Raw genomic sequence first — 42,581 nt, 5'->3', positions numbered from 1 at the left:
GCCCAGACGCTCGGCCAGTTGCTGGGCGGCCTGCAGGCGCTGGCGGGCGGTCTCGTCGCGCAGGCGGCCGTTGTCCACGTGCACCAGGCTCCAAGGCAAGTGGCGGCGCTGGGCAACGCGACTGGCATGGCGCACCAGGCGTTCGGCCTGCTCGTCACCGTCCACGCCCACCAGCAGGCGCCCGCGCAGGGCCGGGGCCTCCTGACCGCGCTGGCGGTAGCCGTGGGCGAGGTCGGCATCGACCTGAGCGGCGGCGGTCTGCATGGCCAGCTCGCGAAGGGCGGTAAGGTTGGTCTGGGAGAAGTAGGCGTCGATGGCCGCCCTCGCCTGCTCCGGCACATAGACCTTGCCCTCGCGCAGGCGCATGAGCAGCTCACGCGGTGGGAGGTCGATCAGCACCAGCTCGAAGGCTTCTTGCAGAACCCAGTCCGGCAGGGTCTCGCGGACCTGAACGCCGGTGATGTCGCGGACTTTGTCGTTGAGGCTTTCCAGGTGCTGGACGTTGACGGTGGTGTAGACATCGATGCCGGCAGCGAGCAGTTCCTGCACGTCCTGCCAGCGCTTGGCGTGGCGGCTGCCGGGGGCGTTGGTGTGGGCCAGTTCGTCCACCAGGGCCAAGGTGGGGGCGGCCTTGAGCAGGCCGTCGAGGTCCATTTCCTCGAGGGTCACGCCGCGATAGTCAGTACGCAGCAAGGGCTGCTGGGCCAGGCCGCCGAGCAGCGCCTCGGTTTCGGCGCGGCCGTGGGTTTCGACGATCCCGGCCAGCACCTGCACGCCCAGGCGTTGCTGGGCGTGGGCGGCCTGGAGCATGGCGTAGGTCTTGCCCACGCCGGGGGCGGCGCCGAGAAATACCTTGAGCTTGCCACGACCTTCGCGCGGCAGGCCCGCCAGGAGCGCATCGGCGCGGGCGGAGTCACTCATGTTTCATCCTTCGATTTCAGAGAGCCTGGAGCCTGCTGTGCAGGCCGCAGGCTTCGCCAGCTCCGATAAGGCTCAGGAGCCGGAGGGCATCGGGGCCAGGCGCTCCAGCGCCTGGTTCAGCGCCAGCACGTTGACCACAGGCGGGCCGATCAATGGGTGGAGGGTGGACGCTTCCACCAACGCTTGCAAGCGCTGCACCGGCACTTGCCGCGCCGACGCCACACGGGGCAGTTGGTAGGCCACGGCATCGGGCGGCAGGTGCGGGTCCAGGCCGCTGCCGGAGGTGGTCAGCAAGGCCAGGGGTACAGGGCCTTGCTGGGGTTGATAGAGCGCAGAGGCCTCGGCCTTGACCCGCTCGGCCAGGGCCGGATTGCTCGGCGAGAGGTTGCTGGCGCTGCTGGCAACGGTGGCGTAGGCGCCGGCCGACGGGCGCGAGTGAAACCAGGCATCGCCAGTGAAGTCCTGGGCGATCAAGGCCGAGCCGCGCACCCGCCCCTGCTCGTCACGTACCAGGCTGCCATTGGCCTGCTCAGGGAAGGCGACCTGGGCGATGCCGGTCACCGCCAAGGGATACAGCGCGCCGGTGACCAGGGTCATCAGCAGGGCCAGGCTCAGGGCCGGGCGCAGGTAAGTGGTCATGTCCATCTCCTTCAAACCAGGTGCAAAGCGTTGAGCAAGAGGTCGATCGCCTTGATCCCGGCAAACGGCACGATGATGCCGCCCACACCGTAGATCAGCAGGTTGCGTCGCAGCAGGTGGGCCGCGCTCGCCGCCTGGACGCGCACGCCGCGCAGTGCGAGCGGGATCAGCACGACGATGATCAGCGCGTTGAACACGATGGCCGAGAGGATCGCGCTCTGCGGGCTCTGCAGTTGCATGAGGTTGAGCACGCCCAACTGCGGGTAGATCACGGCGAACAGCGCCGGCAGGATGGCAAAGTACTTCGCCACGTCGTTGGCGATGGAGAACGTGGTCAGCGCACCGCGGGTGACCAGCAGCTCCTTGCCCACCTGGACCACGTCCAGCAACTTGGTCGGGTCGCTGTCCAGATCGACCATATTGGCCGCCTCGCGCGCGGCCTGGGTGCCGTCGTTCATGGCCATGCCGACATCAGCCTGGGCCAGGGCGGGGGCATCGTTGGCGCCGTCCCCGCACATGGCCACCAGACGGCCGTCGTTCTGTTCCTGGCGGATGCGCGCCAGCTTCTTCTCCGGCGTGGCCTCGGCCAGCACATCGTCGACCCCCGCTTCGGCGGCAATGGCAGCGGCGGTCAGCGGGTTGTCGCCCGTCACCATCACCGTACGGATCCCCAGCTTGCGCAGCTCGGCGAAACGCTCGCGAATGCCGGGCTTGACCACATCCTTGAGGTGGATCACTCCCAGCAAACGCTTGTCGATGCACACCAGCAGCGGTGTGCCACCGCTCTGGGCGATACGCTCGACTTCACGGGCCAGCGGCGTGGGCATCTCCAGGCGTTGCAGGCCGACGAAGGCCAACACCGCATCGACCGCGCCCTTGCGGTAGCAGCGTTGCTGGAAGTCGATACCCGAGAGCCGCGTCTCGGCACTGAAGGCAATGGCTTCGAACTGGTTGGCCGAAGGTTCGATGAACGCCTGTTGCTGACGTAGGTATTCGACAATCGACTTGCCCTCGGCAGTGTCGTCGGCAAGCGAGGCGAACAACGCGCCCTCCCCCAGTTCCCGCGCGGTGATGCCGGGCGCGGCATGCAGTGCACTGCAACGACGGTTGCCGAAGGTGATGGTGCCGGTCTTGTCGAGCATCAGCGTGTGCACGTCACCCGCCGCCTCCACCGCACGGCCGGAGCGGGCGATGACGTTAAGGCGCACCAGGCGGTCCATGCCGGCGATGCCGATGGCCGAGAGCAGGCCACCGATGGTGGTGGGGATGAGCGTGACCAACAGCGCAGCAAGGAAGATCAGCGGCAGGCTGCCACCCGAGAAATGGGCGAACGGCTGTAACGTCACCACCACGATCAGGAAGATCAACGTCAGCCCAATCAGCAGGATATCCAGGGCGATTTCGTTGGGGGTCTTCTGGCGTTTGGCGCCTTCGACCAAGGCGATCATGCGATCCAGGGTCGACTCGCCGGGGTTGCTGGTGATGCGGATCAACAGCCAGTCCGAAACCAGGCGGGTGTTGCCGGTCACCGCCGAGCGGTCGCCGCCGGACTCACGGATCACAGGGGCCGACTCGCCGGTGATGGCCGCCTCGTTGACCGCAGCGATGCCTTCGAGCACCTCGCCGTCACCGGGGATCAACTCGCCGGCAACGACCTTGACCACATCGTCCTTGCGAAGCTGGGTGGCGGGCACGGTCTCGAAGCGGCCATCGACGGTGCGACGCTGGGCGGTCAGGCCCTGACTGCCGGCCTTGAGGCTGTCGGCACGGGCCTTGCCACGGCCTTCGGCCAAGGCTTCGGCGAAGTTGGCGAACAGCACGGTGAACCACAGCCACAGGGCGATCTGCAGGGCTACGCCGGTCCCCACGCCACTGCCGGGGACGAAGCACAGCAGTGTGGTCAGCAGCGCGGTCAGGGCGACCACCAACATCACCGGAGAGCGTTTGAGTTGGCGGGGGTCGAGCTTGACGAAAGCCTGGACCAGGGCCGGACGCCAGAGCGCGGCGAAGCGGGTCTGGTCCACGGCGGTGCGGTTGGCTTTGACATCAGGAATAGGCATGTTCATGGGAGGTCCTCAGAAGCCCAGGCTCAGGTGTTCGGCAATCGGCCCGAGGGCCAAGGTCGGCAGGAAAGTCAGGCCACCGACCAGCACAATGGTCACCAGCAGCAGGACCACGAACAGCGGGCCATGGGTGGGGAAGCTGTTCAGCCCCTGGGGCGCGCTCTTCTTCGCTGCCAGGCTGCCAGCCAAGGCGAGCACCGGCAGGATGTAGCCGAAGCGGCCGATAAGCATGGCCAGGCCGATCATCAGGTTGTGGTACGGCGTGTTGGCACCGAAACCGGCGAAGGCCGAACCGTTGTTGGCGGTGCCGGAGGTGTAGGCATAAAGCAGTTGGCTGAAGCCGTGGGCACCGGGATTGGTCACGGCACTGGCAGGCCCGGCGAGGCTCGCGGTGATGGCGCCGAGCACCAGCACACCCACCGGCATCACCAGCAAGGTCGCCACCAGCAGTTGCACCTCCCGCGCCTGGAGCTTCTTGCCCAAGTACTCTGGCGTGCGACCGATCATCAGGCCCGCCAGGAACACGGCGATCAGCACGAACAGCAACATGCCGTAAAGACCTGCGCCGACGCCGCCGAAGATCACCTCGCCGACCATCATATTGACCATGGCCACCATGCCCGTGAGCGGGTTGAGGCTGTCATGCATGGCATTGACCGAACCGTTCGAGGCGGCGGTGGTGGTCACGCTCCATAGCACCGAGGCGGTGGTGCCGAAGCGGCTTTCCTTGCCTTCGAGCGGCGCGGTCTGTTGTACCTGAGCGCTTTCCAAGGCAGGGTTGGGCTGTTGCTCGGACCACAGCGCCGTAGCGCCGCCGATCAGGAACAGGCCCAGCATGCAGGCGAGGATCGCCCGGCTCTGGCGCAAGTCTTTGACGTAATGGCCGAAGGTGAACACCAGCGCTGCCGGAATGAGGATGATCGATGCCACCTCGAACAGATTGCTCCAGGCTGTGGGGTTCTCGAACGGGTGCGCCGAGTTGACGCCGAAAAAGCCCCCGCCGTTGGTGCCCAGTTGCTTGATGGCGATCTGGCTGGCGGCCGGGCCAAGGGGAAGTGCCTGGTCGCTGCCTTGCAAGGTGAGTGCGTGGGCGTAGTCGGCGAAGGTTTGCGGCACGCCCTGCCACACCAGCAGTAGTGCCAGCACCAGGCACAGTGGCAGCAGCACGTAGAGGGTGGCGCGGGTCAAGTCGACCCAGAAATTGCCTAACGTGGTGGTGGAGCGACGGGCAATCCCTCGGCACAGGGCGACCAGCACGGCAAGACCGGTGGCGGCGCTCACGAAGTTCTGCACAGTCAGGCCGATCATCTGGCTCAGGTAGCTGACCGACGCTTCACCGCTGTAGGCCTGCCAGTTGGTGTTGGTCATGAAACTGACTGCAGTGTTGAACGCCAGCGTCCACTCCTGCCCCGGCAGCTGCTGCGGGTTCAGCGGCAGATACCCCTGGAGCAGGAGCACGCTGAACAGCAATACGAAGCCGACCAGGTTGAAGGCCAGCAAGGCCAGGGTGTATTGCTTCCAGTTCTGCTCCTGCTCGGCGCGTACGCCGGCCAGGCGGTAGCAACCGTGCTCCAGCGGGCCGAGCACCGGTGTCAGCCAGGTGCGCTGCCCTTCCATCACCTTGAAGCAAAAGCGCCCGAGCCAAGGTGCTGGCAGCAGCACGATGGCGAAGAACGCCAACAGCAATAGGTAGTCGTAACTGTGCATGGCCGCCCCTTAACTGCGATCGGCGCGCAGCAGCGCCACCAGCAGGTACATCGCCAACGCCACTGCCAGCAGCAGTGACACCCCGTCCAGCATGTTCATGTGCGCATCTCCCTTGGTACGGCGCATGGGCCGCTTTAGGGAAATTGTCCGAGGGAGGAGCGTAAAGGGACGAGATGGGGGGTGGGGTCAGGGCATAAAGAGTGCGTAAAGATCAGCCTTTTCGGCAGCCGCCATCGTCGCGGGTACCCCGCAAGGATGGCGGCATGGAGAGCCTTGGCCTGACTACCGCTGGGGTGTCTGCTGCCCCGCGTTACGGCTCCAGTCCAGCAGCAGGCTATAGCCCACCGCCAGCAAGGTCGGCCCGATGAACAGGCCGATGAAGCCAAAGGCGATCAGCCCGCCGAACACCCCGAGCAGCACGATCACCAACGGCAGGTTGCCACCGCGGCTGATCAAGTACGGCTTGAGGACGTTGTCGACGCCGCTGATGATGAAGGTGCCCCACAGGCCGAGGAACACCGCCATGCCGTACTCACCCTTCCACACCAGCCAGCCGGTGGCAGGTATCCAGGCCAGCGGCGGCCCCATGGGAATCAGGCTGAGCATGAAGGTCACCAGCCCCAGCACGATGGCGCCCGGCACACCGGCGATCAGGAAGCCGATCAAAGCCAGCAAGCCTTGGGCCGCGGCAGTGCCGATCACGCCGTTGACCACGCGCTGCACGGTGCCAGCCACCAGGTCCAGGTAATACTCGGCGCGTTCCCCCATCAACCGCTGCAACAGGCGCAGCACGAAGGCCGCCAGGCGCGGCCCGTCACGGTAGAAGAAGAACACGAACACCAGGCTCAGGGTCAGCTCCAACGCGCCGCTGCCAATCTGCGCACTGCGCGCCAGAAGCCAGTTGCCGACCTGCCCCAGGTGCGGCTTGACCGAGGCCAGCAAGGCCGCGCCCTGTTGATCCATGGAATCCCACCAGCGCACCAGTCGCTCCCCCACCAGGGGGATGCTGCCCAGCCAGTCGGGGGCGTCGGGCAAGCCGTCGACCTGCACGTCCCGGATGAACGCGGTGGCATCACGGATGTGGTCGGCCAGATTGAAGCCGAGCCACACCAGCGGCAAGGCCACCACCAGGATCCACACGGCGGTCAGTAGGCTCGCGGCGAGCGTTTCGCGCCCGCCCAGCACGCGGGTGAGCAAGCGCATCAGCGGCCAACTGGCGAAGGCCAGGATGGCGCCCCAGAGCAATGCCGAAATGAAAGGCGCCATCACCCACAGCCCGGCCCCGAGCAGGGCCAGCAGCAGGATCTGGATCAGCAGGCGGTCAATGTTGGGCATGGAGGGACTCATTCAACGGATCAGCTCAAGGTGCAGGCCATCGGTGGGTGCCGTCCCGACTTCCAGGCGGGTACTGCGCACGCCGGCGTTTACCAGTTGCTCGCGCCAGGCTTCGGCCTGGGCGCCGCTGAGGCTGGCGCGCAGGGTGCTGTCCAGGTTCAGGCTGCGCCCGAGCAAGGCCACCCAGGTGGGCTGCGGTGCGGCAAGGTCAGGGTAGTCCAGCTTGCCGGTGTCGCGCAGTTCGCGCAGCACCGTGGCTGGTGTCGGCAACAGCTCGCCCAGAGGCTGGTCGGCCACGAACTCCTCGACGTGCAGGTAGGCGCGGCGATTGCCACGGGTGACGCTGTAGAGCGAGACCAAGGTGTCGGCCTCTTCGGCGGAGCGGCGCAGGAGGATGAACGCCTGTTGCTCGTCTCCACCATTGAGGCGGGCATTGGCGAATACTTCGTTGGCCCACAGGCTGGCTTCGCCGCAATCGCGGCCCTGGCACCAGAACAGCGGATAGCCCCCCTCGCGCTGCAAGGCCTCGCGGGCACTGGTGAAGGCCTCGCGGGCAGTCCGTTCGACAGGGAGCTCATAGGTGACGGAACTGACCTGACCGCGGCTTTCGACTTTTTCGTCCACCCTCAGGCGGCCGCTGATCTTGCGTAAAGGGCCCATGGGATAGACCCGCTCCTGCTCCACGGCCGGACGCTGGTCGACCACTTTGGCATCCACCGGCACGGGCAGGCTGCCGGCCCACGACAAGGGGCTGGCCAAGCCCAGGCAAACGGCGATCAGTGTGCGCGTGATCATCGGCCACCTGTCACGCACAGGGCGCCGATGGGGTAATCCAGGATGTCTGGCATGTGCATGGTTGTCTCCGTGTTCAACCCGCCAAGCCTCGACACTTGTCCTGTGCAAGTCAAGAAAAGCCGAAGAAGCGATTGAAACAGTCTGCAACAAGGGTTGCGCCCTGTTCGTCATTCAAATGCAGGTGATGGCCACCGGGCAGCGTGACCTGCTCAAAGGGTAGCTGCTCCAGCAAGGCTGTGTGCTGCGCGAGCATGCCATCGGCCGCCACCACCAGGCAGGCCGGGCACGCGACCCGATGCACGAAGGCCATGGCCTGCGCCTCGTTCAGGCGTACCGGTGATGGCAAGGTCAGGCGGCTGTCGCTGCGCCAGCTGTAGCCGCCCGGCACCGGCATCAGGCCACGCTGGGCCAGCAGCTCGGCGGCTTCGCGGCTGACCGCGACCATGCCTTTCATGCGCGCCTGCACGCCATCTTCAAGGGTCGCGTACACCGACTTGTGCTTGCCATCCAAGCGCAGTTGCGCCTGCAGCGCCATGCCCAGGCGTTCGGCGGCGTCCTGCTCGCGGGCCGTGGGCGGGATCACGCCGTCGATCAACGCCAGGTGGCTGATGCGATCGGGCAAGGCTCCCGCCAGCTGCACGCTGATGATTGCGCCCAACGAGTGTCCGAGCAGACCAAAGCGCTTCCAGCCCAGTTGCTCGGCCACCCGCAGCACATCGTGGGCGTAGTCGGCCAAAGCGTAACCGGCGCCGACAGGGCGATGCTCGGAATAGCCATGTCCGGCCAGGTCCAGGGCGACTACGCGCAGCCCGTCGAGGCGCGGCGCCAGGCGGGCGAAGCTGTTGGCGTTGTCTAGCCAGCCATGCAAGGCGATCACCGGCAGACCGTCATCCGGCCCGAACAGGTGCGCCGCCAGCTCGATATGGCCGAGGCTCAGACGTATCTCTTCGACATGCGTGCTCATGCTCGACTCCAGCGATCGAACAGGCCCTTGATCAAGTGCGCTGTATCCCCCGGCCGCTCCAGCGGGAACATGTGCCCACCGGGCAGGCTGTGGTATTCGCCCCGGGGAATGCCGCGCACCGCCAGGGCATGGTGGCGGCGGATCACCCGGCTCTGGTCGCCACGCACCACCGCCAGCGGTACCTGCAGCTGGCGCGCTGGCGCCGGGCTGACGTGGGGGATACTGCGGTAGATGTCGATCTCGGTCGTGGGGTCGAAGCGCAGGCGCAAGCCCTCCTGGGTGGCTTGCAGGCCGTGCTCCAGATACGCCTCCAGGCAATCGGGGTCGAAGTGGCGGAACAACGTCTTGCCGGCGAAGTAGGCCCGTGCGCTGTCACGGTCGGGGAATGCCTCGCGACGCCCCAGGGTGCGCCCGGCCGGGGTGATGCGGTCGATGAAGCCCAGGCGCTTGGCCGCGCGGATCATCCACTGGTCGGCGCGGGTCAGCACAGGCGAATCGAGCATTACCACGCCTCGGTAGTACTGCGGGCAACGTAGCGCGGCATGCAGGTGCAGAAGGCCACCCAGGGAATGGCCGACGCCCCAGACCGGCTGCCCCTGCTGGGCCAGGTGGTGAAGCAACTCATCGACCAGGTTCTGCCAGTTGTCGTTGACCGGGAACCGCGGGTCGTGGGCATGTTGCGCCAGGTGCTGGACCTGGTAGTCCGGCGCCAGGGCGGCGAACAACTTGCCGTAGGTGGCCGAAGGGAAGCCATTGGCGTGGGCGAAGAAGATCTGCTGCGACATGGCGGCCTGGTCTGAATGGGAAGTGATGGCCCATTGTCGGCATGGCGTGCTGGGGCGGCAACGTTCGGAAAGGTCATCGCTGAGGGCGATCCGGACATGCCTGGCTTGTGTGTCGCCTTCTTCGCGCGTGAACCCGCGAAGAAGGCACCGTCAACAGCCAGGGTCAGCCGGCGTGATACAGCCCCTGCAAGGTCATCAACCCAGCCAGCGGCCAGTCCCCTTCCAGCTCAGCCAGGCTCGCTGTGCTCAGCGGCGCCGGTTGCTGGCCATGGCCGTGTTCGAGCATGCCTACCAAGGTGCCGACCAAGGGTTGGTGACTCACCAGCAGCACGTGCTCCAGGCCCAGTTGGTCCAGCTCGCCGATCACCTGCCCGACATCGCTGTCGGGGGTGAGCCAAGGCACGGTACGCACCGGCTCATCGAAGCCCAAGGCGTCGTGCACCAGAGCGGCTGTCTGCTGGGCTCGAACGTACGGGCTGGCGATGATCGCCTGCAGCGGTTGGCCCAACAGGCGCGCGGCACTACGCAGCACCTGCTCGCGACCATGGTTGGTCAGGCGCCGCTCGGCGTCGGTGTTGGCGCGTGGCTCGGCCTCGCCGTGGCGCAGCACCCAGACCTTCACAGCTTGGGCTCCTGATCACGCACCGGATGAGGCGCCGAGGCAACTTCGTGAGGCACTTCGCCTTCAGGGGCGCGAGGGGTCGGCCAGTCGGCGAACGGCCAGGGCTTCTGGTCGCTGTGGAAGGTGCCAAAGCGGCCGATCTGCGCCAGGAACTGGCTCAGGCTGTCGCCGAAATTCATCAGGCTACCGCTGGGCGCGCCATAGACCAGGCGGTAGATCAGCTGGACCAGCACCAGGCCACCCAGCAACAGTTGCGCCATGTGCCAGACCAAGAGGAACACCAGCATCCACAGTACCCGCAGGATGATCGATTCGCGCTGGGCGCGGTTGGCTGTGTCGTTCATGCATGTGCTCCGGGATCAATTGAAACCGCTGATGGAAATGAAATCGACGTCGGTCTTGGGCTCGGCGCGCATCAGGTGCTCGATCACCTGGTTCAGCGTACGCCCCTCGAAGAGGATCGCGTGCAGGCCAGCCACCAGCGGCATGTACACCTGTACCTCCTGGGCCTTGGCCTTGAGTACCTTGAGGGTGTTGACCCCTTCGGCCACCTCGCCCAGGCGACTCACCGCCTGCTCCAGGCTCAGACCCTGGCCCAGGGCATGGCCGACCTGATAGTTGCGGCTCTTGGGCGAGGAGCAGGTGACGATCAAGTCGCCAACCCCGGCCAGGCCCAGGAAAGTCATGGGGTTGGCGCCCTGGCTCACGGCGAAGCGGGTCATCTCGGCCAGCGCGCGGGTGATCAGCATGCTCTTGGTGTTCTCGCCCATGCCCAGGGCGACGGCCATGCCGGCAATGATGGCGTAGACGTTCTTCAACGCGCCGCCGAGTTCGACGCCGAAGCGGTCGGCGCTGGCGTAGACGCGGAAGGTGCGGCCATGCAACACCGCCTGCACACGTTGGCAGAGGGCTTCGTCCTCACTGGCGACCACGGTGGCGGTCAGGGCGTGTTCGGCGATCTCGCGGGCCAGGTTCGGCCCCGACAGCACGCCGATGCGGGCCTCGGGCGCGATCTCTTCGAGGATCTGGCTCATCAGCTTGAAACTTTGCGCCTCGATGCCCTTGGTCAGGCTGACCAGACCCTTGCCGCGCAACAGTTCGGCATGGGGCGCCAGCACGCTGCGCAAGGCGCTGGAAGGTAGCGCGACGAAGATCAGGTCGCAGGCCTGCAACGTGGCCAGCAGGTCGTTGACAGGTTCCACCCCGTCCTGCAGGCGAATGCCTTTGAGGTAGCGAGGATTCTCGCGATTGACGCGCATGGCCTCGGCCTGCTCGGGGTCACGCATCCATTGCCGGACCGGCACGCCGTTTTCGGCCAGCAAGTTCGCCACGGCGGTGCCGAAGCTGCCGCCCCCAAGAACTGCAACAGGTTGCTGTTCAGTCATATCCAATCCGTTAAAGCCAATAAGTTAAGTTGGCGACCGGGGCATTATACGGCGCGCATGCGACAGAGCCAGTGGCAGTGCCAGCCCTGCGTATGGATATCAAATCGCACTGGCAAAACCCAAGCGGTCAGTTAACATGCCTGTTTCATCTCTGAAACAAGGCCGTACCGTGTTCCCTGGCACGCCACCTTACCCTCGCCTGCTGTTGCTGACTGCCCTCTTGGGCGGCCCGGCCCTGGCCGATGACATGTTCCTCGACAACCAGGACCTGCCGCAGGTTCTGACCGCGACACGCCTGAAACAATCCCCGGCCGCCGTACCTGGCAGCATGACGGTGCTCGACAGCGAACTGATCCGCGCCAGCGGCGCACGCGACATTCCCGAGCTGATGCGCCTGGTACCCGGCATGATGGTGGGCTACGTCGCCGGCAACCAGCCGACCGTCAACTACCATGGCAGCAACGTCAACGACGCGCGGCGCATGCAAGTGCTGATCGATGGCCGCTCGGTGTATCGCGCAGGCCTTGCCACGGTGGACTGGAGCGACATCCCGCTGGCCATCGAGGACATCGACCGGATCGAGGTATTCCGCGGCCCCAACACCGTGAGTTACGGGGCCAACGCCTTGATGGCCGTGGTCAACATCCTCACCCGCAACCCCGCCGACAGCCATGGCACCCGCGTGAAGGTGACCCGCGGCCAGGACGGCATCAACGATTACTACGCCAGCCAGGGCTTCGGCTGGGAAGGCGGCGACATGCGCCTGTCGCTGTCCGGCATGCAGGATGATGGCTTCGACGAGGACCAGTTCGGCAACGACTACCGCGACAGCCGCCGCCTCAACCGCTTCAACCTCAGCGCCAGCCACAACCTGGCGGTCAACCAGACCCTTGAATGGCAACTGGCGGCCAAGGAAGGGAGCAATCAGCGGCCCTATACCTATCAGCCGGTGTTTCCCTTCGTGACCGCCCGAGGCGACAACGCCGACGTCAATGCCAAGGACTATGCGGGCTCGATGCGCTGGAACATCGATTTCAATCCCGAACACAGCCTGTATGTCCAGGGCTCGGCCCAGCACTTCGACCGGCAACAGGTCTGGCTGGCCTGCGATGCGGCCATCGCCTTCAGCCCGGAGCTGACGCGGCTCTGGCAGATCAACCCGGACTATGCCGAGCAAGTGGCACGCAACGCCAACAACCCGCCTCCCAGCAGCGACCCCGTGCAGAACGCCCTGCGCGACCAGATCGCCAGCCAATGGGCCAATGGTGGTCGTGAAGTGGTTTGCGGCGATGTGGACCAAAGCACTCGGGAAACCCGCTTCGATCTCGAGGTCCAGGACACCCTGAGCCTGACCGACAACCTGCGTCTGCTCAGCGGAATGAACTACCGTTATGATCGCGCCGACTCGCAGACCTACTTCAACGGCAGCCTGGACGACCAGACCTGGCGCCTGTTCGGTCAACTGGAGTGGCGCGCCGACGAGCACTGGATTCTCCAGGGTGGCGCGATGTTCGAGGACTCGCGCCTGTCGGGCAGCTCGCTCACCCCGCGCATGGCGGTCAACTACCTGATCACCCCGCGTCACGGTTTGCGCGCGGTGTACTCCGAGGCGGTGCGCTCGCCGGACATGTTCGAGAACAACGTCAACTGGAGCTACACGGTCAACAACCTGACCCCCAACGTGTATGGGTTGCAGCACGGCGAATACTTCGTCAAGACCCGCGGCCCTGGCGACCTCGAACAAGAGCGCATGCGCTCGCGGGAGCTGGGCTACAACGGCAATTTCAGCGACATCGATTTGAACATGGATGTGAAGTTGTTCTATGACGAGATCACCGGAATGATCAGCGAGCCGTTGCGCAACAACCAGTACATCGCCAGCAACGCCAACAAGGCCCGCTTCAGCGGCAGCGAAGCGCAGCTGGACTGGCGCCCTACCCTGCGTGACCGACTGCGCCTGACCTACGCCTACGTCGATGCCTGGGCCAGCAACCCCAGCGACCGACGCCTGAGCGCACGCAACAGTGGCTCGGCCGGCTGGATGCGCGAATGGGGCCAGGGCTGGTCCAGCGCCCTGTTCTACTACGGTGACGACGCGCTCAACCAGTACCGCTACGAACGCCTCGACCTGCGCGTGGCCAAACGCTTTCGCATCCAAGGCAGCAATCTTGAGCTGGCCGCGCTCTGGCAGCAGCGCCTGGATGACGAGCCGGTCACCGTGCCGCAGAACCGCTACGACAGCCGTCACCGCTTGAGCGTGAGCGCGGAGCTGGAGTTCTGATGGCCTTGTTGCTGCGCCTGTTGCTGTTCTGCCTGTGGCCTTTGGGCGCGGTATCAGCCAGCGAGATTCTGTTGGTAGGCGCCAGCGACCAACCAGGCGTACGCAGCTTCGTCTCCGCCCTGGAAGCGCGCCGTCCCAACGACCAGGTGCATTTCAAGACCGTCGACGCCCTGCCCAAGCCAGGGCAATTGAAGGCTGATGTGCGCCTGGTGCTGCTCGACAGCGCAGCATTCGAATGGCGCCTGGGCGAGGCCGCTGGCCCTCCGGCGCTGGCCTTGCGGGTCAGCCGGGTACAGGCGGAACAACGCCTGGGAAAGTCGCGTCCCGCCTACCTGTGCCTGTTGTGGAGCGATCCACCGCCTGGTCGGCAATTGCGCCTGACGCGCTACTTGTTGCCACAGGCGCGACGAATCGGTGTGCTGTACGGCGAACATAGCCGCTTCATGCTTGACGAACTGCGCCTGGCCGCCCGCCCGCTGGGCCTTGAGATCGTCGCACAGGACTGGCCGGACCCGCGCGACAGCCGCCCGCTGCAACACCTGCTGAGCAACAGCGATGTCCTGCTGGGGATCGACGACCCCGACCTGTACAACTCCAAGACCGCCAAGAACGTCCTGCTCAGCAGCTATGGCCGGCAGATGGCGCTGATCGGTCCCAACGCAGGTTTTGTCCGCGCCGGGGCGCTGGCCAGCACCTTCAGCGACCAGGACGACTGGCTAGCGGTGCTCGACCAATTGCTCGACCGCTCGCCCGCCAGTTGGCCGCGCAGCCACTACCCCACGCACTATGGGGTCAGCGGCAACCAGCAAGTGGCTCGCGCCCTGGGGCTGGAGCCGATCGACCCCAAGGCCGCCGCCGTGGTCCTGGCCGAAGGAGAGCCCACCCCATGAGCAACCGCCTGAGCTGGGACATCCACACCCGCACCCAGATCATCAGCCTGGGCCCCGCCCTGTTGCTGACCCTGCTGCTGATCAGCTTCTTCACCTTCGTGCGTCTGCAGGACCTGCGACAGGAGCTCAACCATACCGGGCAACTGATCGCCAACCAGTTGGCTCCCGCCTCCGAATATGGCGTGATTTCCGGCAACAATGAGGTACTCGAAAGCCTCATGCGCGCGACCCTGAGCATTCCGCACGTACGCTTTCTCGAGGTGCAGGACAGCCGCAACCACATCCTGGTGTACGTCGAGCAGAACGGCGAGAACGTCAACCGAGCCCAGCGCGTGGAAGTGTTCCAGGCGCCGATCCGCCTGCAGCAGATCCGCCTGGACAACGACTTCTTGCAACAGGGCAACGCGCCTGCTCCCAGCATTGGCGATGACTATCTGGGGCGGGTGATCGTGGGCATGTCCGACGATGCCTTCAGCCAGCGCCAGCAGGAAATCGTGATAAAGGCCGGCATCCTGGCCCTGTTCGCCTTGCTGTTCACCTTCCTGCTCGCCCGCCGCCTGGCCATGAGCCTGGCCAAGCCGATCAGCGACATGGGCCATGCAGTCAAGGCCATCCAGAAGGGCGAGTTCAAGACCCAAGTGCCGGAAGTCGACGACAGCGAGCTGGGGCACCTGGCCCGACACATCAACAACCTGGCCAGTGCCTTGGAGAAAGCCAGCACCGAGCAGAAGCAGGCCATGGCGCAGATGATTCAGGCGCGTGAGGAGGCCGAGCAAGCCAACCGGACCAAATCGGAGTTCCTGGCGATGATGAGCCATGAACTGCGCACCCCCATGAACGGTGTCCTGGGCATGCTGCAACTGCTCGAGACCACCCCGCTGACCAGCGAGCAGGCTGACTACACCGCCGTGGCCAGCGAATCCACCGGGCATCTGCTCAAGGTGATCAACGACATCCTCGACTTCTCGCGGATCGAGCGCACCACGCTGGAACTCGAACACATCGCCTTCAACCTGGGCGAGCTGATCAGCAGCAGCGTTCAGTCGTTCCAGCACAGCGCCCAGCAGCGCGGGCTGGGCCTGCATTTGCAGCTCCCCCAAGGCATCGACCAGTTGCAGGTCACAGGCGATCCGACACGGATCCGCCAGATCTTGCTGAACCTGATCGGCAACGCCTTGAAATTTACCGAACACGGCCAAGTGGAAGTGGAGGCCCGCTGGCGGGCCCTGGATGCCCAACAGGTGTGGTTCACCTGCGCGGTGCGTGACACCGGCATCGGCATCGACAGCGACCGCCTGGAGATGATGTTCGTGGCCTTCCAGCAGGCCGACAGCTCGATTTCCCGTCGCTATGGCGGCACAGGCCTTGGCCTGGCGATCGCACGGACCCTCGCCGAGCGCATGGGCGGGCAGTTGCGCGGCGAAAGCCGCGAAGGGCTGGGCTCGACCTTCACCCTGGAAATGCCTTTGGCCCTGGCCAGCGCCACGGCGACCTTGCTGCCGGCCCAGGACGTCGAAGGCCAAGCGGCCTGGGAAGGCGGGCAGATCCTGCTGGTAGAAGACAACCCGGTCAACCAGAGCGTCATCGAGGCCATGCTGCGCAGCCTGGGCTTCGAAGTCGTCACCGCCCTCGATGGTCTTCAGGCCGTCGAGCAGGTGCGTGAACAACGCTTCGCCGCCGTGCTGATGGACTGCCGCCTGCCCGTTGTGGACGGCTACGAGGCCACTCGGCGTATCCGCCTGCTGCCCAACGGCGCGCAGGTGCCGATCATCGCCCTCACGGCCAACGCGCTGCAGGGCGATCGCGAGCGATGCCTGGCAGCGGGGATGAACGACTACCTGAGCAAGCCTTTCAAACGAACGGAACTGCAGCAGGTGCTGCAACGCTGGTTATCCGGACGGACAGCCGCGACTGGCGATTAACGCCGAAATGCGGCAGTCTAGGGAGATGGAGGCCAGAACGCGGCTTGTCCGGTGTCGGTGACGGGTCGCCCGACGACGCAAAGCAACCGAATTAACCGCCGTGGCCACTAGACAGGACCTGCATAGGCCCTGAAAATAAGCGTTTCAGTGCACACCTGTACTTCTTTGCCAGGTGCGCTGTGACTTTCACCACAACGCAATAGTCTACCTGTAGGCTGCCGTCTCGGACTCAACCGCCGAGCCGGCCGGGAAGATTCAGCCCCAGCCGCACGGGGATTATTGAGGAGCTCGCATGACCAAACAAAACGCCTTTACTCGGGAAGATTTGCTGCGCTGCAGTCGCGGTGAGCTGTTCGGCCCAGGTAATGCGCAACTGCCCGCCCCGAACATGCTGATGGTCGATCGCATCACCCATATCAGCGCCGAAGGCGGCAAGTACGGCAAAGGTGAATTGGTCGCCGAGCTGGATATCAATCCGGACCTGTGGTTCTTCGCCTGCCACTTCGAAGGCGACCCCGTCATGCCAGGCTGCCTGGGCCTGGATGCCATGTGGCAACTGGTCGGTTTCTTCCTTGGCTGGCAGGGTCTGCCAGGCCGCGGCCGCGCCTTGGGCTCGGGCGAAGTGAAATTCTTCGGCCAGGTACTGCCTTCGGCCCAGAAAGTCACCTACAACATTCATATCAAGCGCGTCCTGAAGGGCAAGCTGAACATGGCCATCGCCGATGGCTCGGTCAGCGTCGACGGCCGCGAGATCTACACCGCCGAAGGCCTGCGGGTCGGCGTGTTCACCTCCACTGACAATTTCTAAGGGTTATTCGCATGCGCCGCGTCGTTATCACTGGTCTGGGCATCGTATCGTGCCTGGGCAATGACAAAGCTACCGTCACCGAAAACCTGCGCAACAGCCGTCCGGGTATCCGTTACAACCCGGAATACAAGGAAATGGGGCTGCGTAGCCAGGTTTCCGGTTCCATCGACCTCAACCTCGAAGAGCTGATCGACCGCAAGGTCTACCGCTTCGTCGGCCATGCCGCTGCCTACGCCTACCTGGCCATGCAGGACGCGATCAAGGACGCCGGTCTGACCGAGGAGCAAGTCTCCAACCCGCGTACCGGCCTGGTTGCAGGTTCCGGCGGCGCCTCCACCCTGAACCAGATGGAAGCCCTGGATACCCTGCGCGAGAAAGGCGTCAAGCGCGTCGGCCCGTACCGCGTCACCCGCACCATGGGCAGCACGGTATCGGCGTGCCTGGCCACCCCGTTCAAGATCAAGGGCATCAACTACTCGATCTCGTCGGCATGCGCCACCTCCGCACACTGCATCGGCACTGCCCTGGAGCAGATCCAGTGGGGCAAGCAGGACATCGTCTTCGCCGGCGGCGGTGAAGAAGAGCACTGGAGCCAGTCGTTCCTGTTCGATGCCATGGGCGCCCTGTCGACCAAGCGCAACGAAACCCCTGAACTGGCCTCGCGCGCCTATGACGCTGACCGCGATGGCTTCGTCATCGCCGGTGGTGGCGGCATGGTCGTGGTCGAGGAGCTGGAACACGCCCTGGCCCGTGGCGCCAAGATCTATGCCGAAATCGTCGGCTACGGCGCAACTTCCGACGGCTACGACATGGTTGCCCCGAGCGGCGAAGGCGCGATCCGCTGCATGCAGCAGGCGCTGGCCACCGTCGACACCCCGATCGACTACCTCAACACCCACGGCACTTCGACTCCGGTCGGTGACGTCGCCGAGATCAAAGGTGTACGTGAAGTGTTCGGCGACAAGGCTCCGAAGATCAGCTCGACCAAGAGCCTGTCCGGCCACTCCCTGGGTGCCGCAGGCGTACACGAGGCGATCTACTGCCTGCTGATGATGGAAAACAACTTCATCGCCGGCTCCGCCAACATCGACGAGCTGGACCCGGAGGTCGCCGACCTGCCGATCCTGCGCCAGACCGAAGAAAACGCCAAGATCGACACGGTCATGAGCAACAGCTTCGGCTTCGGTGGCACCAACGCCACCCTGGTGCTCAAGCGCTGGACTGGCAAGTAACAGCCTGACCTCGCTGCAACGAAAACGCCCCGACTGGTTCGGGGCGTTTTCGTTTGGCTGCAAGAACAGAGCGAGGGCTTTGCCCTTGCTGGGCTAAACCGAAAACCTGTGCACCAGTGCGTTCAGATCCACCGCCAGCTGCGACAAGGCCTGGCTCGCCGCCGAGGTCTGCTCGGCCCCCGCCGAGGACTGGTGCGCCAGGTCGCGGATGGTGATCAGGTTGCGATCCACTTCTCGGGCCACCTGAGCCTGCTCTTCCGATGCACTGGCGATCACCAGGTTGCGTTCGTTGATCCGCGCTATGGCCGCCGTGATCGCCTCCAACGCCTCGCCCGCGGCATGGGCACCCTCAAGGGTCGAACGCGCCCGCTCATTGCTTTGTTGCATGCCGTGCACCGCACGTTCGGTGCCGGCCTGGATGGCAACGATCATCTGCTCAATCTCGCGGGTAGACGTCTGTGTGCGGTGGGCCAACGCCCTTACCTCATCAGCCACCACCGCAAAGCCACGCCCCGCCTCTCCCGCCCGCGCCGCCTCGATAGCGGCATTGAGCGCCAACAGGTTGGTCTGTTCAGCAATAGCACCTATCACATCCAGCACCTTGCTGATGTCCTGAACCTGCTGGGCCAGTTGCCCGACCTCATCGGCATTGTCGGCCACGCCCGCCGCCAGGGACTCGATGGCATGCACGGTCGCCTGCACCTGTTCACGCCCCTGGCGGGCGATACGGTCGGACTCGCGGGAGGCCTCTGACGTCGCTACCGCATTGCTCGCCACCTCCTCCACTGCCGAGGTCATCTGGTTGACGGCCGTCGCCGCCTGTTCGATTTCCTGGCTCTGTTGCTGCAACCCTCGGGTAGCGTCCTCGGTAACCGCACTGAGCTGCTCGGAAGCTGAAGCTAACTGTCCCGCCGAATCGGAAATTCGTCCGATGGTGTCACGCAGGCTCTGCTGCATGACCTTGAGCGCCGCCTGCAAGCGCGCAGGCTCGTCCTCGCCCTGCACAGTGATCTGCGGCGTCAGGTCGCCCTTGGCGACCGTCTCAGCCACCTGTAACGACTGCCCCAGCGGCCGCACGATACTGCGTGTCAGGGCCAGCGCCAGGACCACGGTCATGGTCACCGCCACCAGTAACAATCCCCACACCCAGACCTTGGCCCCTGCGTAGACCGCCTCGGCAAGATCCGTGGCGCGATCGGCATGGTGGATGTTCAGCTCGATCAGTTCGTTGAGGGTCGCGGTCATCTGGTCAGCGAACTGGTTCATCTCGCCGTTGACCAAGGTCGCGGCCGCATCGGTGCGCCCTTCGCCCGCCAGTTGCATTACCTGGCCCTGCAGGTCCAGGTATTGGCGTTCAAGCCCTTGGTAGCGAGTGAGCAGCGTGTGCTCTTCCGGCAACACGATCAGCGCCTTATAGCGCTGCTGGACTTCGTTCAAGCCGGCTTTGAGTTCTTCGATACGCGCACGGTTCTGCTGTTGTGCCGCCGGCGCCGGGTCGATCAGCAGGCGCAAGGTCAGGGCGCGGATTCGCAACATGTCCTGAGTCATGCGCCCGACCGAAATGACACTGGGCAACCAGTTGTCGTCCACCTGCTCGGCTTGCTGGCGCATCTGTGTCATCTGTTGGAGAGAAAAGCCCCCGAGCAGGGCGACCAGCAAGGCCATCAGGCCAAAGCCAAGCCCCGCACGGGGGGCGATATTCAAACGTCTCAGACTCATGTACAGCTCCCTCTGCCACGTTGTCGTTGTTATAGACACTATCGGGGAGGGGCCGAATTTGCTTAAGACGAAAAGGCAATATCAAAGGGCCAGAATCAAGCGGCACGCATTATTTTGGTGCACCCGGTAGCACTGACAGAAAATTCGTGTGCGCCACACGGTTGGCCACTTCGACCGGCAGCGCATCGAGGAAGGCATCAAAACCGTGCATCTGCTCGCCGATTCCGGAAAAGCGCCCGACCACATCCGAACCGAGCATGAAACGCCCCGGGAACCGCTCGACCAGCTTGACCCATGCCTCGTGCGGCTTGCCCTGCCCGTCCAGCAAGTAAGGCTCGCGCATGCTCCAAGAGAGATCGATATACAGGTTCGGGTAGTCTTCGAGCAGCCGGGTGAGCACTGGCAGGAGGAAGTTCATCTGTGTCTGATGCCGATGGATTTCCGCGCTGGTACCGGCATGGGCCCAGATGAAGCGGGTGTGTGGATGGTTACGCAGTGGCTCTTCGATCTCCGCCAGGTAAAGCGGGTTGCGCTCGCGCTTGGAGGTGATGTTGGAATGGATGAGCACCGGCAAGTCACGCTCGGCCGCCAAGTGATAGATCCGCGTCATGGCCTCATTGTTGGCCCTGGGCGTATCGCCACTGGTGAGCGCAGTCAGATCGTCATGACGGGTGAACACCTCGCCAATGCCCTGCCAAAGCCCTGGGTACAGCTCAAGCATGCGCTCGATGTGGCTGACGGCATTCTTGTCCACCGGATTGAAGCCGCTGAGAAATGGATGCAAACGTCGGCGCTGCTGCGGCGGCAACTGCTGCACCGCGGCGGCGACGTAGACATCGGTGGCGCTGTACCAGTAGGCGTCCGCATCATCACCGGCGTAGTAGCGCGGGCGCTTGGGCTCATCTTCATGCCACTTCTTGGCCACAGGAATACCCGCGATCATGGACTGCTCGACCCCAGCCTCGTCCATGGCCTTGAACAGCGCAGCCATGCCCTCGCTCTCCTGGAAGAAGTCGACGTAATGCAGGTGGGCATCACTGTAGCGGTAATCCCGCGCCTGCACCGTCAGGCACAGGACGGTGGACAACAGCAGGCAGGCCAGCGCTCTGGCGATCATGGTGGTCTTTCCTCTGCGGCTTGGAGAAGAGTAGACCCGAGCCTGCGCAAGGCGGTTCAGCCCGCTTCGCTGAACCGCTATGCTTGAGGCATCCGTCGCCCGCCTGGAGCCCTGTCATGAGCCGCCCCTTGATCATTCACCCGCGCGCCGAATCGGTAGAGGGCCAACCGATCCTGCGCCCACTGCCATCGGCCCAGTGTCGCAGCGTGGGTCCTTTCGTGTTCTTCGACCACATGCTCGATACACGCTATGCCCCCGGCAGCGGCATGGACATCCGCCAACACCCGCATATCGGCCTGTCGACCCTGACGTATTTGTTCGAAGGCGAAATCCTGCACAAGGACAGCCTGGGCTCCGAACAGCGCGTCCTGCCCGGCGATGTCAGCTGGATGACTGCAGGTAGCGGCGTCGCTCACGTCGAGCGCACTCCCGCCGATGCCTTGAGCAGGGGTTCGCGCCTGCATGGCCTACAGGTATGGCTGGCTTCGCCCCGCGAGAATGAGCAAGGGCCGCCCAGCTACAGCCATCATCCGGCCGACAGCCTGCCGGTCAGCGACAATCTGGGCGTAAGCATCCGCATGATCGCAGGCCAAGGGTTTTGTCTTGAATCCCCAGTGCCGGTGCTCTCCCCTACCCTGTATGCCCTGGTGCAAATGCAGGCGGCCACCACGCTCAACGTGCCCCTCGAACATGCCGAGCGTGCCCTCTACCTGCTCGATGGCGAGCTGCTGCTGGGCGAGGACGAGGTCGAGCCATGCAACCTGCTGGTACTGCCCGAAGGCGAAGAGGTGACGCTGTATGCACAAAGCGAGTGCCAGCTGGTGCTGATCGGTGGCGCGCCGCTGGATGGGCCACGGCGGATGAACTGGAACTTCGTGGCCAGCGATCCGGAACTGATCGAACAGGCCCGGGCGCGCTGGGCTGCGGGGGATTGGCCGACAGTGCCGGGGGAAACGTCGCGGATCGAATTGCCGCGTTGAGAGGGCCGCCATGTGGTCAAGCAGGCCTCGCAAGGACCCAAGGGGCTTGTGGCGTTGTAGCGCGGCAGATCCGTGGGCGCTGGCGTAGCCTGCGATGGGCTGCCGCGCAGCCCTTGCCCAGTCAGCGCTGGAACACTTCGTCCAGCAGGTTGTGCATGGCACGGAACGCACGCTCGCTGGTACGGCGGTCGTATTGCATCTTGCCGGGCACGTTGGCGGACGGGTCGGTGAACGAGTGCACCGCACCGCCATAACTGAGCAATTGCCAGTCGACCTTGGCCGCGTTCATCTCCTCCTCGAACGCCGGCAACTGCTCCTTTGGCACCAGCGGGTCGGAAGCACCGTGCAACACCAGCACAGAGCCTTTGATGCGCTGGGCATCGGCCGGGTTCGGCGTATCCAGCGTCCCGTGGAACGACACTGCCGCCCGTAGGTCGGCGCCGGTACGGGCTAGCTCCAGGGCGCAGCAACCACCGAAACAGAAGCCAAAGGTCGCCACCTTGCCCGGCTCCAGCAATGCCTTGGACTGCCCGAGCAATTGTGCCAAGGCTTCCTGCATGCGCTTGCGCAGTTCGCCACGGTCATTCTTGAGCGGCATCATCGCCGCGCCCGCCTCGTCGGCATTGGATGGACGAACCGATTGTCCGTAAAGGTCAGCGACCAGCACCACATACCCCTGGCTGGCCACTTCCTTGGCAATCCGTTCGGCGCCTTCGCCGACGCCCATCCAGTTCGGCGCCATCACCAGGCCCGGCTGGGGCAGCGCGCCCGGCTCATAGACCAGGCGGCTCTCGTAGGCCTTGCCCGCATGGTGATAGACCAGCGATTCGACGATTACCTTGCTCATCAAACTCCTCCTTGCACCATGAAAAAAGCCCGCCGAAGCGGGCTTTGTCTTCAACTCAAGCAGACAATTCGACCAACAGCTTGTTCAGGCGACGAACGTACGCCGCCGGATCCTTCAAGCTGTCACCTGCTGCCAGCGCAGCCTGGTCGAACAGGATGTGGGAAAGCTCCGCAAAGCGGTCCTCGCTCTGTTCGTTATCCAGCTTCTCGATCAGCGGGTGGCTCGGGTTGAATTCGAAGATCGGCTTGGAGTCCGGCACCTTCTGACCACTGGCCTCGAGGATCTGGCGCATCTGCAGGCCCAGGTCCTGCTCGCCGATGGCAAGGATCGCCGGAGAGTCGGTCAGACGGTGCGAGACACGCACTTCGGCGACACTCTCACCCAGGGCGGTCTTCAGGCGCTCGACCAGGCCTTCCTTCTCCTTGGCGACTTCTTCCTGGGCCTTCTTGTCTTCCTCGGAGTCCAGCTTGCCCAAGTCCAGGTCGCCACGGGCGACATCGACAAAGGCCTTGCCGTCGAACTCATTGAGGTAGCTCATCAGCCACTCGTCGATGCGGTCAGTCAGCAGCAGAACCTCGATGCCTTTCTTGCGGAAGACTTCCAAGTGCGGACTGTTCTTGACCTGTGCGTAGGACTCGCCGGTCAGGTAGTAGATCTTGTCCTGGCCTTCCTTGGCGCGGGCCAGGTAGTCCGCCAGCGCAACGCTCTGCTCGCCGCTTTCGTCGGCGGTCGAGGCAAAGCGCAGCAGGCCGGCAATCTTCTCCTTGTTGGCGAAGTCTTCGGCCGGGCCTTCCTTCATCACCTGACCGAAGTTCTTCCAGAAGCTCTTGTACTGTTCAGGCTCGTTCTTCGCCAGTTTCTCCAGCATGTCCAGCACGCGCTTGGTCAACGCCGACTTCATCGAGTCGATGATCGGATCCTTCTGCAGGATTTCGCGCGAGACGTTCAGCGACAGGTCGTTGGAGTCGACCACACCCTTGATGAAACGCAGGTAAAGCGGCAGGAACGACTCGGCCTGGTCCATGATGAATACGCGCTGCACATACAGCTTCAGGCCGCGCGGCGCTTCGCGCTGGTACAGGTCGAACGGTGCGCGGGCCGGCACGTACAGCAGCGAGTTGTACTCCAGCTTGCCTTCGACCTTGTTGTGGCTCCAGGCCAGCGGGTTCTCGAAGTCATGGCCGATGTGCTTGTAGAACTCCTGGTACTCCTCGTCCTTGATCTCGGTACGCGGACGGGTCCACAGGGCGCTTGCGCGGTTGACGGTTTCCCATTCCTGGGCAGGCTTTTCTTCGCCTTCGGCGGTCTCGACGTGCTGCTTGGGCAGTTCGATCGGCAGAGCAATATGGTCGGAGTATTTCTTGACGATGTTGCGCAGGCGCCAACCATCGGCGAACTCTTCTTCGCCCTTCTTCAAGTGCAGGACAATACGGGTACCGCGTTGCGGCTTGTCGAGCGTGGCGACTTCGAACTCGCCTTCACCCTTGGACGACCAGTGGACACCCTCGGCGGCAGGAAGACCTGCGCGACGGCTGTAGACATCGACCTTGTCGGCGACGATGAACGCCGAATAGAAGCCGACGCCGAACTGGCCGATCAGGTGCGAGTCCTTCTTCTGGTCACCGGTCAAGTTCTTCATGAAGTCGGCAGTGCCGGACTTGGCGATGGTGCCCAGGTGCGTGATGACGTCTTCACGGCTCATGCCGATACCGTTGTCCTCGAGGGTCACGGTGCCGGCGTCCTTGTCGAAGCTCACGCGGATCTTCAGCTCGGCGTCGCCTTCGAGCAGCTCTGGCTTGGCCAGCGCTTCGAAACGCAGCTTGTCGGCGGCGTCGGAGGCGTTGGAAATCAGCTCACGCAGGAAGATCTCCTTGTTCGAATACAAGGAATGGATCATGAGGTGCAGCAGTTGCTTTACCTCGGTCTGGAAGCCCAGGGTTTCTTTTTGAGTTTCCACACTCATGGTCTTCAAAACTCCGATCTGTTGGCGGTGGCCGCCTGGCGCCCCTCGAAGGGCTGCGTTGGCGGCGGATGTCCAGCAGATGGGGGCTGGCCTGACTATTTCAAGGGCTTTTCCGGTTCAATCTTGAAATGAGCACGCGCGGTAGCGATCGGTGAGTCGGGGTCGGCCTGCCAGGCGGTGATGGCGACGTTGGTCACCCGACGCCCCTGGCGCCAGAGCTGACAACGCGCGAACGTGTCGCGATAGTGCCCGGCCCGCAGGTAATCGATGGAGAAATCGATGATCTTGGGAATGCTGGCGCTCTCACTGTAGATCAGTAGGTAAAGGGCCGCGGAGAGCTCCATGAAGCCTGCGATCACCCCGCCATGGATCGCGGGCAGCAAGGGATTGCCAATGTTGTCCTGGTTCGCCGGCAGACGAAACAGTAAGTCATCACCCTGGCGCTCGCACTCGATGCCGATGAGTCCGGCGTAGGGAATCAGCCCCAGCAAAGGCCGGTAATTGCCGACGGCGTGGGCTTCGTTGAGCTGGAGACGAACATCAGCAGGAATCATGACCTCTCCTCCTTGAGGCTGTTGCCGAAGCGGATGCCGCCCTTGACCTCCTGCCCCAGACGCATGAAGGTGCCGACCACATGACAAATCGGGCGTGACGGATCGTCCTGGTAGGCAGTGCCGCGGGTAAAGATCACGTCGCGAGTCACCCGGTAGCACTGCGCATGGCCGTGAATATCCTTGCCTGCCTCGGCCGGGTGCATGTAGTCGATGCGAAGGTCCAGCGTCGGGCAGACCTCGAAGCGCGGCAGGGCGCACAAGGTGGCCATGCCACAGGTGGTGTCCATCAGCGTGGTCAAGGCTCCGCCGTGCACCGCGCCGGTCTGCGGATTGCCGACGATGGCCGCAGACCAAGGCAGCACCAGTGTCATGCCTTCGGCATCGGCGTGGTGGACTCGCATCCGCAATAACTGACAATGTTTCAATGCGGACAGAAAGCGTTCGGCCATGGCCCGCAGGTCTGTATCTGTCATGGGGCAACCTGTTTTTGTGAGGCTATTCACTCTGCACAAATCCGAGGAAAAGTCTATCTGGATCCACGCTATATATATCTGTAATCTTCGCGGAACTTATTCCACTTACTTGAGCTCGAATGGAACAAGTAAGTTATTCCACCAAGGAGAGACACCCCATGCGTAAACCTTTTGCTTTTGCCCTGATGCTGGCCGCTGCCATGGGCCTGGCCGCTTGTGACAAGGCGAGCGAAAACAAGGCTCCGGAAACCAAGACCGAGCAAGCCGCCCCTGAAGCTGCCCCAGCTACCCCGGCTCCAGAAGCCGCCCCTGCTACCCCAGCTCCGGAAGCCACTCCTGCTCCGGAAACCGCTCCAAGCGAAGAGCCGGCCAAGCAGTAAGCAGCACGTAAAAAAACCCGACACTGTCGGGTTTTTTTATGCCTGGCGTTCAGGGAAGGGGTCAGCTAGCCGGGCTGGCAGGCTCTTTGAGCCCCTCCCCGGCCACCGGCTCGGTGGGCGTGAATACCATTACCTCGAGCACATCGGAATGAAACTCCCGGCGATAGAGAATCAGCACCACGCAGACACTGGTGACCATGAACAACCAAGGGCTGATGAACCAGGTCAGCATGGCCATTCCGAAGTAATACGAACGCAGCCCGAAGTTGAACTGGTTTGCTGCCAGTGATAATACCCGCGCCGCTCTAGATGCAAATGCCTTGCGCTCCAACTCACTGACTTGTCGCTCACCGATCATGGGCGCAGAACCCACCAGAACTGCGGCGAAGTTGTACTGGCGCATGCACCAACTAAAAGTGAAGAAGGCATAGACGAACACCATTGCCAGCCCCAGCAGCTTGATTTCCGACATGCCTTGGGACGCCTGCTGCACCAGAGGCAGGTCGGCCAGCAACGACAGCGCGCGGTCCGATGCCCCGAGCACGGTGAGGATACCGGCAAGGATGATCAGCGTACTGGAGGCGAAGAACGAGGCGTTGCGCTCCAGATTGCCGATCACGCTGGCATCGGCGATGCGGTTGTCACGCAACAACATGCGGCGCATCCAGTCCTCCCGGTACAAGTGCAGCACGCTGGCCAGGCACGCGGTGTCGCGCCCTTTCCAGATCGCATAACGGGTGTAGCCACCCCAACAGAGGGCGAACCAGCAGGCCGCAACCCAGTGGCTCAGATTGCTTTGAATGAAGCTCATGCAGGCTCCTGATCGTTCAAGTCCTGAGAATATTGAAGTCCGCTTTTCGACGCACGGCGGCCAGAAAAGACACGCTCTGGAAACAAAACGTAGCAACAAAAAACCCCGTATCCGAATGGACACGGGGTTGGCGTTTTGACCATCGGCTGGCGCCCTTTGGCTTGTGGCCGGCGCCAGCGCTCTGGCTTCAACGTATCAGGCCAGCGCCTCGCGGGGCTTGCCCAGCATGCGATCGCATGCAACGGCCAAGCCCAGGGTGATGACCGACGGCACCAGCCAGGCCAGGCCCTGATCGCTCAGCGGCAGATGGGCCATGGCGTCCGGCAGCATGTGCGCCAGGTTGCTGCCTTTGATGGCATCGACCATGCCGAACAGCAGCGACACCAGCATTACCGGCGCCAGGATGCGCACCGGCGAGTTCCAAAGCTCTTTGACGAAGCTCAGGCCCACCACAACGATGCAGGGCGGGTAGATGGCGGTCAGCACCGGGATCGAGAACAGGATCAGCTTGGTCAGGCCGAGGTTGGAGATCAGCAGCGAGAAGCCGGCCAGGATCACTACCAGTGCACGGTAGGACAGCGGCAGGATCTGGCTGAAGTACTCGGCACAGGCGCAGGTCAGGCCCACGGCGGTCACCAGGCATGCCAGTGCGATCAGCACCGCGAGGAAGCCACTGCCCAGCGAGCCGAAGGTGTGCTGCACATAGGCATGCAGGACCGCAGCGCCGTTGGTCGCACCCATGGCGATGTCATGGCTGCCGGCACCCAATCGGAACAGGCTGATGTACACGAGCGCCAGGCCCACACCAGCGATCAGGCCAGCGATGATGGCGTAACGGGTGATCAGTTTCGGCGACTCCACACCGCGCGACCGGATGGCATTGACGATGACGATACCGAAGACCAGCGCACCCAGGGTGTCCATGGTCAGATAGCCATTGATGAAGCCCTGGGAGAACGGCGCGGCCACGTAGGCCGGCTGCGCCTCACCGATGGTGCCGGCCGGCAGCGCGAAGGCAGCGATGCCCAGCACGGCCAGGGCGATGATCTTCAACGGGGCCAGGAACCGGCCGACGGTATCGAGCAGCTTGCCCGGATACATCGACACGGCCAGCACCACGATGAAGTAGATCAGGCTGTAGATGAACAGCGCCAGCGGGCTCTCACCCGTCAGCGGTGCCACACCGACCTCGAACGAGACCGTAGCTGTACGCGGGGTGGCGAACAACGGGCCCACCGACAGGTAGCACACGGCCGCCAGCAGGCCGCCGAAGAACTTGCCGATCGGGCTGCTCAGGGCGTCCATGCCGCCGCCGACCTTGGCCAGGGCAACCACGGTGATGACCGGCAGACCCACAGCGGTGACGAGGAAGCCAAGGGCTGCCATCCAGACATGTGGACCGGATTGCAAACCAACGATAGGCGGGAAGATGATGTTGCCCGCGCCGACGAAAAGCGCAAACGTCATAAAGCCAAGCGCCAGGATATCCTGGCCTTTCAACACTTTCATTTAGGGTAGTACCACACTGCTGAAATCGGGGTTCGAGAAGGGATTTCCCCAGGGGTATGGGAAAATGCTGCCCGGCTTGATAGGCCAGACCCGTTTAGCGTGTCGTTCCCTTTTGGGGGACGGGCACAGAGTGAACGCGTAGGTTAACCGTTTTACCCGGCAAACGCACTGGCAAAGGCCTGCTTGTCCGATGTGCGTATGTTCTTGTCGTCTGGGTGACTCTGTGACGCGGTTAATGCTGGCAGATAGGATCAAGCCCGTCTGCCTTAAAATCCCTATCAAATCGATCGATTTTTCTTACAAGTTACATAAACCTGCCGAAAACGCCGGCTTGTCCTCGGCAGGTCATTCCTCAAAGCGGTTTGTCAGCCGCGTCTATCCCAACGCTCTGCCAAAAGCGTTTGATTTCGTGAATGTTGCCAAAGTTGTAGCGTGGCCCGGTGTAAAAGCCACCGTCACCGGAACAAAAAATTTCGGAGTCGACGCCGGTCTGCGGCAAGGTTTCGCTACCGGCGCTGTATAGACGGGCTTGCGCCCAAACAGGTTTGTGCATGACTTTCTACCTTTTTCACGGTTTACATCAGGATTGATGTGCTTGCCACAGCGCCTGGATGCGCTGGTGTATATGCTGCTCCTGCGAACCAAGCCCCGAATAGATCGGCCGCAGTTCCTCATCGAAACACCACTCCTGCCGCCCATTTCGGCTCGCGGCAGGAACAGCGACCATCAATGCCAACGACAGGGAAAACTCCTCGGGAGGAATCTGATAATGCAGGTCCTCAAAGGCACGCATATGTAGGAGCTTGCCTGGGCTCAAGCGAACTTCTTCAGGCTCACCCAGTACAGGCCTGGTCCGCGCGTCGACCTGCGCTGCATTGAGTATCGGGTACTTCATGGTTCGGTAGCCGCAGCCTTGATAACCCACGGCATACAGTTCGAAATCGTGGGTATGTGGCACGCCATAGATGAAGGTTTGCCGCTCAGCCTGCGCTTGGGCCGGCAACCAGCAGGTCATTCGCAGCGAGACGTACTGCGAGGCATGCAACGCAAAACCGTACGGGCTGTACACCTGCTCCCCGCGGCTGAAGGCGTGTTGCTGGATGTGCTCATACATGCACTCCCCAAGCAGGCTGCGATTCTGCGCAAGCGCCAGAAGGTCGGCGCTGATCGCGTCCTGCTCTCGCTCAAGATCCCGCTGCTCGAGTCGCTCGATGAATGTATCCAGTTTCATGCCGCCCCCTGCCCAATGTAGTTCGACAGCATGTCGTCGAGTGCAGGGTCGGATAGTGAGCGAAGGACCTTCAGATAATGCTCAAGATGCCCTGGAGCCAATCTCATCAACACCTCGAAAGCCCGCCAACGGACAGCCGAATGGTGGTGATAGATCAGCTCACCTGCCACAGCTTCCAGATACGGATCCTCGATGCGCTGGAGTGCATCGAGCCACACAAGAAAGCGCGAAACCTGCGGATCGACGGGAAACCAGGCGATACGTGCCAGCGTGGTGCGGTCGAACACCTCGATGTCACTGCCGGGGTTTGGCAGGTTCAAGCTGAAGACCAGACGCTCTGACCATTCATCTGGGCATAGCGCCACCACCTTACAAGCACCGTCTACAAGCACGGGCGCTTGGGGTGTCACCTCCACCTTCACACCGTTGCACAGGCGGTCGGATTCGCGGTTGAACAGCCATAGGGGGTATTCGAAGCCCTGGGGTGCAAACCAGATGCTGTAACCCGAAGTGGAATACAGATGATCCGCTGTCGAGCGCACCCGCGTGACATCCAGTGCAACAGGTTCATGTGGGGCATTGAGTCGTAGACGCTCACTGAAATGAGCGACCGTGCCACACAACATGGCCTTGCTCCCAGGCTCGCCCTGGTCTTTCATGCGTTGGTCAAAACCCTGCCATGCGGCGTTGACGAATGCACGCATGTCGGTACACCTCACCTGTTCCAACAGGACGGCCGGTTCGGGTTTCCTACTCAGCAATGCTTCCATGAAGTTTTCTTTCATCCGCTCTTCTGATCTCGAGCGGGATGATCTCTGACATGGGTAACGTCATTAAGATGGAAGTAATCCCCTGAAACGACAAAGGCCACCCGAGGGTGGCCTTTGTGCGCGTGGGGGGTAAAGCGTATTACTTCTTCATTTCCCAACCGGTCAGCTCGGCCAGCGCCTTGCCGATGTCAGCCAGGGAACGCACGGTTTTGACACCAGCGTCCTGGAGGGCGGCGAACTTCTCGTCCGCAGTACCCTTGCCACCGGAGATGATGGCGCCAGCGTGGCCCATGCGCTTGCCCGCAGGCGCGGTAACGCCGGCGATGTAGGAAACGACAGGCTTGGTCACGTTGGCCTTGATGTAGGCCGCGGCTTCTTCTTCAGCAGAACCGCCGATTTCACCGATCATAACGATCGCTTCGGTCTGCGGATCTTCCTGGAACAGCTTCAGGATATCGATGAAGTTGGAGCCTGGGATCGGGTCACCACCGATACCAACGCAGGTCGACTGACCGAAACCTGCATCGGTGGTCTGCTTGACCGCTTCGTAGGTCAGGGTGCCGGAACGGGAAACGATACCGACCTTGCCTGGCAGGTGGATGTGGCCTGGCATGATGCCGATCTTGCACTCGCCCGGGGTGATGACACCTGGGCAGTTAGGGCCGATCAGGCGTACACCCAGCTCGTCGCACTTGACCTTGGCGTCCAGCATGTCGAGGGTAGGAATACCCTCGGTGATGCAGACGATCAGCTTGATGCCACCAAAGGCAGCTTCCAGGATCGAGTCTTTGCAGAACGGAGCCGGAACATAGATGACCGAAGCTTCGGCGCCGGTGGCCTCAACCGCTTCCTTCACGGTGTTGAACACCGGCAGGCCCAGGTGTGTGGTGCCACCCTTGCCTGGGGTTACGCCGCCAACCATCTTGGTGCCGTAGGCGATGGCTTGTTCGGAGTGGAAAGTACCCTGCGAGCCGGTGAAGCCCTGGCAGATGACTTTGGTGTCTTTATTGATCAGGACGCTCATTACTTGCCCTCCGCAGCTTTGACAACTTGTTGAGCAGCGTCGGTCAGGCTGGTTGCCGCAATGATGTTCAAACCGCTTTCTGCCAGTACTTTAGCGCCCAGTTCGGCGTTGTTGCCTTCGAGGCGAACGACGACCGGAACTTTAACGCCGACTTCTTTCACTGCACCGATGATGCCTTCGGCAATCATGTCGCAACGAACGATGCCGCCGAAGATGTTGACCAGAACGGCCGCGACATTGCTGTCGGACAGAATGATCTTGAACGCTTCGGTAACGCGCTCTTTGGTAGCACCACCGCCAACGTCGAGGAAGTTGGCCGGCTTGCCGCCGTGCAGGTTGACGATGTCCATGGTACCCATGGCCAGACCGGCACCGTTGACCATGCAGCCGATGTTGCCTTCCAGGGCAACGTAGTTCAGTTCGAACTTGGCAGCGTGGGCTTCACGGGCGTCGTCCTGGGACGGGTCGTGGAAGGTCTTCAGCTTTGGCTGACGGTACATGGCGTTGGCGTCGATGTTGATCTTGGCATCGAGGCAGTGCAGGTCGCCGTCGGCCTTGATGACCAGCGGGTTCACTTCCAGCAGGGCCAGATCGTGATCCTTGAACAGCTTGGCCAGGCCAACGAAGATCTTGGCGAACTGTTGAACTTGCTTGCCTTCCAGACCCAGCTGGAACGCCAGTTCACGACCTTGGAACGGCTGAGCGCCGACCAGCGGATCGATGGTAGCCTTGAGGATCTTCTCGGGAGTTTCGTGAGCGACTTTCTCGATGTCCACGCCACCTTCGGTGGAAGCCATGAACACGATACGGCGGCTCGAACGATCGACTACAGCGCCCAGGTACAGCTCTTTGGCGATGTCAGTGCAGGATTCGACCAGGATCTTGGAAACTGGTTGACCGTTGGCATCGGTCTGGTAGGTGACCAGGTTCTTGCCGAGCCACTGTGCAGCGAACGCCTTGGCGTCTTCCTTGCTGCGAACCAGCTTGACGCCGCCCGCCTTACCGCGACCACCAGCGTGGACCTGGGCCTTTACGACCCACTCGGAACCGCCGATCTTGTCGCAGGCTTCTGCAGCTTGCTCAGGGGTATCGACTGCGAAACCCTTGGAAACTGGCAGGCCGTATTCAGCGAACAGCTGTTTACCCTGATACTCGTGAAGATTCATGCTTTTTACCGTCTTCGTTAGGTACTGCGCTTCGGCGCTGCGCCATCACTGGCGCCGCACCACCTGTGACCGTTGACCCCGGGTTTCCCGTGTGATCCGGTCCGGCGGACGTTCCGCGGTGAGTCTTGCACGCAAGACCCACGACGGGCAGCCCGCCGTGGTTTCTTATAATTAACGCTTCTTACGGTTGGCGACGTGAATGGCGCCGCCATTCACAGCCAGCGCTGCTTCATGCAGCGCTTCGGACAGGGTCGGATGGCTGAAGACCATCATGCCCAGATCCTCGGCACTGGTGCCGAATTCCATTGCGATCGCGCCTTGCTGAACCAGCTCGGCAGCCGATGGGCCGATCACGTGAACACCCAGGACGCGGTCGGTCTTGGCATCGGCGATGACCTTGACGAAACCGCCGGTATCGTTGGCTGCCATCGCACGGCCGCTGGCCGCGAACGGGAAGGTGCCCACGTTAACCTCAACGCCCTCGGCCTTCAAGGCCTGTTCGGTCTTGCCGACCCACGCGATTTCCGGGTGGGTATAGATGACCGACGGAATCAGGTCATAGTTCATCTGGGCTTTGTGGCCCTTGATGCGCTCGACGACCATGATGCCCTCTTCCGAGGCCTTGTGCGCCAGCATCAGACCACGGACCACGTCACCGATGGCGTACACGCCCGGTACGCTGGTCGCGCAGTAGTCGTCGACGTAGATGTAGCCACGCTCGTCGATGGTCACACCGCTGTCGGCAGCCAGCAGGTCGGTGGTCACCGGACGACGGCCCACGGCCACGATCAGTTTGTCGAAGACGATCTTCTGCTCGCCGTTGGCGTCGGTGTAGGTGACTTCGACTTCTTCGCCATTGACCTTCGAGCCGGTCACGCGAGCGCCCAGCTTGATGTCCAGGCCTTGCTTGGTCAGGGTTTTCTGGGCTTCCTTGGAAACCGCGGTGTCAGCGGCCATCAGGAAGGTGTCCAAGGCTTCCAGGACGGTCACCTGGGCACCCAGGCGGGACCATACCGAACCCAGCTCCAGACCGATCACGCCTGCGCCGATGACGCCCAGACGCTTCGGTACCGATTGGAATTCCAGGGCGCCGGTGGAGTCGACGATGACTTTCTGGTCGACCGGAGCAGGCGGAATGTCGATCGGACGCGAGCCGGAGGCCAGAATCACGTTCTCGGCTTCGATGACTTCGGTGGTGCCGTCAGCCTTGGTGACTTCGACTTTCTTGCCAGCCAGCAGTTTGCCGTGACCTTGGATAGAGGTAACACCGTTGGCCTTGAACAGGGTGGCGACACCACCGGTCAGGTTCTTGACGATGCCAGCCTTGCGGCCAACCATCGCAGCAACGTCCATCTTCACTTCGCCAGTGGAGATACCGTGGACGTTGAAGCTCTCTTTGGCCTCCTTGTACTTCCAGGAGCTGTCCAGCAGGGCCTTGGAAGGAATGCAACCCACGTTCAGGCAGGTACCGCCCAGGGCCAGTTTGCCCTCGGCGTCGGTGTATTTCTCGATGCAGGCGGTCTTGAGGCCGAGCTGAGCAGCCTTGATCGCGGCCACGTAGCCGCCAGGACCTGCACCAATCACCACTACGTCGAATTTCTGGGTCATAAAAGATTCCTTTTTAGCTTCAAGCGGCAAGTTGCAAGCCGCAAGACTGGCAAGCTTCGACGTGAAGCTTGCCGCTTGCAGCTTGCAGCTGCGCGATTAGATGTCCAGCAGCAGACGAGCCGGATCTTCCAGCAGATTCTTGATGGTCACCAGGAAGGTTACCGCTTCCTTGCCGTCGATCAGGCGGTGATCGTAGGACAGCGCCAGGTACATCATCGGGCGAATGACCACTTGGCCGTTGATCGCCATCGGACGCTGGATGATGTTGTGCATGCCCAGGATGGCAGCCTGCGGCGGGTTGACGATCGGGGTCGACATCATCGAGCCGAAGGTACCACCGTTGGTGATGGTGAAGGTACCGCCAGTCATCTCTTCGATGGCCAGTTTGCCTTCGCGGGCCTTCTTGCCGAAGGTGGCGATGCCGTTCTCGATCTCGGCCAGCGACATCGATTCGGCGTTGCGCAGGACAGGAACCACCAGGCCGCGGTCGCTGGAGACGGCAACGCCGACGTCAGCATAACCGTGGTAGACGATGTCGTTGCCATCGATCGAGGCGTTGACGGCCGGGAAGCGCTTCAGTGCTTCGGTGGCAGCCTTGACGAAGAACGACATGAAGCCCAGGCGTACGCCGTTGTGGGACTTCTCGAACAGGTCCTTGTACTTCGAGCGCAGGGCCATGACTTCGGTCATGTCCACTTCGTTGAAGGTGGTCAGCATGGCCATGCTCGACTGGGCTTCGACCAGACGCTCGGCGATCTTGGCGCGCAGACGGGTCATCGGCACACGCTTCTCGGTGCGATCGCCTGCGGCGGTGACCACTGGCGCAGCAGCAGCGGCAGGCTTGGCAGCCGGAGCGGCGGCAGGCGCGGCCTTCTTGTTGGCGATGGCGGCAACCACGTCTTCCTTGGTGACGCGGCCACCTTTACCGGTGCCGGCAACCGAAGCCAGATCGATGCCGTTCTCTTCAGCCAGCTTGCGAGCGGCTGGAGCGGCGATCGGGTCTTCTTCGCCAGCGTCGGCGGCAGCGGCAGCCGGAGCAGCAGCGGCCGGGGCGGCGGCAGGCGCGGCGGCGGCAGCGCCACCTTCAACGATCGAACCCAGGACTTCGTCGGACAGGACGGTATCGCCCTCGCCCTTGACGATGTCGCCCAGCACGCCGTCGGCGGTGGCCAGAACTTCCAGGACGACCTTGTCGGTCTCGATGTCGACGATCAGCTCGTCACGCTTGACGGCATCGCCCGGCTTCTTGTGCCAGGTGGCAACGGTGCCGTCGGCGACCGATTCCGGGAAGGTTGGGGCTTTGATCTCGATAGCCATTATCAGTGTTTCCTTAAATTCGGTTTCAGGTGCGCGAAGGCGTTAGACAGTGAAAGCATCCTGCAGCAGTTTTTCCTGCTGCTCGGCGTGCATCGAAGCGTAGCCACAGGCTGGCGCGGCGGAAGCGTCGCGACCGGCGTATTCCAGGACCAGCGCCTTGTTGTGGCGGGTCAGGATACGGCGCATGTGATGCTGGCTGCTGTACCAGGCGCCCTGGTTCATCGGCTCTTCCTGACACCAGACCGCGTGCTTGAGGTTGGTGTAAGGCGCCAGGATTTCCACCAGGTCGTCCTCAGGGAACGGATACAGCTGCTCGATACGCACGATGGCGATGTCTTCGCGGCCTTCGGCACGGCGCTTTTCCAGCAGATCGTAGTAGACCTTGCCGCTGCACAGCACGAGGCGCTCGACCTTGGCCGGATCGAGAGTGTCGATTTCCGGGATCACGGTCTGGAACGAACCTTCGGCCAGATCTTCCAGGGTCGAGACGGCCAGCTTGTGGCGCAGCAGCGACTTAGGCGTCAGGACGATCAGCGGCTTGCGCAGCGGACGGATGACCTGGCGGCGCAGCAGGTGGTAGATCTGAGCCGGAGTGGTCGGTACGCAGACCTGGATGTTGTGCTCGGCGCACAGCTGCAGGTAACGCTCCAGACGCGCCGAGGAGTGCTCGGGACCCTGGCCTTCATAGCCATGCGGCAGCAGCATGGTCAGGCCGCACAGACGACCCCACTTGTGCTCGCCACTGGTGATGAACTGGTCGATCACGACCTGGGCACCGTTGGCGAAGTCACCGAACTGGGCTTCCCAAATCACCAGCGCGTTCGGCGTGGTGGTGGAGTAGCCATATTCGAAGGCCAGTACCGCCTCTTCCGACAGGAAGGAGTCGTACAGCTCGAACTTCGGCTGGCCCGGGAACAGATTCTGCAGCGGTACGTAGGTGCTGGCGTCCTTCTGGTTGTGCAACACCGCATGGCGGTGCGAGAAGGTGCCACGACCGATGTCCTGGCCGGTCATGCGGATCGGGTGGCCTTCGAACTGCAGGGTGGCGTAAGCCATGGTCTCTGCGTAACCCCAGTTGATCGGCAAGCCACCGGCCTGCATCTTCTGGCGGTCTTCGTAGATCTTCGCGACCTGACGTTGGACGACGAAGCCTTCCGGCAGCTCGAGCAGCTTGGCCGACAGGTCCTGCAAGGTCTTGAGGTCGAAGCGGGTGTCGTGACGCGCAGTCCAGGCATGGCCCAGGTACGGACGCCAGTCGACGAACAGCTCGCGGTTCGGCTCCTTGACCAGGCTCTTGACCACGTGCAGACCGTTGTCCAGGGCGTTGCGGTACTCGTCGATCTTGGCCTGGGCGCGCTCGGCATCGATGCGACCAGCCTGGATCAACGCGTCGGCATACAGCTCACGGGTGGTGCGCTGCTTGCTGATCTGCTGGTACATCAGAGGCTGGGTACCATTCGGCTCGTCGGCCTCGTTGTGGCCGCGACGACGGTAGCAGACCAGGTCGATGACCACGTCACGCTTGAACTGCATGCGATAGTCGATAGCCAGCTGAGTGACGAACAGCACCGCTTCCGGATCATCGCCGTTCACGTGCAGGATCGGCGCCTGGATCATCTTGGCGACGTCGGTGGCGTACTCGGTGGAGCGCGAGTCCAGCGGGTTGGAGATGGTGAAGCCAACCTGGTTGTTGATCACGATGTGCACGGTCCCGCCGGTCTTGAAACCGCGAGTCTGCGACATCTGGAAGGTTTCCATGACCACGCCCTGACCGGCGAACGCAGCGTCACCGTGGATCGAGATCGGCAGAACCTTGTCACCCACGGTGTCGTTGCGACGGTCCTGGCGGGCACGCACCGAACCTTCCACCACCGGCGAGACGATTTCCAGGTGGGAGGGGTTGAACGCCATGGCCAGGTGGACTTCGCCACCGGGGGTCATCACGTTGGAGGAGAAGCCCTGGTGATACTTCACGTCACCGGAGCCCAGCTCGTTCATCTTCTTGCCTTCGAACTCGTCGAACAGCTCGCGCGGGTTCTTGCCGAAGGTGTTGACCAGCACGTTCAGGCGGCCGCGGTGGGCCATGCCGATCACGACCTCCTTGGTGCCGTAGGAGCCGGAGCGCTGGATCATTTCGTCCAGCATCGGGATCAGGCTTTCGCCGCCCTCGAGGCCGAAACGCTTGGTCCCCGGGTACTTGGTGCCCAGGTACTTTTCCAGGCCTTCGCCCGCGGTGACGCGCTCGAGCAGGTGAGTCTGCACGTCAGCGGAGAATTCAGGACGGCCACGAACGCTTTCCAGACGCTGCTGGAACCAGCTGCGCTGCTCGGAATCGACGATGTGGGTGAACTCGGCGCCGATGGTGCGACAATATGTCTTCTGCAGCGCATCGAAAATTTCGCGTAGGCTCGCTTCCTCTTTGCCGATGAACAGGTCACCGGTACGGAAGGTCGTATCAAGGTCGGCATTGGTCAAGCCGTAGTGATTGATCGACAGGTCTACGGGCGCAGGACGCTGCCACAACCCCAACGGGTCGAGCTTGGCAGCCTGATGGCCGCGCATACGATAGGCCTGGATCAGTCGCAGAACTTCAACCTGCTTCTTCTCGTGTTCACTGCTCACGCTCCCGGCGGATACCGGTTGGGCGCGGCGCTGGTTCTTTGCCAGCAGTACGAAATGGTCGCGGATTGTAGAGTGCGATACATCGGTAGCGGTGCTGCCGTCGGCGGGCAACTTCTGGAAGTAGGTGCGCCACTCTTCTGGCACAGCGTTAGGGTCGTGCAGGTAGAGCTCATAAAGCTCTTCCACATATGCAGCGTTACCACCTGAAAGGTGGGCGCTTTCCCACATGCGCTGCATCACGCTTTCTTGCATGCTTGGTCACCCTCGGTTAGGGGACTGATCGGCAAAAGCCACAGCAAACCTGGAAAAGTCCGAACACAGCGACTGAACCACGCCACCTGGATCCTGCTGATTTTCCGGGTACCAGCCCGGAAGCCCCTGCTGGTCTCATATCTTCATAGGTAATGAGCGCGGGCTTTGTGGGCCCTTGCTCGGGTTTTACCTTGGTGCGGGCTCAGCGCCCGCACCTCGGCTTACTGCAGGTGCAACATTTTTGAATCAGGTGCCGCTTTGCAGCAGCATGTTACGTACGTGACCGATTGCCTTGGTCGGGTTCAGACCTTTCGGGCAAACGTTTACGCAGTTCATGATCCCGCGGCAGCGGAATACGCTGAACGGGTCATCCAGGGACGCCAGGCGCTCCTGAGTCTTGGTATCACGGCTGTCGGCCAGGAAGCGGTAGGCCTGCAGCAGCGCGGCGGGGCCCAGGAACTTGTCCGGGTTCCACCAGAACGACGGGCAGGAGGTCGAGCAGCAAGCGCACAGGATGCACTCGTACAGACCGTCCAGCTTGTCGCGGTCTTCCGGCGACTGCAGACGCTCGATGGCCGGGGCCGGCGTGTCGTTCTGCAGGAACGGCTTCACCTTCTCGTACTGCTTGTAGAAGATGCTCATGTCGACGACCAGGTCACGAATGACCGGCAGACCCGGCAGCGGGCGCAGAACGAGCTTGTTGCCCTTGACCACCGACGACAGCGGAGTGATGCAGGCCAGGCCGTTCTTGCCATTGATGTTCATGCCATCGGAACCGCAAACGCCTTCACGGCAGGAGCGACGGTACGAGAAGCCCTCGTCCTGCTCCTTGATCAGTGCCAGCACGTCCAGGACCATCAGATCCTTGCCACCGGTATCGACCTGGAAGGTCTGCATCTTCGGCGCCGAATCGGTATCCGGGTTGTAACGATAAACTTCGACTTGCAACATAGCGGCCACCCTTAGTAAGTCCGGACTTTCGGTTCGAAGGCAGGAACTGTCTTCGGCGCAAAGTTGACGCCACGCTTGGCAACGCGCTTCTCACCCGGGTAGTACAGGGTGTGGCACAGCCAGTTCTCGTCGTCACGGTCTTCGTAGTCTTCACGGGCGTGAGCACCGCGAGACTCTTTACGGGCTTCGGCCGCGATGGCGGTAGCTTCGGCGACTTCCAGCAGGTTCTGCAGCTCCAGCGCTTCGATACGCGCGGTGTTGAAGGCCTGGGACTTGTCGTTGATCTTGACGTTGGCAATACGCTCGCGCAGACCAGCCAGCTGAGCGATACCCTTCTGCATGTATTCGCCAGTACGGAATACACCGAAGTAGTTCTGCATGCAGCTCTGCAGCTCGCGCTTGAGGCTGGCAACGTCTTCGCCAGTGGTGCGCTCGTTGAGCTTGTTCAGGCGGTTCAGGGCTACGTCGACGTCGGTGTCGCTGGCGTCGCGGTATTCGACGCCTTCGGTCAGCGCCTTCTCCAGGTGCAGACCAGCTGCACGGCCGAAGACCACCAGGTCCAGCAGCGAGTTGCCGCCCAGACGGTTGGCACCGTGAACCGATACGCAAGCCACTTCACCTACAGCGAACAGGCCTGGGATGATCTGATCCTTGCCTTCGGCGTCCATGGTGATGGCCTGGCCATGAATGTTGGTGGCGATACCACCCATCATGTAGTGGCAGGTCGGGATGACCGGAACCGGCGCGACCACAGGGTCAACGTGAGCGAAGGTCTTGGACAGTTCGCAGATACCTGGCAGGCGGCTGTGCAGCACCTCCTCGCCCAAGTGGTCGAGCTTCAGCAGCACGTGGTCCTTGTTCGGGCCCACGCCGTTGCCGGCGATGATTTCCTTGACCATGGAACGGGCGACGACGTCGCGACCAGCCAGGTCTTTGGCGTTCGGCGCGTAACGCTCCATGAAGCGCTCGCCGTGGGCGTTGATCAGGTAGCCACCCTCGCCGCGGCAACCCTCGGTGACCAGTACACCGGCACCGGCGATGCCGGTCGGGTGGAACTGCCACATTTCGATGTCCTGCACCGGCACGCCGGCACGCAGGGCCATGCCGACACCGTCACCGGTGTTGATCAGGGCGTTGGTGGTCGAGGCGTAGATACGGCCCGCACCGCCAGTGGCCAGTACGGTAGCCTTGGACTTGATGTACAGGGTTTCGCCGGTTTCGATGCAGATCGCGATCACGCCGACAAAAGCGCCGTCCTGGTTCTTCACCAGATCAACGGCATAGTACTCGTTGAGGAAGGTGGTGCCTGCTTTCAGGTTGCCCTGATACAGGGTGTGCAGCAGCGCGTGACCGGTACGGTCGGAAGCGGCGCAGGTACGGGCGGCCTGGCCACCCTTGCCGAAGTCCTTGGACTGGCCACCGAACGGACGCTGGTAGATACGCCCAGTTTCGGTACGCGAGAACGGCAGACCCATGTGGTCCAGTTCGAAGACCGCAGCAGGACCTTCCTGACACATGTACTCGATAGCGTCCTGGTCACCGATGTAGTCGGAACCTTTGACGGTGTCGTACATGTGCCAGCGCCAGTCGTCGTTCGGGTCGGCCGAAGCGATGGCGCAGGTGATGCCGCCTTGGGCGGATACAGTGTGCGAACGGGTCGGGAAGACCTTGGTGACTACGGCAGTCTTATGACCGCCCTGGGCCAGCTGCAGCGCAGCGCGCATGCCGGCACCGCCGCCACCGATGATGATGGCGTCGAAAGAAATGGTTGGAATGCTAGCCATGGATCAGATACCCCAGAGAATCTGCACACCCCAGACGAAGTACGCGAACATCGCAACGCCGCACACAGCCTGGAACAGGAAACGAATCGCAGTCGCCGACTTGCCGAAGGACATCGGCGTCAGGTAGTCGGTGGCAATGGTCCACATGCCGACCCAGGCGTGAGCGCCCAGGGCAACGAGTGCCAGCAGACTGAAGATACGCATCGCGTTGTTGGAGAACAGACCGTGCCACTGGGCATAGTCGAGACCCGGGTGAACGGCGACGTAGCCGATCAGGAAAATGAAGTAAGCCGCGAGAACGACCGCAGATACGCGCTGCGCCATCCAGTCATAGAGGCCCGAACGCGACAGGTTCGTGACATTAGTTACCATACCCAAACTCCCGCCAGAACGATCAGCACCACGGAGATGACGATCACGATTTTCGAGCCCAGCTTGCCGCCCTCGAGCGTCTCACCGACACCCATGTCCATGATCAGGTGACGTACACCTGCAACGAGGTGGTACAGCAGGCCGGACAGCAGGCCCCAAGTCACCAGCTTGGCCAGCGGACTGGTCAGACACGCCTTCACCTCGGCAAAGCCCTCCTCGGAACCCAGCGACTTGCCCAATGCGTAAAGCATGATGGCCAGGCCAAGGAACAGGATGACGCCGGAGATACGGTGAAGAATGGACGTGTACGCGGTGATCGGGAGTTTGATGGTCCTTAGGTCTAGGTTTACAGGTCGTTGGCTTTTCACGGCTTTTTTCACACTGAAGAGCCCCTAGCTAACAGGGCAAAGTTGTTGGTAAGTGTACTGGTCAGGTACCCACCACCCAGGGAGCGACGACCCCCAGCGGAACGGGCTTGCAAGCCCCTGGCGGTCGGTTGCGGAGTATAGACAGTTAGGCTGCTTATGACAACGTGAGGGGCTAGCCCAAATAGCGCATTGCCTTTAGCGAACAAAAGGCGTAAATGGGCGAGAATTTCGTGAAAAATCAGGGCTCAGAGGGTGTTTCAACCAGCCTTTAGGCAAATTGACATTCGAATTTATCCCTCTATAGTGGTGCGGGCCCTGCGTGGGGGGTCTGTCTGATGATTTCAAGCATTAATAGGAGGCCACATGGCTGACAAAAAAGCGCAGTTGGTCATCGAGGGCGCTGCCCCCGTCGAG

40 protein-coding genes (1 of these 40 only partly in view) are annotated in these 42,581 nt (G+C 62.6%); 8 read left to right on the top strand and 32 right to left on the bottom strand.

Annotated elements, in window-relative coordinates; genetic code table 11:
- From DQ397_RS02225 to DQ397_RS02170, 12 genes are all read right to left on the bottom strand, one after another.
- Nucleotides 1-921, bottom strand: a 921-nt coding sequence (locus tag DQ397_RS02225) for a universal stress protein (RefSeq protein ID WP_178113761.1), incomplete at its 3' end; no start/stop codon positions are given.
- Nucleotides 922-993: 72 nt separating this feature from the next.
- Nucleotides 994-1,560, bottom strand: coding sequence for a potassium-transporting ATPase subunit KdpC (gene kdpC, locus DQ397_RS02220; protein WP_043215936.1), 567 nt, complete (start codon nt 1,558-1,560; stop codon nt 994-996).
- An 11-nt stretch (nt 1,561-1,571) separates the two neighbouring features.
- Nucleotides 1,572-3,626 (bottom strand): potassium-transporting ATPase subunit KdpB, encoded by a 2,055-nt coding sequence (kdpB, locus tag DQ397_RS02215; RefSeq protein WP_148921458.1) that lies wholly within the window; start codon nt 3,624-3,626, stop codon nt 1,572-1,574.
- Between the two features lie 9 nt (nt 3,627-3,635).
- Nucleotides 3,636-5,330: a potassium-transporting ATPase subunit KdpA gene (gene kdpA / locus DQ397_RS02210; protein WP_043211356.1), complete on the bottom strand. Its 1,695-nt coding sequence runs from the start codon at nt 5,328-5,330 to the stop codon at nt 3,636-3,638.
- 9 nt (nt 5,331-5,339) lie between these two features.
- A complete protein-coding gene (kdpF, locus tag DQ397_RS02205; RefSeq protein ID WP_043211358.1) occupies nt 5,340-5,429 on the bottom strand; it encodes a K(+)-transporting ATPase subunit F in 90 nt (29 codons plus the stop codon).
- A gap of 183 nt (nt 5,430-5,612) precedes the next feature.
- Entirely contained in the window at nt 5,613-6,665 is a 1,053-nt protein-coding gene (locus tag DQ397_RS02200; RefSeq protein WP_043211361.1) for an AI-2E family transporter, read from the bottom strand.
- A gap of 12 nt (nt 6,666-6,677) precedes the next feature.
- On the bottom strand, nt 6,678-7,460 hold the full coding sequence (locus DQ397_RS02195; RefSeq protein ID WP_043211363.1) for a DUF4892 domain-containing protein: 783 nt from the start codon (nt 7,458-7,460) through the stop codon (nt 6,678-6,680).
- 109 nt (nt 7,461-7,569) lie between these two features.
- Nucleotides 7,570-8,424, bottom strand: a complete 855-nt coding sequence (locus tag DQ397_RS02190) for an alpha/beta hydrolase (RefSeq protein ID WP_043211365.1) — start codon at nt 8,422-8,424, stop codon at nt 7,570-7,572.
- Nucleotides 8,421-9,209, bottom strand: coding sequence for an alpha/beta fold hydrolase (locus DQ397_RS02185; RefSeq protein WP_043211368.1), 789 nt, complete (start codon nt 9,207-9,209; stop codon nt 8,421-8,423). The genes DQ397_RS02190 and DQ397_RS02185 overlap by 4 nt, the downstream gene beginning before the upstream one ends.
- Before the next feature lie 163 nt (nt 9,210-9,372).
- The gene (gene sixA / locus DQ397_RS02180; protein ID WP_043211370.1) at nt 9,373-9,831 is read right to left on the bottom strand and encodes a phosphohistidine phosphatase SixA; all 459 of its coding nucleotides are present in this window, start codon (nt 9,829-9,831) and stop codon (nt 9,373-9,375) included.
- On the bottom strand, nt 9,828-10,175 hold the full coding sequence (locus tag DQ397_RS02175; protein WP_043211372.1) for a DUF4389 domain-containing protein: 348 nt from the start codon (nt 10,173-10,175) through the stop codon (nt 9,828-9,830). Before DQ397_RS02175 ends, sixA begins: the two co-directional genes overlap by 4 nt.
- A 15-nt stretch (nt 10,176-10,190) precedes the next feature.
- On the bottom strand, nt 10,191-11,216 hold the full coding sequence (locus DQ397_RS02170) for an NAD(P)H-dependent glycerol-3-phosphate dehydrogenase (RefSeq protein ID WP_043211374.1): 1,026 nt from the start codon (nt 11,214-11,216) through the stop codon (nt 10,191-10,193).
- Between the two features lie 136 nt (nt 11,217-11,352).
- Here DQ397_RS02170 and DQ397_RS02165 point away from each other — a divergent pair, with 136 nt between their 5' ends.
- The 5 genes from DQ397_RS02165 (at nt 11,353) to fabB (ending at nt 18,349) form a co-directional block, all read left to right on the top strand.
- The gene (locus tag DQ397_RS02165) at nt 11,353-13,497 is read left to right on the top strand and encodes a TonB-dependent siderophore receptor (RefSeq protein ID WP_177343699.1); all 2,145 of its coding nucleotides are present in this window, start codon (nt 11,353-11,355) and stop codon (nt 13,495-13,497) included.
- Nucleotides 13,497-14,387 carry an ABC transporter substrate-binding protein gene (locus DQ397_RS02160; protein ID WP_043211378.1) on the top strand — a complete coding sequence of 297 codons (891 nt, stop codon included), beginning with the start codon at nt 13,497-13,499 and terminating at the stop codon, nt 14,385-14,387. Before DQ397_RS02165 ends, DQ397_RS02160 begins: the two co-directional genes overlap by 1 nt.
- A complete protein-coding gene (locus DQ397_RS02155) occupies nt 14,384-16,309 on the top strand; it encodes an ATP-binding protein (RefSeq protein WP_148921457.1) in 1,926 nt (641 codons plus the stop codon). Before DQ397_RS02160 ends, DQ397_RS02155 begins: the two co-directional genes overlap by 4 nt.
- 292 nt (nt 16,310-16,601) lie before the next feature.
- Entirely contained in the window at nt 16,602-17,117 is a 516-nt protein-coding gene (gene fabA, locus DQ397_RS02150; protein WP_043211383.1) for a 3-hydroxyacyl-[acyl-carrier-protein] dehydratase FabA, read from the top strand.
- 11 nt (nt 17,118-17,128) lie between these two features.
- Nucleotides 17,129-18,349 (top strand): beta-ketoacyl-ACP synthase I, encoded by a 1,221-nt coding sequence (gene fabB, locus DQ397_RS02145; protein ID WP_043211385.1) that lies wholly within the window; start codon nt 17,129-17,131, stop codon nt 18,347-18,349.
- Between the two features lie 93 nt (nt 18,350-18,442).
- Here fabB and DQ397_RS02140 read toward each other — a convergent pair whose 3' ends face one another.
- Together DQ397_RS02140 and DQ397_RS02135 are read right to left on the bottom strand one after the other, a co-directional pair.
- Nucleotides 18,443-20,068 carry a methyl-accepting chemotaxis protein gene (locus tag DQ397_RS02140; protein ID WP_043211388.1) on the bottom strand — a complete coding sequence of 542 codons (1,626 nt, stop codon included), beginning with the start codon at nt 20,066-20,068 and terminating at the stop codon, nt 18,443-18,445.
- 109 nt (nt 20,069-20,177) lie between these two features.
- Nucleotides 20,178-21,185, bottom strand: a complete 1,008-nt coding sequence (locus tag DQ397_RS02135; RefSeq protein WP_043211390.1) for an amidohydrolase family protein — start codon at nt 21,183-21,185, stop codon at nt 20,178-20,180.
- Nucleotides 21,186-21,301: 116 nt separating this feature from the next.
- Between DQ397_RS02135 and DQ397_RS02130 the strand changes: the two genes are divergently transcribed.
- A complete protein-coding gene (locus DQ397_RS02130; protein ID WP_043211393.1) occupies nt 21,302-22,165 on the top strand; it encodes a pirin family protein in 864 nt (287 codons plus the stop codon).
- A 121-nt stretch (nt 22,166-22,286) separates the two neighbouring features.
- Here DQ397_RS02130 and DQ397_RS02125 read toward each other — a convergent pair whose 3' ends face one another.
- The 4 genes from DQ397_RS02125 to DQ397_RS02110 form a co-directional block, all read right to left on the bottom strand.
- Entirely contained in the window at nt 22,287-23,012 is a 726-nt protein-coding gene (locus DQ397_RS02125) for a dienelactone hydrolase family protein (protein ID WP_043211395.1), read from the bottom strand.
- Between the two features lie 55 nt (nt 23,013-23,067).
- Nucleotides 23,068-24,975: a molecular chaperone HtpG gene (gene htpG / locus DQ397_RS02120; RefSeq protein WP_043211396.1), complete on the bottom strand. Its 1,908-nt coding sequence runs from the start codon at nt 24,973-24,975 to the stop codon at nt 23,068-23,070.
- A 95-nt stretch (nt 24,976-25,070) separates the two neighbouring features.
- On the bottom strand, nt 25,071-25,529 hold the full coding sequence (locus DQ397_RS02115; RefSeq protein ID WP_043211398.1) for a PaaI family thioesterase: 459 nt from the start codon (nt 25,527-25,529) through the stop codon (nt 25,071-25,073).
- Nucleotides 25,526-26,002, bottom strand: a complete 477-nt coding sequence (locus DQ397_RS02110) for a PaaI family thioesterase (protein ID WP_043211400.1) — start codon at nt 26,000-26,002, stop codon at nt 25,526-25,528. Before DQ397_RS02110 ends, DQ397_RS02115 begins: the two co-directional genes overlap by 4 nt.
- 158 nt (nt 26,003-26,160) lie before the next feature.
- Between DQ397_RS02110 and DQ397_RS02105 the strand changes: the two genes are divergently transcribed.
- The gene (locus DQ397_RS02105) at nt 26,161-26,382 is read left to right on the top strand and encodes a hypothetical protein (RefSeq protein WP_043211402.1); all 222 of its coding nucleotides are present in this window, start codon (nt 26,161-26,163) and stop codon (nt 26,380-26,382) included.
- A gap of 61 nt (nt 26,383-26,443) precedes the next feature.
- Here the strand turns inward: DQ397_RS02105 and DQ397_RS02100 are convergent, their stop codons facing one another.
- From DQ397_RS02100 to sdhC, 14 genes are all read right to left on the bottom strand, one after another.
- Nucleotides 26,444-27,193, bottom strand: a complete 750-nt coding sequence (locus DQ397_RS02100; protein ID WP_043211404.1) for a DUF599 domain-containing protein — start codon at nt 27,191-27,193, stop codon at nt 26,444-26,446.
- Nucleotides 27,194-27,388: 195 nt separating this feature from the next.
- Nucleotides 27,389-28,702, bottom strand: a complete 1,314-nt coding sequence (gene brnQ, locus DQ397_RS02095; RefSeq protein ID WP_043211407.1) for a branched-chain amino acid transport system II carrier protein — start codon at nt 28,700-28,702, stop codon at nt 27,389-27,391.
- 352 nt (nt 28,703-29,054) lie between these two features.
- Complete coding sequence (locus DQ397_RS02090; RefSeq protein WP_043211409.1) at nt 29,055-29,255, bottom strand: hypothetical protein; 201 nt, start codon at nt 29,253-29,255, stop codon at nt 29,055-29,057.
- A gap of 27 nt (nt 29,256-29,282) precedes the next feature.
- A complete protein-coding gene (locus DQ397_RS02085; protein ID WP_043211410.1) occupies nt 29,283-29,933 on the bottom strand; it encodes a hypothetical protein in 651 nt (216 codons plus the stop codon).
- On the bottom strand, nt 29,930-30,703 hold the full coding sequence (locus DQ397_RS02080; RefSeq protein ID WP_043211412.1) for a hypothetical protein: 774 nt from the start codon (nt 30,701-30,703) through the stop codon (nt 29,930-29,932). The genes DQ397_RS02085 and DQ397_RS02080 overlap by 4 nt, the downstream gene beginning before the upstream one ends.
- A gap of 139 nt (nt 30,704-30,842) precedes the next feature.
- A complete protein-coding gene (sucD, locus tag DQ397_RS02075) occupies nt 30,843-31,727 on the bottom strand; it encodes a succinate--CoA ligase subunit alpha (RefSeq protein ID WP_043211414.1) in 885 nt (294 codons plus the stop codon).
- The gene (gene sucC / locus DQ397_RS02070) at nt 31,727-32,893 is read right to left on the bottom strand and encodes an ADP-forming succinate--CoA ligase subunit beta (RefSeq protein WP_011534748.1); all 1,167 of its coding nucleotides are present in this window, start codon (nt 32,891-32,893) and stop codon (nt 31,727-31,729) included. The genes sucD and sucC overlap by 1 nt, the downstream gene beginning before the upstream one ends.
- A 171-nt stretch (nt 32,894-33,064) precedes the next feature.
- Nucleotides 33,065-34,501 (bottom strand): dihydrolipoyl dehydrogenase, encoded by a 1,437-nt coding sequence (gene lpdA, locus DQ397_RS02065; RefSeq protein ID WP_043211417.1) that lies wholly within the window; start codon nt 34,499-34,501, stop codon nt 33,065-33,067.
- 96 nt (nt 34,502-34,597) lie between these two features.
- Nucleotides 34,598-35,818, bottom strand: coding sequence for a 2-oxoglutarate dehydrogenase complex dihydrolipoyllysine-residue succinyltransferase (gene odhB / locus DQ397_RS02060; protein WP_043211419.1), 1,221 nt, complete (start codon nt 35,816-35,818; stop codon nt 34,598-34,600).
- Between the two features lie 42 nt (nt 35,819-35,860).
- Complete coding sequence (locus DQ397_RS02055) at nt 35,861-38,692, bottom strand: 2-oxoglutarate dehydrogenase E1 component (protein ID WP_043211421.1); 2,832 nt, start codon at nt 38,690-38,692, stop codon at nt 35,861-35,863.
- Between the two features lie 246 nt (nt 38,693-38,938).
- Nucleotides 38,939-39,643: a succinate dehydrogenase iron-sulfur subunit gene (locus tag DQ397_RS02050; RefSeq protein ID WP_043211423.1), complete on the bottom strand. Its 705-nt coding sequence runs from the start codon at nt 39,641-39,643 to the stop codon at nt 38,939-38,941.
- An 11-nt stretch (nt 39,644-39,654) separates the two neighbouring features.
- Nucleotides 39,655-41,427 carry a succinate dehydrogenase flavoprotein subunit gene (gene sdhA, locus DQ397_RS02045; RefSeq protein WP_043211425.1) on the bottom strand — a complete coding sequence of 591 codons (1,773 nt, stop codon included), beginning with the start codon at nt 41,425-41,427 and terminating at the stop codon, nt 39,655-39,657.
- A gap of 3 nt (nt 41,428-41,430) precedes the next feature.
- Nucleotides 41,431-41,799: a succinate dehydrogenase, hydrophobic membrane anchor protein gene (gene sdhD, locus DQ397_RS02040; protein ID WP_043211427.1), complete on the bottom strand. Its 369-nt coding sequence runs from the start codon at nt 41,797-41,799 to the stop codon at nt 41,431-41,433.
- The gene (gene sdhC / locus DQ397_RS02035; protein WP_023628897.1) at nt 41,793-42,179 is read right to left on the bottom strand and encodes a succinate dehydrogenase, cytochrome b556 subunit; all 387 of its coding nucleotides are present in this window, start codon (nt 42,177-42,179) and stop codon (nt 41,793-41,795) included. The genes sdhD and sdhC overlap by 7 nt, the downstream gene beginning before the upstream one ends.
- 351 nt (nt 42,180-42,530) lie before the next feature.
- Here sdhC and gltA point away from each other — a divergent pair, with 351 nt between their 5' ends.
- On the top strand, nt 42,531-42,581 hold the 5' end (the start) of the coding sequence (gltA, locus tag DQ397_RS02030; protein ID WP_043211428.1) for a citrate synthase. 1,239 nt of this gene lie beyond the right edge of the window; only the first 51 of its 1,290 coding nucleotides appear in the window; the start codon lies at nt 42,531-42,533; its stop codon lies off the right edge, out of view.

Source organism: Pseudomonas sp. CK-NBRI-02 (genome assembly GCF_008124495.1).
Lineage (GTDB): Bacteria > Pseudomonadota > Gammaproteobacteria > Pseudomonadales > Pseudomonadaceae > Aquipseudomonas > Aquipseudomonas guariconensis.
This window is presented reverse-complemented; position numbering and strand designations above follow the sequence as displayed.

Bases quoted from the DNA above. Each gene is read 5' to 3' on its own strand.
- DQ397_RS02110 (WP_043211400.1), bottom strand. From the start codon at position 26,002: ATGACAGATACAGACCTGCGGGCCATGGCCGAACGCTTTCTGTCCGCA.
- sdhD (WP_043211427.1), bottom strand. From the start codon at position 41,799: ATGGTAACTAATGTCACGAACCTGTCGCGTTCGGGCCTCTATGACTGG.
- DQ397_RS02175 (WP_043211372.1), bottom strand. From the start codon at position 10,175: ATGAACGACACAGCCAACCGCGCCCAGCGCGAATCGATCATCCTGCGG.
- brnQ (WP_043211407.1), bottom strand. From the start codon at position 28,702: ATGAAAGTGTTGAAAGGCCAGGATATCCTGGCGCTTGGCTTTATGACG.
- DQ397_RS02105 (WP_043211402.1), top strand. From the start codon at position 26,161: ATGCGTAAACCTTTTGCTTTTGCCCTGATGCTGGCCGCTGCCATGGGC.
- DQ397_RS02140 (WP_043211388.1), bottom strand. From the start codon at position 20,068: ATGAGTCTGAGACGTTTGAATATCGCCCCCCGTGCGGGGCTTGGCTTT.
- kdpB (WP_148921458.1), bottom strand. From the start codon at position 3,626: ATGAACATGCCTATTCCTGATGTCAAAGCCAACCGCACCGCCGTGGAC.
- DQ397_RS02190 (WP_043211365.1), bottom strand. From the start codon at position 8,424: ATGAGCACGCATGTCGAAGAGATACGTCTGAGCCTCGGCCATATCGAG.
- htpG (WP_043211396.1), bottom strand. From the start codon at position 24,975: ATGAGTGTGGAAACTCAAAAAGAAACCCTGGGCTTCCAGACCGAGGTA.
- DQ397_RS02200 (WP_043211361.1), bottom strand. From the start codon at position 6,665: ATGCCCAACATTGACCGCCTGCTGATCCAGATCCTGCTGCTGGCCCTG.
- DQ397_RS02115 (WP_043211398.1), bottom strand. From the start codon at position 25,529: ATGATTCCTGCTGATGTTCGTCTCCAGCTCAACGAAGCCCACGCCGTC.
- sucC (WP_011534748.1), bottom strand. From the start codon at position 32,893: ATGAATCTTCACGAGTATCAGGGTAAACAGCTGTTCGCTGAATACGGC.
- DQ397_RS02080 (WP_043211412.1), bottom strand. From the start codon at position 30,703: ATGGAAGCATTGCTGAGTAGGAAACCCGAACCGGCCGTCCTGTTGGAA.
- DQ397_RS02100 (WP_043211404.1), bottom strand. From the start codon at position 27,193: ATGAGCTTCATTCAAAGCAATCTGAGCCACTGGGTTGCGGCCTGCTGG.
- DQ397_RS02165 (WP_177343699.1), top strand. From the start codon at position 11,353: ATGCCTGTTTCATCTCTGAAACAAGGCCGTACCGTGTTCCCTGGCACG.
- DQ397_RS02170 (WP_043211374.1), bottom strand. From the start codon at position 11,216: ATGACTGAACAGCAACCTGTTGCAGTTCTTGGGGGCGGCAGCTTCGGC.
- DQ397_RS02195 (WP_043211363.1), bottom strand. From the start codon at position 7,460: ATGATCACGCGCACACTGATCGCCGTTTGCCTGGGCTTGGCCAGCCCC.
- kdpC (WP_043215936.1), bottom strand. From the start codon at position 1,560: ATGACCACTTACCTGCGCCCGGCCCTGAGCCTGGCCCTGCTGATGACC.
- DQ397_RS02090 (WP_043211409.1), bottom strand. From the start codon at position 29,255: ATGCACAAACCTGTTTGGGCGCAAGCCCGTCTATACAGCGCCGGTAGC.
- odhB (WP_043211419.1), bottom strand. From the start codon at position 35,818: ATGGCTATCGAGATCAAAGCCCCAACCTTCCCGGAATCGGTCGCCGAC.
- DQ397_RS02135 (WP_043211390.1), bottom strand. From the start codon at position 21,185: ATGATCGCCAGAGCGCTGGCCTGCCTGCTGTTGTCCACCGTCCTGTGC.
- DQ397_RS02130 (WP_043211393.1), top strand. From the start codon at position 21,302: ATGAGCCGCCCCTTGATCATTCACCCGCGCGCCGAATCGGTAGAGGGC.
- kdpA (WP_043211356.1), bottom strand. From the start codon at position 5,330: ATGCACAGTTACGACTACCTATTGCTGTTGGCGTTCTTCGCCATCGTG.
- DQ397_RS02055 (WP_043211421.1), bottom strand. From the start codon at position 38,692: ATGCAAGAAAGCGTGATGCAGCGCATGTGGGAAAGCGCCCACCTTTCA.
- DQ397_RS02125 (WP_043211395.1), bottom strand. From the start codon at position 23,012: ATGAGCAAGGTAATCGTCGAATCGCTGGTCTATCACCATGCGGGCAAG.
- kdpF (WP_043211358.1), bottom strand. From the start codon at position 5,429: ATGAACATGCTGGACGGGGTGTCACTGCTGCTGGCAGTGGCGTTGGCG.
- DQ397_RS02160 (WP_043211378.1), top strand. From the start codon at position 13,497: ATGGCCTTGTTGCTGCGCCTGTTGCTGTTCTGCCTGTGGCCTTTGGGC.
- fabA (WP_043211383.1), top strand. From the start codon at position 16,602: ATGACCAAACAAAACGCCTTTACTCGGGAAGATTTGCTGCGCTGCAGT.
- lpdA (WP_043211417.1), bottom strand. From the start codon at position 34,501: ATGACCCAGAAATTCGACGTAGTGGTGATTGGTGCAGGTCCTGGCGGC.
- DQ397_RS02050 (WP_043211423.1), bottom strand. From the start codon at position 39,643: ATGTTGCAAGTCGAAGTTTATCGTTACAACCCGGATACCGATTCGGCG.
- DQ397_RS02085 (WP_043211410.1), bottom strand. From the start codon at position 29,933: ATGAAACTGGATACATTCATCGAGCGACTCGAGCAGCGGGATCTTGAG.
- DQ397_RS02185 (WP_043211368.1), bottom strand. From the start codon at position 9,209: ATGTCGCAGCAGATCTTCTTCGCCCACGCCAATGGCTTCCCTTCGGCC.
- DQ397_RS02155 (WP_148921457.1), top strand. From the start codon at position 14,384: ATGAGCAACCGCCTGAGCTGGGACATCCACACCCGCACCCAGATCATC.
- sdhA (WP_043211425.1), bottom strand. From the start codon at position 41,427: ATGGCTAGCATTCCAACCATTTCTTTCGACGCCATCATCATCGGTGGC.
- sucD (WP_043211414.1), bottom strand. From the start codon at position 31,727: ATGAGCGTCCTGATCAATAAAGACACCAAAGTCATCTGCCAGGGCTTC.
- fabB (WP_043211385.1), top strand. From the start codon at position 17,129: ATGCGCCGCGTCGTTATCACTGGTCTGGGCATCGTATCGTGCCTGGGC.